The organism is Mucilaginibacter sp. P1_A3, assembly GCF_056406855.1.
Genome location: NZ_JBFTZJ010000003.1, coordinates 57,672 through 115,342, shown reverse-complemented (window position 1 = coordinate 115,342; position 57,671 = coordinate 57,672). Strand labels below are relative to the sequence as shown.

Below are 57,671 nucleotides of genomic sequence, written 5' to 3'. Positions count from 1 at the left end.
ACCGGCGAATGCCGCCTGTCTGTCTCTGACCAGGGAATCGGTATACCGGAAGGAGACCAGGTGCATTTGTTTAGCCCATTTTTTCGCGCAGGGAACACCGGGTCGATCCAGGGCACGGGGCTGGGTCTGAATATTGTGGACAGGTACGCGAGCCTCATGGATGGGGCGATCAGCTTTGAGAGTCAATCCGGCCAGGGTAGCACCTTCACACTGCATTTCCGGCAGCCGCAGATCAAGTAAAGGGACGTTTCAAAACTAATAGGAATATTAAACAATCTTTGTTAATTTTATAGATAGTCTGCGGCCAGCTCACCGCACAACAAAAAACAGCCACCATGAAAAAGATCTTACTGATAGAGGACAATGATGACATCCGGGAAAACACCTGTGAGCTGTTGGAATTGGAAGGATACGAGGTTGTGGCGGCTACCGACGGACGGGCCGGAATGTTGCTTGCACAGGAATGCCTTCCGGATATTATTTTGTGCGACATTATGATGCCCCAGGCCGATGGCTATGAGGTGTTTCGGGAATTAAAAGCCATACCTTCAACCGCGGCCATTCCATTCATATTTCTTACTGCTAACTCGGAAAATACGGAAATGGAGGCTGCCCTGCGCTTAGGCGCCGATGGCTATATCCGCAAACCTTTCAGTTCCGAAGAACTCCTGGAAGTGCTCGGCCGCTGCTGCCTGCTCGCTGACAAGCACTGACGGTGGAAGTTTTCACATGATTATCGTAACATTCCGTTCAACCTGGCGATGGGCACGGGAAAGGTTTACCAACCCTCCTTTTAGTTTTTCATGCGCTCGAGGCGCTTCAAATCGAGTACCGTGATCAGATTGCCGTTCTTATCAATCAGGCCTTCGCTCCGGAAATCTGATAAGGTACGGCTGACCGTTTCGGTAGCCATACCTGCCAGCGCCGCCAAATCTTCACGGGATATTTTGAGCCCGGCATCGGTGGAAACGGACTGACGCTGCAGGCGCAAAATAGCTTCGGCCAGCTTTTTCCGGACCGAATGATAAGCCATCTGCAATAGCTGATCCTCGTTTTCCCGAATCTGATCAGCCAACAGCTTAATAAACTGACGCGCCAGATCAGGGTATACACTCAGCAATTGCTCCAGTTGTTCTTTGGGAATAAGACAGAGCTGACTGTCCTCGAGCGCTGTGGCAGTTTCGGCATAGGCATCATCGGCCAACAATGCGTGGATACCCAAATATTGGTCTGCGGTATGCATAGCGGTGATCAGTTCACGGCCATCCTCGGCCAGTTTACTGGTCTTTATTTTCCCCTCAAGTACACTATAAAGCCCGTTCCCTTTATCACCTTCATAGTAAATAACCTGGTTCTTTTTGAAATGCCGCGTCTTGCGTTCGCGAATAATCCGTTGCAACTCCGCCAGTCCATTGTTCCGGGCAACAAGATGGCCCAGCTGGTCCAGGGTCTTGCTGTAAAAGTCCTTTTGCTGGTCCCTTTTTTTCAAGCGGCTTTCAATTGCGTTCAGCAGTTCCACATCGTCAAAAGGCTTGGTCAGGTAATCGTCGGCACCCATTTCCATAGCTTTGCGCAGATCCACCCTGTCGGCCTTAGCTGTCAGAAAAATAAAAGGAATATGGGCCGTTTGGGGCACTTTGCCCAACAGGTGCAACACACCGTATCCATCCAGTTCCGGCATCATGATATCACATAGGATTATATCAGGCAGCTGTATCCGGGCCTGCTCCACCCCTTCTTTGCCATTACCGGCAACATATACCGTATGACCTGCCAGCTCCAATATCTCCGCTACGCTTTCGCGGATATCGCAGTTATCTTCTATAATCAAAATTTTGATATTCATGTTCCAGTCTCGTTAACTATAGCAATTTAACATTCTGTTGTGAAATTCAATAACTTGACTGCCAGTACACAGCACGTACTGGCGGCACCAAAGAGTAGTATCATATAGTACTGTTACCGTTTATTACCGACCCCTAAAATTAGGCAGGCCAGTCTCCGAAAAATATGACCGGAGACACATCAAGAGGTGATCATCGTCAGAAAAATCCCGCAACTATTGTGCATAACATGACTAAACTCATGCCTTCTTCTGTTAGCCATCATTGCGTTACCGGGCAGAACAGGATAAATTGTCTAAAAAAAACAGATGAACAATAACCAATTAGCAGCGATCCTCGGCTGGAGGAAATATGTTGAGCATAGCAATGAGAGAATCCCTGACCGCGGGGATAATATTATGTATCGTTTCCGCCTGCTGTTTTATACCGGCTGCGGGGTTTCTGTCGTCCTGGTTGTGGTGTTGGGATTGATTTCTTATGTGCACCTCAGCCAACTGCAGGCTACGACCGCCCGCACCGGCCTGCAATCCGGTGCATTGAGACAGATCAAACTATTTGTGACCGCCGGAACCGCCATGGTGCTGATGATTGTGGCTTTTTTGGTCTATATCGTCCTGAATGAGCTGAAGAGCCGTTCCCGGGCCTACCAGCACGAACATCAACTGAATAAACTGAAAAGCAATTTTATCACGCTTGCGTCGCACGAGTTCCGCACGCCATTGAGCTCGGTAATGCTCTCAGCCGCGCTGATCGAAAAATACGCCCAAAAACAGGAAACGGAAAATATCGTCAAACATAGCCTGAAGATTAAAACTGTGGTTCACCGACTCGAGGTTATCCTGGATGACTTCCTTTCGCTCGAAAAACTGGATACCGGGCGGGTAATGGCCAGCGCCGTCAGTTTCGACCTGGATACGTTGTGCCGGGAGACGATGGAGGAAGTATGTTTCATGGGCAAGCCTGGTCAGCAGTTCAGCTATGAACAAACGGGTAACGCCGGCATGGTCGGACTCGATCAGGAACTAATCCGAAAGGCACTGACCAACTTATTGTTCAATGCCGTCAAATACGCGGGTGAACAGGCGCGTATCTGGTTGCTGCTGCAAATTACGGAGGAATGGATCACTATCAGCGTGAAGGATAATGGCACCGGTATAGCAGAAAAAGACCAGCAGCAACTGTTCACGATCTTTCACAGGGTTGATGATTCGGGAAATATCCCCGGCACGGGACTGGGGCTGCACATTGTTAAACGATATGTACAGTTGATGGGCGGCACTTTAAGCTTTTACAGCAGGCCGCAGGACGAAACCTGTTTTGAAATGACCTTTCCGGTAAACCGCTGAGCTTTCAGTTTTAGGAATGCGGAAGGAACCGATAGCGTAAAAGACTGACAGGGACCGGCAGCCAGAAAAAAAAGCGAATAAAAAGGTATGGTCAGCGGAGGACTAAAATTAATCTGCAGCAGTTCCGTGATCATTGATTTTCAATTCTTGCCGGGAAACACCAGTACAGGTATATGCGGACGACTGAGGGCTTTCATCGTATGACTGCCCTGCAACATACGTGAAAAAAAAGAATGTGGATAATGTACAAGCGCGAGCAGATCCGCTCCCGTTTCCCCGCAGAGACGATCAACCCTCGCGAGGAAATCCTTACCTCTGATATCTTTGTATATGATCTTCGGATAATTTAATTTGTAGACCTGGCTCACGAACGACAGTTTCTTTTGATCATCCGCTCCTTCCTGTTTACCGAACTGACTGACATGAACAATTTCCAGTTGAAAATCAAATAGTTCCCCCAATTTGACCAGGTATTTAACGGCTTTCATATCCCCGGCGTTAAAGTCTGTGGCGAAAACCACTTTTTTTATTATGCCGAGGTCGTGCTCCTGCGGTATGACCATTACAGGGCAGCCCGCTTGTTCTATCACCGACCGGGTGTCGTTCCCGAACCATAGATGATCAAAAGCGCTTCCAGACCTGCCGCCCATCACGATCATTTCAATCTGCTGCTGTTTAACTATAGTGACGATGTTCTCGCTGAGGCTGCCTTCGGCTATCTGGCGGTGTACAACCGGGTTGTAACTCATTGAACCCAGCTTACCAATCATTACTTCAAGTTGCTCGGTAAGCTTGAGAAGATGCCCGCGGCTTTCATCCATCTGCCAACTCGTTTCTTCGGCCACAAAGCCACCGCCTATATGATAGGGTGTTACCGGGATGCCGGCTATATTGTGCAGTAATAGGAGATCGGCATGCAGCTTTTCTCCCAACATCACCGCCGACCGTGCCGCATGCGCAGCGTTTTCGGAAAAGTCAGTAAGCAGAAGTATTCTTTTCATGGTATTTTAATTAAGGCTTTACTTTCAAATCTTTCCATTTTATTGCTCTCAAAGAATGACCCGCCATCTTTTAATTTACTGATCAGGGCCTGTTATTCCTTCGAGATTTGTGACCATCAACATAACAATCCGAACGACGAATTTAAATTTTTGTAACCCTCCTAATCAATCCAGAGATGAGCAGCACCAATAAATCAGAGATGATTTCTTTTGGTCGGGGCCCATGCCTGATTAGATGGAAAGGGTTAACGTCATCATCGAGATCATGGATGAGTTGGTTATATAGAGTATCATCGCTTTTATTCCGCTTTTTCCTTTGTCATGATCGCTTCCGTGTAATTGAATAGGTCTGTCTTGGTTACCTTCACCGCTGCAAACAGAGCCCATAATTCTGTTCCCAGCTTATTGTATCTTTCCAGAAAATCAATTCCCATTTCCTTTTTCGAATCGTCAATGAACGGTTTAAGAAAATGGAGAAATTCCGGAATCTTTATTTTAAGGGAATCTATATGCTGTTCCTGTCCCCGTATTTTTGTTATAAAGTCTGCTGCCGTGGCTGGCATTTCTTTTAGAGGGCACGCTTCCTGGTATTTAAGCAGAATATTCTTAAAAAAACGCACTTCATCTTCCATAAAAGAAATGTCCTGCAACCAGTGCTCGCTTAAAATATACAGTTCCTGTAGTTCGTACTCTAATTGAGTGTCGGATTGTTTCGTGTTCATAGCTTTATAATTGATAAATTTTCGTCGTCCATCAACTCCTCAAAAACATGAGGAGGCCAGCCTGCCAAACCAGTTTGTGGAATTTCTGCCGGAATGATCATGGCATTACAAAGGGGTACGTTGGCTTTTAATTGCTTTGCCAGTTCAAATCCATAACGGGCAACCTGTTTCCAACCCTCTGAAAAATCATTGGTTATTACTATTGTTTTCATGACTTTACACAATCAATTTGTTATATAAAGCTGCCTAATTATTTGCAGTATAAAACTGATGACGGTCATGTTTTATGGTGACCTTATGTCGGAAAAAACAGTCATATTAACCGGCGGCAGCCGATATTTTATGAACTAAAATGAGTTTCGGCATTTTTTCCTGGGCAATATCTCTGCAATTTTGAACAGCATTGATATTGACCGGACTCTTTTTAGCACGATCATGGTTAAATAAGCACCAGAACTATTTTGACACCCTTTATTATCATATCATCCTATGTTTAGCTTTAACGCTTTCACATCACTGAAAAAGATCTTCGCAACAGAAGTTCGGGCTGAAACCGAGCAGTATTATCTCTCCGGGGTAAGCCGACCTCTACGGGATATAACGGATTTGCCAGAAGTTCTGCAACAGTGCTTGTCTGCCTCTGGCTTCGCCGGTAAAGAAAATTTGATCTGTTGTAGCATCAGTTGGAAAGAGGCGTTTTTAAAAATAGCCAATCAACAAAACTGGGCTCCCCTGGTATGCAAACAGGTGAACTTTCTTCCGGCACCTGCGAGAATCGTGTATATGCGATCCAAATTGATGGGTGTAGTGCCGTTTGCTGCGCGGGATAAATATCAAAATGGTAAGGGAAGCATGCTGATCAAGCTGATGAATATTTTCACACTATCTGATACCCAGGGAAAAGAAATGGATGTGGCGGAACTGGTAACGATTTTGGCAGAAACCATGCTGATCCCAGCCTATGCGCTACAACCCTATATTAGCTGGAGAGAATTGGATCATTATACCCTGGAAGGGATCATTCATGATCGAGGTGTTTCTGCAAGCGGTATTTTCTACTTCAATAAACACCATGAGTTTCTTCGCTTTGAAACTTCAGATCGATATTATACGGATCACGGAACTTTCAAAAAGTATAAATGGATCGCCTATGCTGGAGGTTATATGGAAAGAAACGGGATCAGGTTCCCTTCCGAATTCAGGGCAGTGTGGAAAATGCCGCATGAAGATTGCTGCTACTTCAAGGGTAAAATTGACGGACTGGAGAACAATATATTTGATAGAGCGATATCAAACACAATAGACGGAAGCAGCTAAACATGTCTGTTTAGAACAAATCCTTTATCACATCTATTTTAGCACCTAAGTATATCCTGATTTGACATCATCGAAACTGTTGGAATGTGCTTTATCTTATTAAAAGGTTGATAAATGAATTCGTGATTTGCATCATCTATTTTAATGCCAGCCATCATTATATAACTCAATTTTTTAAGAAATATTTGTAATTGTAAGTAAGCCATTGCCAAAAAAGCAGTAATTATTATGGCGGAAAGACTAATGAAAGCTATTGATATACATTTATTTATTGCTCATCAATAATAAATATAAAAGCAATGCAGGTTCTTTCGCCAATTGACCTTAAATCACCAATAAATAAAATTATGGAAAAGATACTCGTCACTACCGACCAGTCCACCAATTCAAGGGCCGCAATTCGTTTTGCCATTAAGCTGGCGAAGCAACGCAAAGCCGAATTGATTATTCTTCATGTATACCATCTGTTAAAACCCTTCAAATGGAGTGAACAAGCCTTTGAAGAGTATGCCGGTAACTTCAGAAAAAAAACGGTTGAAGAGCTATCTTCATTTATTGCAGAAATCTACAAGGCTATTGAGGAACCTGAAAGCAACTATCAATTGGTACTGGTATCTAACATTGATGTGGTGGATGGGATCATGGATTATGCAAACAAACATCATTGCTCCTATATATGTATCAGTACCCGTGGTGCGGGCGCCCTCACAAAAATATTCGGGACCCATACCGCTAAGCTCATCTCCAGTTCTGCAATCCCTGTACTATGCATTCCAAGTAATTATCATCTCAAAGAATTAAAGCATATTCTGTATGCATCGGACATGACCGATTACGAACGTGAACTCGATAAAGTAATTGCCTTTGCACGGCCTATAAAGGCGACTGTTGAGATGATGCATATTTCCTATCCTTATGAGTTTGCATTTGATAAAGAGTTTATGGAGGCTATGTTAAAGAAAAAAGCGAATTATACTGTGAGTATCCTAAAAAGAGAAAGAGATATCACCAATGCTTTGCTGGAAGATATTGACGATGCCATTAAAATCAGTAAACCATCTCTTTTGGTTTTGTTTACCCACCAGTCAAGGTCCATGTTTGAAAAATTATTTTTCCCTTCCAATGCAGAAAATTACTCCTTTCATGGAAAAATCCCTTTACTCACCTTCAATAAAATGGAAAACAAATAACAGCTTACCAAATGATAATGAAATATCCCTTAGATCACCCTTTTTCATTATCCCTGGAGGAAGTTGCAACACTCGTTCAAACAAATGTGAATAAAGGTATTCCTCAAAATGAGGCTGCAAAACGCAGTAAATCCTACGGGCTTAATATCTATAAAACTCAAAAGCAAAAAAGCCTCTGGTTTATCCTGCTGTTGCAATTCAGGAGCCCAATCGTTTACCTCCTGGTATTGGGGGCGACCGTTTCACTTTACTTTAAAGATCTGTTGGAGACAATAGCCATTTTGGTTGTTATTATTATCAATGCCCTGATTGGCTTTTTTATGGAAGTGCAAGCACGCAGTTCTATGAAGGCACTCAAAAAAATGGACGTCATACTGGCAAAGGTGATCCGCGATGGTAAAACAAAATCAGTCCCGTCGGAACAGCTGGTTCCCGGCGATCTGGTTCCGCTGGAGGCCGGGGATATAATCCCGGCAGATGGCCGTTTAGTAGAGGTGCACCGCTTGCAATGTGATGAATCATCGCTTACCGGCGAATCCCTTCCATCTGAAAAAAACACAGCAGCATTAACTGAGGATACTGTGGTTGGGGATCAAAAAAACATGGCTTTTAAAGGCACGTCCGTGCTCAGCGGGAACGGAAAAATGGTGATCACTGGTATTGCAGCACATACGCAATTAGGCACGATTACCGCTTTAGTGGAAAATTCGACCGATACAGCCACGCCACTGGATAAAAAACTGAATAGATTGAGTCGGAAACTGATCTGGATAACACTGGCTATGACCGCTATTTTTGCAGCAACAGGGTTTATCCAGGGTAAGCAAATATTGATCATCATTGAAACATCCATTGCGCTGGCGGTGGCTGCCATACCTGAGGGTTTACCTATTGTGTCAACGGTTGCTTTATCCTTTGGGATGTTGCTTATGGCCAGGCGTAATGCGATCGTAAAGAAATTATCCGCGGTAGAAACGCTGGGGAGTACCGGGGTGATACTAACTGACAAGACCGGAACCTTAACTGAAAATAAGATCTATGCAGATACATTGGCGTTTCCGGAGGAAAGTATCAAAGTAATCATAGAAAATAATAGTTTAAATTTCCCGGACGATGTGATTAACGTGAGCGCCGAAAACTTTGAAAAATTGCTATTAACTGGTATTCTATGCAATAATACCATCATTGCAACAGACGAAATGAGCGGTGGGGAAAAGAAGTTCTCCGGTGATCCGGTGGAAGTTGCGTTGTTACAAATAGCAGTTGCCGGGGGTTTGGATACCGATGCATTAAACAAACAATACGTACGTATCGGAGAAATTCCATTTAGTTCAGAGATCATGATGATGGGTACTTTGCACCAAACATCATCGGGATATTTTGCTGCTGCTAAAGGATCTGTTGAAAGATTGCTGGAGAAATGCAGTAAAGTTCAATCGGGCACGCTTATAAAAGTATTGGATGATGAATCCCGGATTGCCATACTTTCAAAATCGGAGAAAATGGCAACGACCGGGCTGCGGGTATTGGCATTTGCCTACCGGTCGGACAACACACTCGATGACCACAATTATTTGAGTGATATGGTTTATATTGGTATGGCTGGTTTTCTTGATCCACCCAGAACACATATTAAGGGGGCCATACTTACTTGTAGAAATGCAGGCATTAAAGTGGTGATGATTACCGGTGACCATCCGCAAACGGCCCTAAATATAGCCAGGGAAGTAGGTTTAATTGATGAAAACAACAAAAATGTAATCACCGGAAGGGAGCTTCCTACGAGTGACTCATTAACAAAAGAATGGAAGGAGCGTATTCTGGCTACTGCCGTTTTTGCACGTGCCTCACCCAAACAAAAACTGGAAATTGCCGACGTTTTTCAAAAGGCCGGGTCAATAGTAGCCATGACAGGCGATGGTGTTAATGATGCACCAGCATTAAAAAAAGCAGATGTTGGTATCGCTATGGGAATAAGAGGAACCCAGGTTGCTAAAGAAACAGCCAGTATTGTTTTGAAAGATGATTCGTTTACTTCAATTGCTGAGGCGGTAGCCCATGGCCGAGAAATATTTCAAAACATTCAAAAGTTCGTCGTCTACCTGATGTCTTGTAATCTGAGTGAGATTTTTATTGTAACCATCTTAGGTATTATTACCCCTGCGGCTACTTTACTGCCCCTGCAGATCCTTTTCTTAAATATGGTTACAGACATATTCCCCGCGCTGGCACTGGGCTTAGGTACAGGCGATAAAACAGTGATGCAGAAACCACCCAGAGACCCTGCAAAGGAAATCATTACCAATAAAGGCTGGATGGTTATTGCCTTATACTCCGTAACCATGACCTCGGCAGTAATTATTGCAGTAGTTTACTGTAAAGAGGTGATTCATACCAACGACGCTGTATGCAATAACGTAGCGTTTATCACGCTCACGTTTGCACAATTATTTCATGTGTTCAACATGTCTTCGAAGGGTTCTGGCTTTTTTAATAATGAAATTACCAGGAACAAATTTGTATGGGTGGCAGTTTTCATCTGTAGCGGCCTTACACTAATGGTTTTTGCAATCCCCGGTATCCGTTTAGTGTTAGGGCTATCGGTACTTTCGCTTAAATTATGGGTTACCGCAATAGCAGCGGGAATGCTACCATTGGTCGTTATCCAGGCTTTCAAAGCAATACCGGGGAAAACTAACCAACTATCTCAACTATCTCATTAAACTTCCATCAGGCTTTTTACAGGGTCGCTCATCGCCCAGGAGTACCCCCCATTGCTTAAAATTTTCAGAGCGATCAAACGCTATTTTTAAAATAGAAAGAACAGGCATCGCCAGGAACATACCCGATATACCAGCCATGCTGCCCGCTATAATGATCCCAAGAATGGAAACAAGCGGGTTAATTTTTACCTGTGAGCCTACAATCCGTGGCATTAAAATATTATTATCCAGCAATTGCACAAACGTAATAGCGCCTAATACGATCAGTACATCTGCAATACTATCAGATGAAGCAAGGGTTAACAATACACCTAAAATATTACCAATTAAGGCCCCCAGGTAAGGAATAAGGTTTAAAAAAGCAAAGATGATCCCTATCAGTAACGCATTTTGGATACCAAAAAGCCACAATATTCCCCCTAAAAGTATAATGATATAGGCGATTTGTATCAATAAGCCAACCAGGTAGCTTTTTACCATTTGCTCCGTCTGACGGATACCTTCTTCTACATTTTGATGCTCATCTTGTTTAAAACACATCAGCACGAACTTTAAAAAAAGATTCCTGTACAGCATGATCAGGTATATGTAGATCGGCAACAGTCCAATAAATATGACTATGCCTGATAAAGACCCTACCGCGCCTTTCAAAACACCGCCCAGGGAATTAAAAAGTTTTTGGCTTTGTACGTTAATAAATTTCAGCTGTTCTGCCGGAGAGTATCCAAATGAGTTACTTATCCAAATACTTAAATTATCCAAATGTTTAGCTACGGTCCTTTCTATTTGCGGAAAATCATTTAACAAAGCCCCCACCTGGCTGGAAAACAACCAAATGATTAACGCTATTACAATAGTTAATAATAATATCGGCAAAAAAACAGCAATAACTTCGGGCAGTTTTAGTTTTCTGAAAAAACGAAATATAGGCAAGAGCATCAAGCTGAAGAAAAATGCCATTAATATGGGCATTATGATTGTATTTCCAGCCACCAAGATAGTTCCTAAAACAAACAGGCCTATTAATTCTATAGCAAGTTTTACGGTCGTCGGCATTTTATTTATCATAGGATACAGTTAGGTTAAACTTTTGCAACTTGCTTTTTCATTATAACACATTCCCGGTTAACCAGCCAAACCGGTTAAGCACCTGGCTTTTTAATAAACCCTCTATCTGGTTTTCGTTTAATTCTCCTGACATGACGGACGGCTTACTGGTTAACAATCTAATATCCAGACCTGAAGTAGTTTTATCAATCCTGGTACAGCAGCAGTTCCTGTGCACGAATCACGAATTCGGTGAGGTGGGTAAATTGCCTGTTTTCATATTCCCAGTTAAGAATGAACCGGTATTTACCATCATCACATGGGCCCAGAGCAACTTCAAAGTCTTTCTTTCCTTCACTGTCAACCAAAATTTGTTGAGCTGTATACGTATCACCACAAAGGCGGCTCAAACAAGCCCGGCCTTTAACAGGGTGTAAAAAATTAAATTTCAGACTTGGCATATCTCCTCCCTATTTAAAGCAAAATGTACTACCAAATTTAGATGCCACCGATCTCCCAAAAAATGATATCCGGCACAAAATAGCCTGATCTTCTGTATTTTTCAGACGGGCAAACCAGCCGGTTTAACCGGATCTTCATTTTCCATTCCGGTAAAGGGCTGCTCTTTTAACTCATTACGCTTTATCGGGAACAGTAACTTTGGCCGGCCTTCCTTCATGATCGTAACGGGAACACGAAGTTCATCTTTTAGCTTCACCCGGAGTGCCTCCTGCGCGCAGGGCTCACCATGTACAAGAAAGACCTCCGCGGGCGCCGGTTCAAATCCTTTTATCCACGTTAGCAATTCGCGCTGGTCTGCATGTGCTGATAAGCCGCCGATCTCCAAAGTCCGCGCTCTAACCGGGTAATATTGCCCATGTATCTTAATTTCTGGCACCTGGTTAAGCAGGGCTCTTCCCCGGGTGCCTTCAGCCTGGTATCCAATCATCAGTACAGTGTTCCTTGCATCCCCGAGGTAATGTTTAAGATATTCCAACACCCTGCCACCTGTGAGCATCCCACTTGCAGCGAGCACCACCTTACTTCCTTTTTGACGGATGATTTTTTCTGTATGGTGATAATCCGGGTTAATAGTCACCCCGCTGAACATGCGGGTAGTTTCTGCTTCGGGGATTGTTAGCCAGCCCGGGTATTTCAACAAAGAACGGCCGGCCGAAGCCGCCATAGGGCTATCCAGGAAAACCGGGATGCTTTGAGGTATTCCCCCGGATTTTTTAAGCCGGTATAAAACATGTATCACATCCTGTGCCCGGCCCACAGCAAAACAGGGGATCAGCAGGTTACCGCGCCTAAAAATCGTATCCTTGATGGCCAGGCCAAATGCTTCCGCCGGATCAGCGGCGTCATGCAGCCGATCCCCATATGTGGATTCCATCACCACAAAAGCCTTAACCGGATGAACCGGCGGAGGAAGCAATTCTGAATGATAACGCCCGATATCACCAGAAAATACAATAGTTTTTCCATAACAAGTAATCTCCAGAGAACAGGCCCCAACAATATGACCGGCGGGGAAAAACTTAAACCAGATCTGCTCATTCAAACGGAAGGCACGTTCGGGCTCCAACGTCACAAACTGCTGTAACGCTGTTTCCACATCCTCCGTTGTATATAATGGTTCGGCCGGCCGGTGTTTGCTGTAACCGCGCCTATTGGCTTTATCAGCATCCTCCTCCTGTAATTTTGCGCTGTCCCTCAAAATGAGTTCTGCCAGGTCTCGGGTGGGTGGGCTCATATAAATTTTGCCCCCGTATCCGTTTTTAACAAATAAAGGAATATACCCGCAATGATCAAGATGTGCATGGGTAAGGATCATCACATCAACGGCCGAAAGTTCAGCCGGCGGTCTTTCCCAGTTTCGTTCCCGGAGAGACTTGATACCCTGAAATAAGCCACAATCTACCAGGATGTTCAACTCCGGTGTTTGCAGCAGGTGTTTTGAACCTGTAACAGTTTCTGCTGCCCCAAAAGACTGTAAATAAACAGCATCATTAATAGATGCATCATTTGCGTTGTCCATAACTAATGGCTTTTAATATCCGGTAAAATTAGCGCGTAGATGAAGCCAAATTATTGATGAACGTCACAATGGAAACTGATCTGGGTCATCGTGATTGGCCACAGATAATAGGAAATTTGAACTGTAACCATTAAATAAATCATTATGTCAACTTTAGTAAAAACTAACAGCTTTCCATCATTAAGGTCAATGATGGAAGATTTTTGGAACACCGACAGGTTTTTTGACAAACCTTTGTTTTCAGGCGAGCAATTACCTGCAGTTAACGTCCGGGAAACAAAAGATAATTTTGAACTGGAAGTAGCGGCACCCGGCTTTAAAAAGGACGATTTTAAGGTCTCTACAGGAAATGGTTTGATAACGATCAGCGCGGAAACCAGCAGCGAACAAAAGGAAGAAAAAGAAAATTACACCCGTAAGGAGTTTTCAAAAAGCGCCTTCACCCGTAGCTTTAAGCTGCCCGAAAACGTTTTGGAAGAAAAGATCAAAGCATCATACAAAGATGGCTTACTGGTCATTGATCTTAAAAAATCAGACAAAGCCCTGACGGCCAAAAAAGAAGTAAAAATTGACTGATCCCCAATTTCAGGACAATCAGCCAAACAGTTTCAATCTCAGTAACACCATAACGCCGGACCTCACCAAACAATATCATGATACCAATCATGTGGTGGCCGACCGGGGGTTCCATAAAATTGAAACAGCTTTCCTGCTGCGTTTAATGGGTGATCTCTTCATCCGGGCATTGCAGCGTCATATCCCGCCAAACTCAAACGGGCAGGAAAGCATCTTTATCAATTAGAAACAATTTTGCTGATAAGCAGCTTGATCACCTGTTCAAACTACCCTAAATAATAACGAGGCTGCCCCGCCTGGTGCTTTCTTAATAAAAAAGATATAGACCGCTCGCTTTAATCGTAATCCATGATGATTTGTATGGTATTATATTTTTATGCCTGTTATCATATACGCAAGTGACCAGGATCATTTAACGGGAGAAGCAAAAAATCAACCTTTGTAACGCAACACTTTAAAACCACCCAATATGAAAACCATATTAGTCCCTACCGATTTTTCTGCTCCCGCAAACAATGCCGCGCGCTATGCCCTGCACCTGGCCAAAGGCATGAAAACAGGGATCAGGTTATGCAGCGCGATTTCAGTGCCAGCAGAGGCCCGGATGGCGCCGCAAGTAGCATGGCCGTTGGAAGATTATACCTCTATGAAAAATTTCACAACAGAGCAATTGGAGCTTTCTGTAGAAAAATTAAAGCAAAAACTGAAAGACCAGGCAGAAGGCCTGCCGCCGGATTATCAACCGGCCATTGGTTACAGCAGCGAGGTTGGCTCAGTAACAGAAGTGATCAGAAATGTGGTGGGAGAACAAAAAATGTCCCTGGTGGTGATGGGCATGTCAGGTGCAGGGGGGCTCAGTCGATTTTTCCTGGGCAGCAACAGCAGGGAGCTGATAGAAAAAGCCAATTTCCCGGTTATCCTTATTCCGGCTGATTTTATATATAAGCCCATTCAAAAGATTGCCTTTGCCACTGATTTAAGCAAGAGCGATATCGAGGTAATTCATTCCCTGGCCAGTATGGCGCGTTATTTCAACGCGGAGATCCTGGTTAGTCATGTTACTGATGAAAAAAGTGAAAACCTCAGGGAAAAACAGGATATAGATAATTTTCTCAGTGAAGTATCCGATAAAGCCAATTATCCAAAAATCTACTACCGCCATGTCAGGAGCGTAGATGTAGATAGTGGCCTGAACTGGCTTTATGAACACAGCCAGATTGATATGCTGGCCATGGTTCACCGCCCGCATAATTTTCTTTCGAAGCTGATTAGCGGCAGCCATACGCAGAGACTGGCTAAGCATATCACCATTCCGCTACTGGTGTTTCCGCCTGACTGCTGCGCGGTTATTTAAAACATACCCAAAGCAAACGTTGTTCCTTCAGATAAACTGTAATTGCGTTAAAATGGAAACTCCCGGGTTTACGCAGTCCATGATATTCAAAAAAGCAAGTCAGGAACGGATGATCAAATCAGCGGCTAAACTGCCCCGCCAAAATGGTCTGCCCTTTTTTGATACATTAAAAATAATCCCTGTTCATACACAGACAACCGTATTCAGTCTTTCACAGGCCATTAAAAAATTAAGGAAAGGCCAGATTAGCGGAGCTGCGGTTTTGACAATGGACTCAAGCCGTTTATAGAAAATCGGGTTTAGCTATCCAAAAGTCTTTTTAATTACGGCTTATCCGATGCCTAAAAAATAAATAATGGAAACTACTCCTATTACCGTTCGCCCCGGATATCCAACTGCAAAAATAGCCGGCATAAGCGGATTGAATGATGCGCAGGTTATCGAAGCCCGAAACCAATTTGGTTTTAACCGGTTGGCTTTTAAAAAAGGGAATCGTTTCTTTGATGCGGTCAAAAGCCTTTCCAAAGAGCCTATGGTCCTGCTGCTCCTGGCAACCTCAGGGATTTATTTTATCAGCGGCAATACCGGCGATGGTTTTTTCCTGGCCTCTGCAATTGTACTGGTTTCGGCTATTTCCCTGTATCAGGACTCCCGGAGCCGCAATGCGCTGGAACAGCTCAAGAACTATACACAGGCTGGCTGTAGTGTTATCCGGAACAGCAAAACAGTAAGTATAAGTGCCGACGAAGTGGTTGTGGGCGACAGCCTGGTTGTTGAAGAAGGCGCAGCCATTATGGCTGATGCCACAATTGTTCAGTCAAATGATTTCTCGGTTAACGAATCCATTCTCACCGGGGAATCACTGCCCGTTTATAAAGATCCAGAACAAAGTGACCATTTTATTTACCGGGGTACCACGGTGGCCAGCGGATTGGCCATTGCTACAGTAACAGCCATCGCCCATGAAACAAAGCTGGGAAAAATTGGCCAAAGTTTGGAAGCTATATCAGAGGAGCAAACCCCACTGGAATTGCAGATCGGTAGTTTTGTCAAAAAGATGGTGATTGCGGGTGTCGTTGTATTCCTGATTGTCTGGGCCATCAATTACTACCGTTCTGCCCTCATTTTAGATAGCCTGCTGAAAGGACTTACGCTGGCGATGAGTATATTACCAGAAGAAATACCGGTAGCCTTTACCACCTTTATGGCCATTGGCGCCTGGCGTTTGATGAAGATGGGAATCGTGGTTAAACAAATGAAAACGGTGGAGACATTAGGCAGCGCTACTGTGATCTGTACAGACAAAACGGGAACGATCACCGAAAACAGGATGAGCCTGGCCGGTGTCTTCGCGCTGAGATCAAACCACATTGCTAATGATGCAGCGCTGTTTGATCCAAATGAACGGGAACTCATCAGGATAGCTATGTGGGCCAGTGAGCCTGTACCGTTTGACCCAATGGAGATAGCCCTGCATCATACTTATACGCAAATATTTGCGGCTGATGAAAGGCCGTTTTATCAAATGATCCATGAATACCCCCTGGGCGGCAAGCCTCCCATGATGACTCATATTTTCGCTGATGGTTCGGGGCACCGGATCATTGCCGCCAAGGGGGCTCCGGAGGCTATCATGCGTTTATGTTTACTGAGCGAAGACGAACGAAGACATACCATGGCTGCTATAGCCACACTTACTGATGATGGTTACCGGGTGTTGGGAGTTGGAGAAGCCATTTTTGGAGATGATGCGTTCCCTGCCAGCCAACAGGAATTCCGATTCACATTTAAAGGGATCGTGGCTTTTTACGATCCTCCAAAAGCAAATATTACCGATGTGCTGAAAACATTCTATAAAGCAGGTATAGGGGTAAAGATCATTACCGGCGACAATGCGGCGACAACTGCATCCATCGCGAGGCAAATCGGCTTCAAGGGATATGATAAATGCATAGACGGCGCGGCGTTAATGATACAAAGCGATGAAGAATTACAGGAAACCGTTCTCCAAATCAATGTATTTACGCGAATGTTCCCCGAGGCGAAGCTGAGGGTGGTTCAAGCCCTGAAAACAGGTAACCAAATTGTGGCCATGACCGGCGATGGCGTAAATGACGGACCTGCATTAAAAGCGGCACATATTGGCATTGCAATGGGCAAAAAAGGAACAGAGATTGCCAAACAAGCTGCCTCCCTCGTTCTTGCAGATGATGACCTGTCAAAAATGACAGATGCGGTTGCCATGGGCAGAAGAATATACGCCAATCTTAAAAAAGCCATTCAGTATATCATTTCTATTCACATCCCTATTATCCTCACCGTTTTCATTCCGCTGTTCTTCGGCTGGATCTATCCCAATATTTTTTCGCCCATACATATTATCTTTCTCGAATTAATCATGGGCCCCACCTGTTCTATCGTTTATGAAAATGAACCTATTGAAAAGAATAGCATGCTGCAAAAGCCCAGGGCATTTACCCAAACCTTTTTTGACTGGAAGGAGCTTATAACAAGTGTTATTCAGGGATTGGTCATCACCGCCGGAACGTTAAGTATCTATTGGTTTGCCGTATACCAGCACTCTAATGAGCCTGTTACCCGTACTATGGTATTCAGCACATTAATTGCGGCCAACATCATACTAACATTGGTAAACCGTTCCTTTTATTATTCCCTATTAACCACCATTAAATACCGCAATAACCTGGTGCCTGTTGTGCTCGGTATCACTTTAATTGTTTCCGGATCATTGTTTTATATCCATCCCTTGTCAGCGTTTTTTGGATTTGAACCTTTAAGTATTGCTCAGTTGTCCATCAGCTCGGGAGCGGGCATACTATCGGTAATATGGATTGAATTATTAAAACCGGGAAAAAGATCTGCTTTCGCGCTAAAGCCAGCTTAGTTGGCCATAGCTTCAGGCCTGCAAACTGCAATTTAAAATATAACAACAACTGTGGTAAAATTCGATCGCTATTCATTTCCGTTCCACTCAAAAAACAGCGCCGACCCTATAAAATCGGGGGAATAAATGATGAAGATCAATGCAATATATGACAAACTACAAGTTTCCAGAATTTCCCTCAAGCTATATTTGTATTACCCGATGGATGGAATTTATTCCTGTTTCGGTAGATGAAGCAGTACATTTTGTCTTTAGTGACTGATGTACTGCCGCATTGCGGAATCGGCGATCCCGGTTCCGTTTTTTTATTTTTCACATCTCCCAAACAAAACATACCTGTGTTTTGCGCTTGCTATTAAATCCACAACAACCTGGCGATTTTTTGTGTTAAAATATTCTTAGTTTTAGTTATTGGCCTTTCTTTTTCTTTTTTTCAAGGCTTTTAAAATAGCCCCTCAGTAAAAAATTATGTTTTAAGGCCTCCATATTCTGATTAAACCCGGCGGTGCCGTCTTGAATATTTTTCACGGTTTGTTTTAGTTGCCCGGCCACAGCGGAGTCACGGAGCAATACGTAAAGGGAGCCATCTTTCGATGACAGGTCCTGGCTAACGGCTTCGATCAATGTATTCAGTCGAATGGTCGCCAGGTTTGCTTGATCACTAACCGAACTTACCTTCTGCATTGTGTTATTTAAATTCCCAGCAAAGGCTGTATCGGTTAGTAAAAGTCCGGCTGCGCCCCTTCCCTTTCTGATTCCTTTTACAATGATGTCCAGGTTTACAGCCATATCTCTGGCATTTGCTGTGGCTTCATGAATGTTTTTTAAAGAAGACCGGAGAACCGGACTTAATTCCTTATCGTTCAACAATTCCAAAATCTTGCTTTCGTTGATACGCTGAACCGTGCTTTTTAATTCTTCGGAGATAAGCGCAATATTATTATTGGTCTTATCCAGGGTCTGCAGCATGGCATCAGTACTTACAGCTTTACGGGTTTGCAGGTAATCACCCTTGCTTATCGCGAAACTTTTGCCCGTTCCGGGCTGAATATTAATAACTTTATTACCCATCAGCCCTTCGGTCCCAACTGTAGCGATAGCATCCTTATGAATAAATGAACCTACTTTAGGGTCGATCAACAAAATCACTTCAATCGACGTATCGTTAATCAACTGCATGTCTTTAACCGTTCCGGCCTGAATACCGGAGTATAAAACATTATTCCCGGCTATTAATCCGTTCAAATTGGAAAAGCGCACTTTTATTTCAAAACCACCTCCAAACAGGTTGTGATTCTTCCCGATCATGTAAAAGGAAAATATCAGCACCAGTAATCCTGCCAATGTAAATACACCCAATTTGATGTTATTTTCTCCCTGGTTTGCCATAGTTTGTTATTCAAAAAATTGTTTAATATTTTCATCTGTAGCATCCTCCAGTTCCTGGTAAGTACCTTCCATATAACACTTTCCGTCCAACAGTAAAACTACCCGGTCGGCTGTGTTTTTAACGCAATTCATATCATGAGATATAATGATGGAAGCCGTATGGTATTTTTTCTGCAGGGATAAAATGAGATTATCGATCTCCCTTGCGGTTACAGGGTCAAGCCCGGTGGTTGGCTCATCATACAGAATGATCTCAGGTTTAAGAATCAATGTACGGGCCAGCGCTACCCTTTTGAGCATCCCTCCGGAAAGCTCGGCAGGCATCATATCCACGGTATGCGGCAGGCCCACATTGTCCAGGGCTTCTTTCACCATGGCGTCTACCTCGGTTTGCGGCAGCCTGATCCATTGCCTTCGGAGGGAAAATTCAAGATTTTCTCTGACGGTCATGGAATCATAAAGAGCGTTTCCCTGAAAAAGAAAACCGATTTTGGTCCTGATCTTGTCCAGATCTTCGTGATCTAATTCCGGTATATTTTTCCCCAGCACAATGATCTTACCACTATCCGGCTTTAAAAGCCCGATGATGCATTTGATGAGGACAGATTTTCCAGACCCCGATTTACCGAGCACCACCAGATTTTCATTCTCATACACTTTGAGATTAAAATCATTCAGTACCACATTCTCCCCAAATCTTTTACAAAGATGTTCAATCTCAATTACAGCTTCCGGTTTTCCCGTTATCTTGCCTGTTGTTGATGATCTGATTGGCGTTTCCATTGCATTTAGTTTAGTCCAAGAACATCGGTAAGTTGCACGGCCAATAAATCAATGATAAATATCAGCACCGAAGCCAACACTACGGCAGTATTAGCAGAACTACCCACACCGCGCGTCCCTTTACTGGAATTATAGCCTTTATAACAGCCAACAATGCCTACCGCAAAGCCGAAAAAAAAAGTTTTTATAACAGCTGGAGTAAGATCACCAAAGCTTAAACTATCAAATACCTGGGTGTAAAACAGGCGAATACTCGTCACCGATCGGATATTGACACCGATATAGGCGCCGAACAGGGAGATTGCATCACTGAGGATAGTAAGGATAGGCAACATTAAAGTTGATGCCAACACCCGTGTGGCTACTAAATATTTAAAGGGGTTGGTACCGCTTACTTCCATGGCGTCGATCTGCTCGGTTACTTTCATGGAGCCTAATTCGGCGCCAATACTGCTACCGATTTTACCGGCAAAGATCAAGGCAGTAATTACCGGGCCAATCTCGCGAACAATAGCTATGCCCACCATCACGGGCAACTCAGATTCGACCCCGTAACTGATCAGGGAGGGCCTTAATTGCATAGTCAATACAAGGCCCATAATAAATCCGGTCAAACCAATCAGCGGCAGGGACTTGTAACCAATTAAATAACACTGAGTCAGCAGCTCTTTTACTTCAAACCGGGGTTTCAAACCCATAGAAAAAAAACGCCCTGTAAATCTCATTACATGACCGGTTTCTTTAAAGAATTCCAGTATCCGGTCAGTAAAAGCCCAATGAATTTTATCCATGCTATCCATGCTGTACAGATCTGATTTTTAGCTAAAAGTACCACGTTCGCCATCGCGGAGAAATGACGAACATCATACAGGTAAATGATCAATGTCATGAATGCACCCTGGAGATGATTATAGCTTCTACTCAAAAATCTATAATTATAAATAAAGCTCCGGGTAACCAGAGCTCACACCATATATAGGGCAAAAAAAAATTCTTATCGGCTTTGTTTTCAAATAGTTTATTCCTCTTCACCGGCGTTGTTCCAATACTTCAACCTTGATTTTTTTCGACTTAAATAACAGGCAGTTTTTTTAAAGTGCATTAATTTCATTGTAATTGCCAGGGCAGATATCGTAGCCATTCCGTTTAAGCGATGCCCTTTGCATGGGTTGATAAATTTTTAAGATTAACTGGTCGGTTTACTTTTTTTGTTGATTTGATTAGGGGCGAAAGCGTTTCGTTGATATTATTAATACCATTGATGAGTGCATCCGGGTTAAACGAAATACTATCAATACCTGCGGTAACGATTAGCCTGGTGAAATCTTTGGAGTCGCTTGGGGCTTGTCCGCAAAGTCCAACATTTCTCTTCAATTGATTTGCCTTTTGAATCATTAAAACAATCAACTTTTTGCTGGCAGCATTCTGCTCATCAAATAAATCGGCGATCAAGGCAGAATCTCTGTCAATACCGAGTGTTAATTGGGTAAGATCATTGGAACCGATAGAAAAACCATCAAAAACAGCAGCAAATTCTTCGGCCAGCAAAACATTACTTGGTATTTCTGCCATAACAAATACCTCCAGTCCATTGACACCTTTTTTCAAACCGTATTTTTTCATCTGTGCGATAACCTTTTTACCTTCCTCAACAGTACGGCAAAAAGGGATCATCAATTTAACATTGGTGAAGCCCATATCGTCTCTGACCTTTTTCATGGCCTCACATTCCAACCGGAAGCCCTCCCGGTAACGCTCATGCGTGTAACGCGAAGCCCCCCGGAATCCGATCATCGGGTTTTCTTCATCCGGTTCAAAGTATTTGCCGCCAATCAAACCCGCGTATTCATTCGTCTTAAAGTCGCTCATTCTAACGATGACTTCCTTGGGATAAAAAGCAGCGGCAATGGTAGCAACCCCTTGTGCCAGCCGGTCCACAAAATACCTTGTCTTATCCGGGTAACCAGAGGTCAGATGCGCAATCCTCAACCGGTCTGTTTCGTCAATAACACGCTCAAAATGAACCAGTGCCATGGGGTGTACCTTAACAGAATGGGTAATGATAAACTCCAGCCTCATCAGCCCGACGCCATGGTTAGGATAAAATGACAGTTGGAAAGCCTGATCAGGATCACCTACAATCAACTGTGCCCTGGGATGCTCGGGCAAATGGACTTTCTTTAAATCAGTCAGGGTTTCTTTCCAGTTCAATTTGCCACGATAAACAATTCCGGTCTTACCCTCGGTACAGCAGAGGGTTATCTCTTCACCGTCTTTGATATTAACCGTAGCGTTTTCGGTACCAACAATCGCTACCGCTCCCAGTTCCCTGGCTATGATGGCCGCATGACTGGTTCTGCCACCTTTGTTGGTAACGATCCCCGCTACCTTTTTGAGTATGGGGTCCCAATCCGGGTTGGTGGTGTCAGTAACGAGGATGTCTCCCTCGTTAAGTTTACCGGCCTCTTCAGGCGAGCTCAGTAATCGTGCAAAACCGCTGGTGATCTGGTGCCCAACGGCAGCTCCCGTGGTGATCGTTTCACCTTTTTCTAAAATATGGCAGGTTTTTATCTGTAGCTTCTTTTGTTGACTGTGCACGGTTTCCGGTCTTGCCTGGATGATGTAAAGCTGGTGGTTCTGTCCGTCTTTCGCCCATTCAAAGTCCATGGGTTTTTTATAATACTCTTCAATGATCACTGCCCAGCGGGCCAGTTGCTCAATTTCCATATCATCCAGAACAAATTTCCCCCTCAATTCCCAGGGTGTATCCCTATTTATCGTTGTATGGTGTTCATTCCCATCCTCGGTATAAAGCAGCATTTTGCTTTTGCTGCCCAATTTTTTCTGTAAAATCGCTTCCTTATTTTTTTTCAAAGTAGGCTTGAACACGATAAACTCGTCTGGAACAACGGTGCCCTGTACCATATTTTCACCTAAGCCCCAAACCCCGGCAAGGTGCACCACATCCCTAAATCCCGATTCGGGCTCAAGGGTAAATCCAACACCTGAACAGCCCAGGTCTGAGCGGACCATTTGCTGAATACCCACAGAAAGAAAAACTTTAGCGTGATCGAAGCCCTTATCTTCCCTGTATTTAATAGCGCGGTCGGTGTAAAGGGATGCAAAACATTGTTTTACCGCATAGATAACAGCCCAATGCCCCTGTATATTTAAATAGGATTCATGCTGACCGGCAAAACTGGCATCCGGAAGGTCTTCGGCTGTCGCGCTGCTACGTACGGCTACTGATGGTTCTGAAAAATTAAACAGGTAGTCATAAGCATCAATAATGGTCATTTGGAGGTCCTGGGGCATTTCAGCGTCCATCATCAGTTTCCTGGCTTTTGCTCCAACCTGGGAAAGATTGGTAAAATTATCCCGATCAAGCTCTTCAAGTATTTTTTGCAGGGGCTGCTGTAGTTTATTGCGCGTTAAAAAATATTGGTAGGCTGCAGCTGTAACCGCAAATCCATCCGGGATGGGTATGCCCATGGGCACCAAATGGGTAAACATTTCTCCGATGGAAGCATTTTTACCACCGACCTCTGCAATATTTTGCATCCCGATTTCACTGAATTTTTTGATGAAAGATTCCATATTGATTTTCATTATTTATTTGAAAGTATCTTATATCTTATCTACCCGCTGGCGGTTGTTTCTTCTCGCTTAGTGAGAAGCTAATTTCTGCCTAAAACCTTCTCCAAATAATGATCAGGGTCAGAACCAAAACTGATCCTGCGCAAAAAACAGGTTTGCTGCCGAATGGACTTAAGCGTAAAGGCTTTCGTTATGATAAGCCAGTGTCCCTTTCACAGGCAGGGTTTCTTAAAAATTAATCGGGCTCTTTACGTTAAATTCCTTTTGCAAAACTGAAAGTTGCAACCCAAAAAAAGCCGCAGAGAGTTAAGTTCTTCTGCGGCTTATGTGTGAATATATATCAATAGTTTATTTTACTTCCATACGTGACGGGATCACCATTACCGGTATTTGCTGGTGTTTTAATTGCTCACCGGTATGACTCCCTTTAAATATCCTGCTCAAAAAACTATGATGGTCATGCACTAATACAAGTAAATCAGATTCGTTCTCTTCACAATGACGATTCAGACGAGCAGGCAATTCCTTGCCGGATATATCTTGGTATGATAAATTAGGGTACCGATATCTTCTTACACGGTTGACAAATTTGCTTTTCATTTCCATTTCGCGTGAATCATCATGGCCCCAAAGGGATACATGCAAAATTTCCAGGTGAAAATCAAAAAGACGGCCGAGTTTGATGAGGTAATGTACCGCATTCAGATCACCTTCATCAAAGTCGCAGGCGATTGTAACTTTTTTTATTTTTTTAAGATCAGCGCTTTGAGGAATAATCAAAACCGGCCGGTTTGTTTGATTGATGACCGTGCTGGTGTCACTACCTATCAGCAAATGTTCCATGGTTGTGCCAGAGCGGGCGCCCATGATGATGAGTTCGATATCCTTTCTTTCCAACAAAAACTTCAATTGATACTGCAGGCTCCCTTCTTCCCGTTGACAATCGATACTTGGCTTGTGTTCCCCATGCTGAACTTTCGCGACAAGTTTCTCCAGGCTCTCTTTCAGATAGGTGATTTTCTCCTTGCTTTCATCCAGCCAGATCATCTGTTCTACTGCATAAGGCGTTCCGCCAAACTCGGATAGAACTGGCTGGCTGGCAAAAGTATTAAACAATAAAATATTCGCATGCAACTTCGCACACAGTGGAATAGCAGCGGCCGCGGCATGATCTGCATTATCTGAATAATCGGTTAGCACCAGTATCTTTTTCATGATCAATTTATTTAAACGTAAACCCTTTGCTATCCTCATTGCACGAGGAGATATGACAAATATGATCAATCGTATCCCGGCCGCCCATGACCGAAATCATCCCAAAATTTGATTTACCGCACATTTACGAATGCTGAGCGCGCAGATTTCAGGATCTTTTCCATGGCCTGAAGAAATACCGCCTTTTAATTTCCCTCCTTGGGCGAAAGACTTGTTTCCGCATAGCCATAGGTGATGGCACAACAGTCGAAGTAATATGTTCGTTATTACCGGCGAATGAGCTTGCCGCGGTCGGTTTATGGATATTAAAAGATGTGATAGGGCGTAATTTATATTGGATAACCCGGGCATGCCGGGTACCGGGTAAGTTAAAAAATGATCAGGATCAATTAAAATAATGATTTGTGCTACAAGCTTGAATCAAGTTAAAACCTAAATTTGTATTATTAAGCAGATTGAATTTATTCCTGTCCCGGTAATGCGCCCGGGAAGTCTTTCGGGCATCATAATTGCGCATTTTTACACCAAGATCAACTGATTTTATTTTTTAGCAGCAAAGAATAATTACGGACAGAGAAAGGCTTTAACATAATACAGTTCACCCTTGGTCTGAACTAAACTTACAGTCACATGAAGCTGATTAGCTATTATATTTCTATTGTATTTTTAATCAGTGCATGCTCAACTAAAAAAGATCATACCAGGGCTGTTATAAAAAATATCACCGTATCCTTATATGCTTCTGCAAATGTTAAAGCAACGGACCAGTACACCGTAACATCAACCGTGCCGGGTATCGTTAAACAAATCAATGTAAACCCTGGTGACCTGGTTAAAGCTGGAGAAATACTTTTTGTTCTGGAAAACCGGGAAGCCGTTTTAAATGCAGCTAATGCCCGTCAGGCTTTAGATTTTACAACCTCAAACAGTCGGGCCAGTTCTGAACGGCTCCAGGAAGCCATATACCAGGTTCAGGTAGCCAAAGAAAAATACCAACTCGACTCTGCCTTTTATTATCGTCAAAAAAATTTATGGGAGCAAAACATAGGCACTCGTTTAGATTTTGATCAGCGCCATTTGGCATTTACTACCTCAGCAATAAATTATGATGCCGCGAATAAAAGTTTGGCCCAATTGAAAAAACAACTGAAAAACGACCTGGAGTTATCTAAGATCAATTACAACATTTCCAAAAAGCGACAGACCGATTATTTAATTAAGAGTGAAATAGATGGTAAAGTATTCGATGTGATTAAAAATAAAGGCGAGCTGATTACCACACAAACCACTCTATGTGTTTTAGGGAAGCCTGATCAGTTTTATCTGGAGATGAATGTTGATGAGAAGGATATCATAAAGATTAACCTAAGCCAACGTGTTGAAATTACCATGAATAGCTATCAGGGACAATCATTCAGTGGCCGGGTCAGTAAAATTTATCCAATTATGGATGAGCGGTCACGTACATTTAAGGTTGAAGCCGTTTTTTTGAACCCTCCAGGGAAGCTCTATCCTAATTTAACGGCGGAGGTTAATATCATCGTCAGTGTGAAGAAAAATGCGATGCTTATCCCCAGAAACTACCTCGATAAAAACAATTGTGTGTGGTTAAAAGGCGATATTAAAAAGAAAGTGATCACAGGTGTACAGGATGAAAAGAATGTGGAAATACTGCATGGGCTTGATACACAGGAAACTATTTATAAACCTGATTAAATGAAAACAGGACTGCTCTTAAATATCGCCCTCGCCTTGTTAATGGCGCGCCTAAAGCAATCGGTTGTTGCTGCTGCCGGCGTTACCTTTGGCATTGCCATGTTTATAGCACTTATTAGTTTCATGACAGGTTTAAACAAAATGCTGGATAATCTGATTATAAACCGTACCCCGCATATCAGGTTATACAATGCTATTACACCATCCAAAACGCAACCTGTTAATCGGGCCGCCGACTTCGCCGGATTCAAAAATTTCATCCTATCAGTGAAACCAAAGGACGAAGGAAAGCAGCTTTATAATGCAAGCCGCATTATTAAAGCCATTAGGGAGGATGATCGGGTAATTGATGTTGCCCCTAAAATAAGTACAACCGTTTTCTTTAATAGCGGCACCATTCAATTGTCAGGTATAATTGATGGCGTCGACGTAGATCTTGAGCAGAAGCTTTTTCACTTAAATGATAACATCATTGAGGGAACTATTGCTGATTTAGCTGTGGTGAGTAACAGTATAATTATTGGAAAAGGGCTTGCTGATAAGCTTATTGTAAAAATAGGAGACGTGATACAGGTTACTACGCCTGATGCCGATATTGCTAAGCTTAAAATAGTAGGGATAGTACAGTTTGGAATAGCCGAAGTAGACGACGTGCAAAGTTTTACTTCCCTGCAAACCGCGCAAAAGTTGCAAGGTAAGCCGGCCAGCTATATTACCGATATACAGGTTAAATTAAAAAACATCGCGCTTGCCCCAGCACTGGCTAAGGAATATGCACGACTATTTGATGTTGATGCAACCGATGTGCAAACCGCCAATGCCCAATTTGAAACCGGCACCACCGTACGAAACACCATTGCCTATAGCGTAAGCGTCACCTTGCTGATTGTTGCCGGGTTTGGAATATATAATATATTGAATATGTTGATTTATGAAAAAATGGATGCAATAGCGATATTGAAAGCGACAGGATTCTCCGGCAAGGATGTCAAAGCGATATTTATTCAACTGTCGATGGTACTCGGCGTAGTTGGCGGCGTCATTGGCATTATATTAGGGTATTGTTTATCGCTTATCATAAGTCATATTCCGTTCCAGACTTCGGCATTGCCAACAATAAAAACCTATCCGGTAAATTTTGAAATTACCTACTATTTAATTGGCATAAGCTTCGCGCTTATCACCACTTATCTCGCCGGTCTGTTTCCGGCCCGTAAGGCGGCAAAAATTGATCCGGTGGTCATCATAAGGGGGAAATAATGGAAACACCGGTTTTACAGGCGATCGATATTAACAAGTATTTTTTAGACCCGGTGCGTTTTCGTGTGCTTACAGATATTAGCTTCTCTATCAGCCGTGGAAGTTTTGTTTCCATTACAGGCAAATCAGGATGCGGTAAATCAACATTGCTATATATCTTATCCACTATGGATACAGATTATGAAGGCGAATTGATATTGGACAATGAATCACTTCGTCAAAAAGATAATGCCGAACTCGCTGTCATTCGTAATCAAAAGATCGGGTTTGTATTTCAGTTTCATTACCTGATTGAAGAGTTCAATGTGCTCAAAAATGTGATGCTGCCGGCCATGAAACTGGGTAGATATTCTACCGAGGCAATAGAGCAAAAGGCAATGCAGCATTTAAAAACTTTAGGCATAGATGACCAGGCCCTAAAAAATGCCAGCCAGCTGAGCGGCGGCCAAAAACAGCGTGTAGCCATAGCACGGGCGATGATCAACGACCCGCTGATTATCATGGGCGATGAGCCCACCGGCAACCTGGATAAAAAGAACAGCGATATTGTTTTTGGCATTTTTAAAGACATTTGCCTGGAAAATAAACAGACCATTCTGGTTGTAACCCATGATCCGGATTTTGCTAAACGGGCCGACCGGATCATCGTGATGGAAGACGGGACAATTATTCCATAATATCCAAAATTTATAAATATTCAGCCAGTTTAATCCAATTTTAAACTTCCGTTACGGCCTTACCCGCAACATCCGGGAAGGCGGTAAACTAACGTTAATTTTATTTAGTTCATTTTAGAAGGAAATACCAGCAGGGGTGTTTTCTGTTTAGCTAAGGCTTTTTTGGTTTCACTATGAGCAAACAGCCGTACAAAAAAGGAACGCTGATGATGCAGCAAGGCTAATAGCACTGGTCCGGTTTCTGTACCTAAGTGGTTCAACCTGTTGATTACATCATTTCCCCCAATTTTATGATAGCTTAGCCCCTGGTACTTTAATTGCGCAACTTTTGCTTCGAAGGCAAGCGCCTGAGGACTTTGTTCCGCTTCTTTCTGATCAGGTTTGATTACATGGATAATCTCAAGCTGATAATGAAAAAGGTTGCCCAGTTTGATGAGGTAATGGATCGCTTTAAAATCCGCCTCATCAAAATCGGTTGCGAATATCACCTTTCGTATTTGCTTCAGATCTGTTTTTGCAGGAACGATAAGAACCGGTCGAGTGGCATGGTTCACTACAGCATTGGTATCATGGCCATATAGTGCATCATCGCGGTCATGCGATCGCGCTCCCATGACTATGAGTTCCACCTTGTTTTGAACCAATAATTCATCTACATCCATTCCCAGGTCGCAGTCGTTGAACTCAACAGAGATAACCGGCTTATGATCATCAGGCTCCAACTGGCTACTAAGGGATTCCAGGCCTTCCATCAATGATTCCAAACCCAGTTGGCTGCTTTTTTTTCGTTTCGTAAACTCGTCCACAATCCATCCGCCACCGCCATAGGATGGCATGGTTGCATAGTCGATATAGGTATTGAACAATAACAGGTCAGTATGTAACTTCCCGCTAAGTATTAAACCGGCTTCTGCAGCACAGGTCGCATTAGCTGAAAAATCGGTGAGCACAAGTATTTTTTTCACGACTGAGTCTTTTAAATTTCATTTCAAATATTCCCCTTTTTACTGATTAATAGCATGTTGTTTTTTATTTGCACAGCGGCAAACTTATGCTGCCGACTCTGTTTCCTGCATCAAAAGCAAACTGAACGGCTTTAATCTATTAACGTTCATACCGGCCGGTTTTCTTGCCCAGCTTAATTTTATAGATAATCAGTTCCACTTTACTGCCTATATCGCTATCCTTTTCCGTGATACCATGCGACGGATGGTCGGGCGCATTTTGAGATAGCGGCATGATCCGGTGAATGATAGCTTGCATAACCCGCTCCTTTTCATCCATGTCTGTTATTTCCTCAAACGTTCCCCAGGCAACCACACTTTTCCAACGGAATATGCTTTGTATATCATCCACCTCGAAACATACCTCGGGATTCTTTCGCATCATGTCAATTTTTTTTCCCTGAGCAGAGTGCGCGTAAATATCCGCACCATTATAAACATAGTTAATAGGAACAATATAGATGTTACCATCAGTACCGCAGGCAATCCGGCCGGTGACTTGTTCCTTTAACAGTCCCTCAATTTCCTCATTTGTCATTTCCCCTAACATTGTCTATTTTTTTTGATGGTTCTTAAAAACACAGCCTTAAATAAAAATGATAACAACTACGATGCAATATTCCCCAAAAAAGCTCTGGTGCGGAATGACCGTGGTCACATAAATAGGTGATGTGGAATATGGATTCACATGACTGCACTCATTGGTCCACGATTGCCGGTCAATTAGTTTTATAGAAATAAATTCCATGAAAAAGCTTACTTTATTTACCTTCTGTTTAGTACCCCTTTGGCTGCATGGCCAGGTTTCTACGACCGCGACGGATTTAAGTTATGCTGCTTCAAAGGCAATTCCCGCGGTGGTTCGTATTCAGGCTTTTGTGTCAGACAGTATTTTGAATATACATCCTCACCTGGTAACCTCCATGGGCATTAAATCAAATAAATCCGGTACTGGCATGCTCGCAGGCAGCGCCTCGGGAGTGCTGGTAAGTGCTGATGGCTATGTGATTACCAACAACCATGTATTGGCCGGGGCCGACAGCCTGATGGTCATTTTGCAAGATCGCAGAGCATACCGCGCGATGCTGACCGGGACGGATGACAGGGTAGATTTGGCGCTACTTAAAATTCCTGGTAATGCGCTCCCATTTCTGGAACTTGGCAACCCTGGTACGATACAGATCGGGGATCCGGTACTTGCTGTTGGCAATCCGCTTGATCTGACTTCTACGGTTACAGGGGGAATTTTGAGCGCCCGATTCAGAAACATGGACAGCCAGTCGGATGAATCCCTGGTAAACTCTTATCTGCAAACTGATGCCGCCAGCAATGAAGGCATGAGCGGAAGCGCTTTGGTGGATCGTAATGGTAAACTTATCGGTATCAATTCAGCGATCATTTCTCCTACCGGAACTTTTGCGGGGTATACCTTTGCAATCCCTGCCGGCATTGTCAGGAAAGCCTGGCATGACCTTGTTGCTTATGGAAGTGTTCATTATGCTTACCTCAATATTTTCTTTGTTGACATGGATGCCATACAGGCCAAACGGCTGCTGGCAAAAAGTGCAGCCGGCGTTTTAATTGAAAGTGTGCAACGGGGAGGTGCAGGCGAACAGGCGGGATTGCGGCGGGATGATATCATCATACAGCTGGATCAGCAACAAATAATTTCATCCCCCCAATTGCGCGAGTTGCTTGCGCAATATGCCCCGGGAAATCATGTAGTATTGACCATTGTACGCAAGGGTAAAGAAACGGATCTCGCAGTGATACTTTCGCCGCAAAACGGAGGTAGGTCCAGGGCTGCGGTGCGCAAACAACCAGCACGCTGGCCTGCTTTTCGCACGAAGCAATAACATTCACCTATGCTTTGCCATTCTATTTTACTAAAACCGTTAAGCTGCCGGTAGCATTTGGATTTAACGAAGGAGCCGGGCTATGCGGTTGACCAGCATATCTCGAAAAAAGGATTCCACTATCTATCGCCTTGAGTCTCGCGGGAGGCAGATTGGGGAACGATCCCTCCATTTAAATTGTGTTTCATATCAAAAACCCGCATGATGGCAATCATTGAAATAGCCACCAAAAGGGCTGTCCTTTGATATATGAAATGTATCTAATTTATAAATCATTTAAAAAATAAAACTTATGAAAACGGACATTCAAATCCAAAAAGACGTGATGGATGAACTGAAATGGCAGCCATTTTTAAATTCATCCGAAATTGGCGTTGCCGTAAAAAACGGGATTGTAACACTTTCAGGGATAGTTGATTCCTTCTCCAAAAAGTTAAGCGCCGAAAGAGCAACAAAAAAGGTATCCGGTGTAAAAGCCATCGCAGAAGACATTCAGATCGGGGTATCACCCGTTTACCGTAAAACAGATACGGAAATAGCCGAGGCGGTGTTTAACGCCCTTAAATGGCATTCAGCCGTACCAGAAGAAAAGGTTAAGATCAAGGTGGAAGACGGCATCGTTACCCTGGAAGGCGAACTTGAATGGGAATACCAGCGGATGAACGCCAGAACAGCCATCCAAAATCTTTCCGGAGTACGATCAGTAACTAACCTGATCACCATTAAACCAAACCTTAACCCATTTGAGTTGGAGCAGAAAATTACGGAGGCCTTCCGGAGAAACGCCACCATTGATGCCGGCAAGGTAAACGTTAGCACGAGCGGCAGCAAAGTAATACTTACCGGAAAGGTTCGCTCATTTGCCGAAAGTGAAGACGCGGAAGATGTAGCCTGGGCAGCGCCGGGTGTTTACCACGTGGAAAACAAACTGTCTATCGTTGAACCTGAATTTGTGTATTAACTTATTTATAAAAGTAAAACCATGAAAAAATCAAAATTAATATTCAGCCTGGTGATTGTGATAACCATATCTGCGATGCGGTCATTTGCCCAGATCATCCTACCCGAAGTAAATATAAAAGCTTCGATCTATAAGTATCTTAACGCTACCGATAACAAGGAAATGGCGCAGCCGGTCAGAATGCTGGAGTTCAAAGCGGCCACCTATGATGTAAAAAAATCAGAATTCTACAACGATGATTATGATGGATATTCTATATCCTTTTATATCCCGGACGGGAAAATTCTGGCTGCTTATGATAAAAATGGCAAACTACTGCGTACTGCCGAAAAATTCAAAAACACCAAACTACCTGCAGCGGTAAGGGATGCGGTTAGCAAGCGGTTCCCTAACTGGCATATTTCCGAGGATATCTACCAGGTTCATTACTATGACCAGAAGGAGTCTGCCGATAAAAGTTTTAAGCTCCTGCTGGAGAATGGCGACAAGCGCATGAAAGTAAAAATTAATGAAAAGGGAGAATTTATTTAAGCTTCCTGCAATTAACCTATTAACAAGAACCGGAAGCTTTTGTATAGTTCATTTTGCGGAAGCTTCTTTTTTTAAATAAACCACATGAAAAAGTTAATGATTGCTATTGAAGCAGAAAAACCGGATCAGCAAAGCATTGCATTCGGCTGTTACCTGGCCAAACTCACCCGTTCCGGGTTAACAGGCATTTTCCTGGAGAATCTCCCCGCCGAATCCGCGCCAGGTGTGAAGTTTGCATACGGGAGCGTTTTTGTGGAAACAATTAATTCCCTCGATCTGCCAGAAACGGATTTTAAACTGAAAGCCGGCTCAGAAAACATCCGGAAATTCAAAGCGTTTTGCGAAGAGCAGGGGGTAGCCTACCAGATTCACCGCGACCAAAGCGTGCCGGAGGAAGAATTAATAGCCGAAAGCCGCTATGCCGACGCCATTATTACCAGGCCGGGTTTATTTGCTTCCTCAGAGCTGGAGATACCTGCCGGATTGGTTAGGGAACTGCTGGCCAAATCAGAGTGCCCTGTCATTATCGCTCCCCACCATGCCGGACCGATTAATAAGATCCTATTCGCTTATGACGGAAACGCATCGTCAGTATTTGCGATCAAACAATTCACTTATTTATTTCCGGAACTAAGAAATTGTGAAATCACTGTACTGCAAGCGGATAAGGAGGCGGTATTTAGCGAAGCGCAGAAGGAAAAACTGTATGAATACCTGAAGGAGCATTACAGCCAGATAAACTTTAAAGACCTGCATGGAAAACCGAACGACGAACTGTTTGATTATATGCTGCGTGAGGCCAATGCGTGCCTGGTGATGGGGGCTTTTGGGCGAAACTGGCTATCCAGCCTATTCAAGGCCAGTACGGCTGAACTGCTTATCAAAATTAACAACCTGCCGATATTCATTACCCATCGGTAAAAAAAATGCCAATGAAGCACAAATGAAGGAAACAAGGGGTCAAGCTTACGCCATTAACGGGGCACTTTTATTAATGCCGCCAATATGGTTTATTGTACTGGTCTATAGGTACTGAATTTGCTTGAGCATGTAGTCAAGCGCACGCGATAAGCACCACTCCGCGCCTAACGGGTAACATGCCCATGAGGTGCTGTTCCCAACTTTAAAAAAGAAATGAAACTATAAATGGTCCTCCCGGATCCTATGAACTTTATTTAAGACTTCAGATCACCATTGTCGTAAATTGCTAAAGCCGCCGGCAAACAGCTGGCCACTCCGCTTAAGCCACATACGCTTATGGTAATTAATATAGTGTCTTTGATTTCATCACGGGTGGCACCGAGTTGTTTGGCCATTTGCACATGGTAACGTACTGCAGTAACATCACCCAGGGCTGTTTTAATACCGATATACAATAATTGCTTAGTTTTAGAGTCCAGTCCGCTTGTGCTTTTTAATGCCTCTATCAATTGGTTAAATGCTTTTGATACTTCAGGGGCTTCCTGTTCAAATACTTCCAGGGGGTTGTCGTTGCTGCTCATGATTTTTAGTTAATTGATTAACGGGTTATAAAATTTAGTGATCCAGGTTTTTCCGAAAAAAATTTGCCAGTAATAAAATCGACCCAGGCGCGGTGATTAGCCATGGTGCCCCAAGTAGCAGTACCCATGTAGAAAAATGCGGGTAAAAATAGGCAAAGCCAATAAAAGGTATCATCATGGCATTAGCTATTAAAAATCGCCTGAGCCATCTTTGTTCCCCATCTTTTTCAAACAGGAAAGCGGCAAATAAGGTAGACAGCCCCATACAAATATAACCTAGTGCATCAAGCGTCCAGAAAAAGGAGTGCGGTGTAACGGTGAGAATATTCTCTTTAGGGTCGAGCATCGATAAGGGTATGACAGTTGCCAGTTGGACGGTATACATTAGCACGACATAAATGGCATACATTAGTGCAAATAATAAGGCCGCGTGGCTCCAGAATTTCCGGTCCTCAGGCACGATATAGTGTAAGGCTAATATTGTCAACAAAAAAGGAAGCGCAATTGCCATTGAAAAACTATAGATCAGGATGGCATCCAAAGGATAGTGCACGCTACCTATTATTTGTAAAATCTGTACTACGCCATATCCTGCTGCAGCAATAAATGCCGCAAGCGCTGCATAAAAACCCAAAAGCGCAGTTTCCTTTTTCATTATAAAACGTTGAGGATCTTATCTTCTTTGGTACGATGGCCTAATATTTTTTCCAGGTCCTCCCTGTATATCACTTCATTTTTCAATAATGATTCAGCTACTTTTTCCAGTAAAATTTTATTTTCGGTCAATAGTGTTTTAGCGGTCAGATAGGCATCACCTACCAGCTTCCGAATTTCCTGATCTATCAGTTCGCCCGTAGCTTCACTAAAAGGTTCCTGAATAGATAAGTCGCGCTGGCTAGTTGAATCATAATAACTAACGTTACCCAACTTATCATTGAAACCATAATAAACCACCATAGCATAAGCTTCCTTGGTCACCTTTTCAAGGTCGTCAATTGCCCCGGAGGAAATTTCACCGAAAATGACTTCTTCGGCCGCCCTGCCTCCCAGTGTAGCACATAGATGCTCCCGGAATGCAGATTTGCTTCTTAACTGTTTTTCTTCTGGCAGGTACCAGGCAGCACCTAAAGATTTCCCTCGCGGAATAATGGATACCTTAACCAATGTATCAACCGTTTTTAATAGCCAGCTGGTTACGGCATGGCCAGCTTCATGATAGGCTATGATTCTTTTTTCTTCCGGAGAAATGATCTTACTTTTCTTTTCGAGCCCAGCAACGATCCTGTCAATTGCATCTGTAAAATCCGTTTTTTCTATTTTAGTTGCCTTTCTTCGCGCCGCTATCAAAGCGGCCTCATTGCAGATGTTTGCTATGTCTGCCCCGGAAAACCCCGGTGTTTGCGCGGTCAATAATTGAATATTAATTGCCTCATCAACCATTAAATTGCGCATGTGGACTTTAAAAATGGCCGCACGTTCACTCATATTAGGCAGTTCCAGGTAAATATGGCGATCGAATCTGCCCGGACGAACAAGCGCCGGGTCAAGCATATCTGCACGGTTGGTTGCAGCTAAGACGATAACGCCGGTATTGGTACCGAAGCCATCCATCTCGGTTAATAATTGATTTAAAGTGCTTTCCCTTTCATCATTGGCGCCTCCTAAAAAGGCGCCTTTTCCCCTTGATCGTCCAATAGCATCAATTTCATCTATAAAAATGATACACGGCGCTTTTTCCTTGGCCTGGCTAAAAAGATCACGTACCCTGGAAGCACCTACCCCCACGAACATCTCCACGAATGCAGCACCGGAAATAGAAAAGAAAGGCACCTGGGCTTCGCCTGCAACCGCTTTTGCCAGCAGGGTTTTGCCTGTTCCTGGTGGGCCCACCAAAATGATACCTTTTGGTATCTTGGCGCCCAGTTTAGTAAAGGACCCCGGCTTTTTCAAAAAGTCTACTATTTCCAGCACTTCTGTCTTTGCTTCATCCAACCCGGCAACGTCATTAAAATTGATATTACTGTTCTCCTTTTCAACCAAAATCGCCGTGGATTTCCCAAAGTTAAAAATAGAAGGCCCGCTGGTTCCCCCCATGCCGCCCTGTCTCCTGATGAAAAAGCCTGCTACTATGTAAATCAAGATAAAAGGGAGCACCCAGCTTAATATATTCCAGAACCAATTGCTCTGATAGGTATAACTAACCGGAACCTTTTCAGTCACAGAAAAGGTTTTTTCCGCCTCATCCATATTTCGCTCAAAGGATTCTACCGACCCAATCGTAAATACATAATGGGGCCCATTATTGATGCCGCTGCCAAATGAAGGTTTAAATACCTCTTTAAATGCGGTATCACCTGAAAATATTTTTTTGATATATACTTCTACCTTTTCTTTATTAACCACAACCAGTTTTTCGGTCGCTTTGCGGTTTAGTATCGTGGTTGAAAATTGCTGCCAGGTGATTTCTTTGGTGCCATAAGAATCCGTTAATATTGGCGATAAGATAAAATACAGTAACATAATCACATAAACCCATATCCAGCTGAAAGCGGGTTTAATTTTCTTTTTATCAGGTTTTCTGTATTTTAATTGCTGATCCGTCTTCATAGATTAAAGATGGGAAGCCCAATGAAGAAATAAAATGATGAAGATCAGCCAAATTAATGATCTGTTTCAGCGCTTCGACCATCAAACTCTCAACCTACTTACTGAAATGCAGATCTGCACCAAAAATATATAACGCTGAAAAAAAATGATTATAACGCTCTCCGCTGATCCTGTTTTCATTGCATTCACCTGCGCACTCGTACCTGATTCCCCCGGTAAGTATCTTTATCACCGGACAGCGGTATGAACTTAAGGCCGTTGTAAATGCTTTTTGACGAGTATTTAAGCACCCTGTAATTCTCATCATAACGCAACAGTCATAAAGGCAAAACCTCAAATCTTTCGATTTGGGGCGTTTTATTTTTGACCCAAATATGCTATCTTTCAAAATGCAGCACCAAGAATTTGAACCTCCTGAAGAATTACGGGATATCATAAAGTGCTTTTGGTATAACAGAAGAGACTCCGGAGAACTACCATCGGGTTTTGAGGTACAACCTGATGGCTACGCTGAAATTATTTTTCATTTCGGAAGCGCCTGTTGCATTTCTTGCAATGGCGGCCTGCAGCCGTTGCCATCGCCATTTATGATGGGGCTGCTCAATCAACCCGCTGTTTTTTACACGAAAAATCGTTTAGAGATCATTGGTATCAGGTGCTTTCCATGGACCGTGTTCGACTTGCTTGGACTGCCGGCCGGTAAAGACGGGGTGCGCATATTTGAGCACCCTATTGCCCAGCTTCAATCCACATTGAGCAAGTGGATTCATGCTGGCAGGATAGATGAAGCGCTGGATGAGGTAAAACAGTATTTCTTGAATGCACGATCGGGAATTGCGATTGACAGTATGCTATTCAAAGCCGGGATTGCTATGAGGGAAGCAAATGGCACCATTCCGGTAAGCCAGGTAGCGGCGGCGGCTCATGCTACGGTGCGTACATTGGAAAGAAACTTCAAGCAATCTTCTGGCTATACTGTTAAAGACGTGTCTGGTCTGATGCGCTTTGAGCAGGTGCGAAACCAATTATGGCTTTATCCAAATTCAAACCTTGCCGGCTTAGCTCATGAGCTGGGCTATACAGATCAATCTCACCTGAGCAGGGAATTTAAGCGCTACAGCGGCACTACGCCGGCGGCATTCGCACGAAAGGCCAAGAAGGGAAAACAGGCTGTAAGCAGCGATTTTGTCGCGTTTATACAAGCCTAATGCAGGCGCATTCCAGAGTTTTGTGTTTCAATCACCTATATGAAAGTTACACCTGAAAGCAAGAAATCAGCACAAAATCATTCTACTCACGATATAATCATCTCCGGCGCAGGGCCTGTAGGTCTGTTCCTCGCCTGTGAACTCGCCCTGGCCAAATGCTCAGTCCTGATACTGGAAAAGGCGGACAGTCCGCACTCGCCATTGAAGCAAATGCCTTTTGGGATACGGGGACTCTCCACACCTACTATTGAAGCACTTTACCGCCGTGGGTTGCTAAAAGAACTTGAGATACATAAACGCCTTAAAAATCCACACTCCAACGCCGTACAAGGGCCACGCCGTCAGGCCGGGCACTTCGCTGGCATTCCATTCCATGACGGCGATATTGATACCTCACAGTGGAGGTACCGCCTGCCAAACTCGCCCCCCACCAGTTTAATTTCTGAAATGCAGGAGCTTGAGGCTGTGCTGACCCGCCGCGCAGAAGCTTTGGGTGTAGTTATCAAGCGCGGGCTTGCCATTACTCACTTTCATCAAACCGATGACGGGGTAACTGTTAACTCAGTTGACCAATACTTTAAGGGTAAGTGGCTTGTGGGCTGCGATGGAAGCCGGAGTGTTGTTCGCAAAGCGGGCGGGTTTGAATTCGCCGGTACCGAGCCGGAATTTACCGGCTACACTACCCAGGTTGATATTGCCGACCCCTGGAAGCTGAGCCCGGGCCGAAACGTGACACCAACAGGTATGTACCTGCAATCGCAACCGGGTTACGTGGAGATACAGGATTTTGATGGAGGGGCTTTTCATAATTCAGAAAAGCCAATCACGCTGGAACACGTGCAGGAGGTGCTACGCCGCATCTCAAACACTGATGTTACTATCAGCGCACTGCATTTGGCAACCACCTGGACCGACCGGGCAAGGCAGGCCACAACCTACCGCAACGGACGGATACTTTTAGCGGGCGATGCCGCGCACATTCACGCACCGCTGGGAGGCCAGGGACTTAACCTTGGGCTGGGCGATGCCATGAACCTGGGCTGGAAGCTTGCCGCAACCATCCGGGAGAAAGCGCCGGAGGGTTTGTTGGATAGTTATTATACAGAACGGCACCCAATTGGTGCACAAGTGCTGGATTGGTCACGCGCCCAGGTTGCTATCATGAAACCAGACCCGTATGCCCGTGCACTGAACGCGATTTTCCGCGACCTTATGAATACACGCGATGGTGCCACCTATGTTGCAGGACGGGTGTGGGGCATTTTCACACATTACAATCTCGGTGGCCTTCACCCCCTGGTAGGTCACAGCGCTCCCAACTTTGAGTTGGAAAACGGTGCAAAAATTGCTGAGTTAATGCACGATGGCCAGGGGATACTGCTTGATTTTGATAGGAATGATTCGCTTAAAACTTTGGCGGGTAAATATGGCGACCAAATCAGGTATATTTCAGGCAATGCAAAAGACCGGGTATCGGTAAGCGCCGTACTGATACGCCCTGATGGGATTATCGCCTGGGCTTGTGATAACAACCCGGATTGCATCGAACTGGAAAAGGCAGCCGGTCGCTGGTTTGTTTGTAATCAGGGATGTTAGCCGCATAATGAACGATGCACTAAACCATGGTTTTCTTCCATTTTCCACGCTTAAACAATATGTAAGCCGCTATACTTAATCCAATTTCGGAAAAGGGGATAGCAATAAAAACGCCGGTTGGCCCCATTGCAAAATACTTGGCCAATAAATAAGCCAAAGGAATTTGGAATAACCAAAATGTAAAAATGTTAATTTTAGTAGGTGTCCAGGTATCACCGGCACCATTAAAAGCACTGGTTAAAACCATACCCACTCCGTAAATAATAAAGCCGCCGCTTAAAATTTGTAAAGACCGGGTGGCCACTTTTTTAACCGCCTCATCGTCAGTAAAAAAAGAGGCAAATAAATGCCCGCAGGTTAAAAACAATACGGTCACAATGCCTAAAAATACAATTGTATATTTTATAGTTTGAAATACCGATTGTTCTGCCCTGTCCACATGCCCGGCTCCTAAATTTTGCCCAACCAATGTTGCTGCCGCATTGCTCAAACCCCAGGCTGGCAGCAGGAAGAACATCATTAACCGCAATGACGTTTGGTAACCCGCAGAACCATGATCGCCACCTGTTGTAGCAACCAATTGCGCCAAAAATATCCAGCTGCAACTGGCTATTACGAATTGTAAAATACCCGGCGCCGCAATTTTAATGATCGCTTTTATCTGATGCCAGTCGGGTATAAAATAGCTTATCCGGATTTTTAAAGCATTTTTGCCATTAAATAAGTTATAAATCTGGTAGGTAACCCCCAAACCGCGACCAATGCTTGTGGCTATCGCTGCTCCCGTTAATCCAAAAGCCGGGATAGGACCAAGCCCCCTGATAAAAATAGGACATAAAATAATGTTTGCCATATTGGCAATCCACAAACTACGCATGGCTACGGCGGCGTTACCGGCTCCCCTGAAAATACCATTTATTAAAAACAACAGCACAATGATAAGGCTACCGCCCATCATAATGCGAACGAATGGAGTTCCATGATCGGCAGTTTCTGTGGAGGCTCCCATAATTAAAAGCAGGTCTCTGGCATGTAAAAATCCCAAAATACTGATGGCCAGGTTAATAAACACAGCAATTACAATGGTTTGCATTCCTGCCTTTGAGGCGGCTTCAGGATTTTTTTCACCAATGCGGCGTGCAACAACCGCTGTTGCGGCCATACTTAAACCTATGGCCAATGAATATATTACGGTTAATACAGATTCCGTTAATCCCACTGTTTGAATAGCGTGACTACTGTTTTTTAAATGACCTACAAAATAAAGGTCGACCAGTGCAAAAACAGATTCCATGGCCATTTCCAGCATCATGGGGATAGCCAATAAAACAATTGCTCTTTTTATACTGATGGAGGTGAGGTCAACTTCCTTACCCTTTATTGCTTGTTTTAAAACCGAGAAAAAAGAAGATACCTTACCCTTTATAGTAATTGATTGCGACATAGATGTAAGCTTGTATTATTTTAGGAAGTGGCTTTTTATCTGAGACCCTGAAGTACAAATATAATGAGACCTTTTGGTTACGCAAGTTGTGATTGAAACGGCAGGAGCAGAAAACCATCCGGTATAACCGCGATTCAATCAACGGGTTTTTATAAGATTTGTGTACAATTATAAAAAAGATCTAAAAAACGATTGGGGATTACAATGTTTTATTAATTCTATTTATCTTTAGTAAACCAAAGACAATCAATTATTTAAACCTTACCTGCACCCTTATGAAAATTACAGATCACTGGTTAGTTGCCGACTCAGCTACTGAAAAAATAAAAATTTCTAAATCCGGAAATGTCAGGGACCCTATCGATCCTGATTATTTGGTAATTCATTACACAGCCACAGATACTGCGCAATCAGCAATAGATTGGTTTATGGATACCCGATCCAACCCTGATAAAATTGCCGCACATATTGTGTTAAATACTGACGGCACAATTACCCAGCTGATCCCTTTTAATCACCGGGCAAATCATGCGGGTACCAGCACCTGGGATGGGGTAGATAATTTTAATTTTCATTCCATCGGGATAGAAATTGTAAACCCGGGTTTTGTAGAGAAGCTGGCAGATAATACTTTTAAACGAGCTACAGATGATGGTGTAAAAATTTATCCGGCTACCGATGGTGATAAGTTTATAAAGATTGATCACAAGCACAAGTTTTGGACAGGTAAAAGCAACCATCAATGGCGCACCTTTCCTGATGCTCAGCTACAGGCGTTATACAAGCTTTGCAAAGTATTATTTGATACGTATCATTTAATAGCAGCCGTTGGTCATGATGATATCTCTCCGGCGCGTAAGCCAGATCCCGGACCGGCATTTCCCTGGGATACATTTAAGGCAAATGTATATGGCAGTACTAATAACACCGGTAAAATTTATATTGTAAATACCGAAGACACGAATTTTAGAAATTCATTTTCTACCAATGCCACTGTCCTTAAAAAATTAACAAAAGGTTATGAGGTAGGCTTGATAGAAACAAACGGCCAATGGAGTAAAGTATACCTGGTAAATAGCCAAGCCGAAGTATTGCAGAATGTGGAGGGCAAATTAAGGAGCATTAAAACCATAGGATGGATATTTAGCTCACTGTTATCTTTAAAACCCGGTCAATAAGCATACCTGGTCTTGTCGAAAATCGCTTTAGAGCCGTTACGAAATATTGAGGTCTTTCTTGGGTCCTCTATAATAGTTCGGAAATTGTCCCGGCAAGGGCTGCTTCAAAATGCATAAGGCCTTGAAATATTAAATTTCAAGGCCTTAGTTTTTTAACTTAAAAACTACCAGCTTTATAATGCCGGCAATTTAAATGAAGTATCTTTTTTATTTATGATTTGAAAAAAGCCAAAAGATCCCTATTGATGGTTGCGGCTTCTGTAGTCGGCATACCATGGGGGAAACCCGGATAGGAAATAAGTTTCCCATTTTTTAAAAGCTTTATAGACTTTGCTGCCGAATTGTGAAATGGAACGATCTGGTCATCTTCGCCATGTAAAACAAGCACAGGAATATCCACACTTTTAAGGTCTTCTTTAAAATCCGTTTCTGAAAAAGCCTTAACACCATCATAATGCGCTTTTACTCCGCCCATCATTCCCTGGCGCCACCAGTTGTCTCTGATTCCCTGCGATATTTTCGCTCCCTCACGATTGTAGCCATAAAATGGAAGCGTAATATCTTCATAGAATTGGGCCCTGTTAAATGCTGTACCCTCGCGTATGTCATCAAAAATAGCCATAGGAACGCCGTCAGGATTATTTTGAGATTGTACCATGATCGGAGGGACCGCGCTGATTAGTACAGCTTTGGCTACCCGGCCTTTTCCATGTTTTGCAACATAATGGATAACTTCGCCGCCACCCGTTGAGTGCCCAACGTGTATCGCATCTCTCAAATCAAGTGCCTGGGTTAGCTCGGCCACATCGGCTGCATAGGTATCCATGTCGTGTCCGCCTGAAACCTGGCTTGATCTTCCATGCCCGCGGCGGTCATGGGCAATAACCCTAAATCCCTGCCCAAGAAAAAACATCATCTGTGCGTCCCAGTCATCGCCCGATAAAGGCCAGCCGTGATGAAAAACAATTGGCTGTCCGGTTCCCCAATCTTTGTAATAAATTTCGGTTCCGTCTTTTACTGTAATCTTACTCATTGCGTTTGTTTTTGATGATTAATAAAATAGGTAAATATACTTCTATGGACCAGTGTAATAGTAGCTGTAAATAATCCATTATAAATGGACTTGAATGTGACTGTATGTTGATAGCGTAGTAATCAAGGCCGGACCAAAGCCGGTTTAAAAACTAAAATAGTAAATAAAAGCTGATTTATGAATCCGCCCATTCAAAATTTACAAATATCCGGCAAACGCCCCAAAACTCTCCGCAAATTGGTTCTCGAAAATCAACAGGAATATAGTTTTCACATCGGAGTCTGATTGTCCATATACAATCATCTGTCGACCAGTGGGGCAATTTTACCGATGAATAGATTTCGGCACCGGCTAATTCACGCTTCATGTGGTCTAACCGGTTCTTCGTCGATTATTTACCTCCCACGGTCTATCGCATTTTACAGGTTGAGTCATTTACTTTTTATTTGGAGCATAAAACCAAAAGCGATGAAAAAAATATACTTCTTAATGTTATGCTTACTACCGTTTACATTGGTAAGAGCCAGTGATACAGGCTCGTCAAGTATTGCCGGCACTGTTATTGATTCGCTTAGCCAAAAACCTGTTGATTATGCAACCATATCTGTATTTGACCAGGTAAGTGGTAAACTGATATCCGGTTCATTAACCGGGACAGATGGAAAATTCACTTTAGAAAAATTACCCAAAGGCACCTATCAATTAAAGATCAGTTTTTTGAGTTATGCCAACAAAACCATTTCTAACCTTAAAGTAACTGATGGAACCTTATTAAAGTTGGGTAAAATCCTGCTCAGCCCTGATAGCCGGCTTTTGAAAGAAGTACAGGTTACGAGCAAAAAAGCTTTGATTGAGGAAAAAATTGACCGGACGGTATATAACGCCGAAAGTGACCTGACAACCCGTGGCGGCGATGCTACCGATGTTATGAAACGCGTTCCGATGGTAGCTGTGGATCCGGACGGGAATGTGAGTGTTAGAGGTAGCCAGAACATCAAAGTTCTTATTAACGGCAAGCCATCGGCAATGGCTTCAGCAAGTATTTCGGATGCTTTAAAACAAATTCCTGCCGACCTGATCAAAAGCGTAGAGGTAATCACTTCTCCCTCTGCTAAATACGACGCCGAAGGGTCCGGTGGCATCATTAATATCATACTGAAACAAAATACACTTCAAGGCATGTCGCTGAACCTCAATTCGGCAGTTGGCACACGGGGAGGCGATCTTGGGCTAAACGGAGGTTACAAGGTAGGCAAAATGAATTTTTCTCTTGGAGGGTTTGGCCGCACAGGCTACAATATTCCAGGCGAATTCAGCAACAGTCAGACAGTAAACAGCCTTACTTCAAATGACACTTATTTAACCACTCAATCTGCCGGCACGCATAATAAATATTTGTTTGCCAGGTATAATGTGGGATTGGACTATGATATAAACGAGCATAATTCACTCAGCCTTGGCGTTGTTTTCGGGGCTAATAACCACCCCACAGTTCAGGACAATTTTCTGACCCAAAGTTATTTAAATGATGTACTGACCGGCTCATCATTACAGAAAAACAAGATCACAAATAATTCAAACTCGGTTGATGCCACATTAACCTATACGCTGACAGGTGCAAAGCCCGACCGCGAGTTTAGCTTGCTTACCGAGTACAGCCAAAACAACCGCAACAATAATTTTGAAAGCCTTTTCCTCAGTCAAAACGATGGTTCGATTACCGGTGGCCTAAAAAACAACAATAACAGTGTCAATAAAGAACTGACTTTAGAAGCCGACTATCAAACACCGCTTGCAAAAAACCAATTGCTGGAATTTGGGGCTAAGGATATTATCCGGACGGTAACGAGCGATTATGCTTACCTGGCGGCTTCAGGTTCTTCACTTAACTATTTACCCGTTTCATCGGCAAGCCTTTCAAATGCCTTTAATTACAAGCAAAATGTTGCCGCTGGCTATGTATCCTTTACTTTTGTTCCCTTTAAAAATTACACCATTAAAGCCGGCACCCGTTACGAGTACACCAGCATTAATGCCGATTTTCTGAGCGGCTCGGCCGTTAATATCCCTAACTATGGCATATTGGTACCCAGCCTAAACATCTCCAAAAAATTCGACAACGGCGATATGATTAAATTGGGATATAACCGCCGCATACAGCGCCCGTCAATTGAATTTCTGAATCCTAATATACAAGCCTCAAATCCCTTAAATATAACCAGTGGGAACCCCGGGCTGCAGCCCGAGTTCACCAACAACTTTGAGCTGGCCTATAGTACTAATATCAAGAATAACCATTTCAATATTTCGGCGTTTATGCGCAATACTAATGATGCTATACAAACGATAAGGACAACCAGTGGCGACACGGTGAAAACCAGTTTTCAAAACCTGGGGAAACAAAATGCATACGGCATGAGCCTATCTGCCAACTTAGCGCTTACCAACAAGCTAAATATTAACGGCGGCGTGGATCTTTATTATTTAAACCTTGATAACCAAAACCCCGATCCACTTTTCCGGGCTTCAAATCACGGTATGGTAGCTAGCTACCGCTTGTTTGGCAGCTATGATCTTTCTGATAGTTATTCTATCCAGGCGTTTGCATTTCGCCGCTCCCGCCAGATCCAGCTACAGGGTTACCAGGGCAATTTCAGCGTTTATAACCTGAGTATCAATAAAAAGTTTGCCAATAAAAAGGGCAGTATCGGCATTGGCGGCGATAACTTTTTAACCAATGCATTCCGCATACCTACGGTTGTTAACTCGGGCAACATTAACCAAAACGCGGTAAACGTTATGCATAACCGGAGTATCGAAATCACGTTTAGCTATAAGTTTGGCGGCCTTTCAACACCAAAACCCAAAAAACCTAAAAAGACTATCAACAACGACGACTTGAAGGAAGGTAGCAGTAACAACAATAACTAACCCCAATTACCCTACATGAGTTGTTTTTTTCTTCGCTCTATTCCAGATTCTAAAATTCAACACAAACTTATTTTTTTGAATTAACGACCGCCATTCCACAAATAAAATAGAAGAGATAAAAAGCAAGCCCAATATTAAACTTATAATTGATTTCCAGGAGAACCCTCCTGCCATTATGCCTTTTGCGTTCTCTGATACATATTTCCCTAAATGTACAGTAAGCGCGTCGCTGGTAAATTTGCCTACAAAAAATGTGGGGATGATATACCTTGCGTTTATTTTTGCCATACCACTGGCCAGGAATAAAGGAGTAGTTGGCAAAGGCAATAAAGTATAAGCCAATATGGCCACCTGGCTTTTCCATCCTTTTTCTTTCATCTTTTCGCCGAGGAATTGTACATCTTCATTCTTTGCTTTCTTAAAAATTCTTCCCGCAAGTAATGGAATATATAAAGTAAGGATGTACCGCCCAATAATGGAGCCGGTAACTCCAATTATAATAACCAACCAGGTGTTTAAACCATAGGTCACCTGTAAAAAAATCATAATTGTAAAAGCCGGTGGAAATGGGATAGGAACAACATCAAACAAAAAAGAACCCGCAAAAACCAGTAAGTATTGCCACCACATATATTCGATCTTAGTATCTTATTTTAAAACGTATAGTTTTGATCTAAGGTACTAAGAATACGAGGAGAGTGATAGGGTAAATAATAGAAATCATTCGATTGGCTGAGATACATCACTTAATTACTTTGCATGTGGAATGCAGACCCGTCAGCCGACGGACGGCGCGACGCAGCGGCTTTTTTTTGCGATCTCCTGTTGGGAGGGGTGCAGCTGAATGCGCGGCAATGGCAGGGAGGGGTTTCGTCGACATACCATCTGCAACGGTGCTTGAACGCCTGATTTAACCCCTACCTCCTCCTTCCCCGAGGAAGGAATCGCACATTACCCCTACCTTTTTTTACCGTAATAGTCGCGTTTATACCCGGCCGTAGATCATAGGCGTTCAGAAGATTTCTTAACGTGTTTTTAATTCCCTCCCAACGGGAGGGGTGCGGCTGAAATGCGCGCAATGGCAGGGAGTGGTTTCGTCGACATACCATCTGCAACGGTGCTTGAACGCCTGATTTAACCCCTACCTCCTCCTTCCCGGAAATCATAGCTTAATAAGTGAGCGTTAAACCGCCGCCCAAACCCATATCGCTATCATAATGGCTTGATACAGAAAAATATTTGGTAATGATATATCGTAGGCCCGCCGCATATTCCTTGTCGGTATTTCCCATCAGCGTAAGCCGCAACCTGCTGGTTACAGGAATATCTTCCCGGCCCAGTTGAAACCGCAGTTTACCATTTCCATCTACCCTCATATCAGCTACAAAAAGCATGGGCAATGTATAAGCCAAACCCGCAACTACAGTTTTACGGTTATTTTTATTACTCGCCTGCCCAAAAAGATTCGTTTCCTGCTCGGTGGTTTTTTTATAATGATAATCAAAACCCGCATAGCCGTAAAGCCATTGCATTTGCCCAAAGTAGCGCCCAACCATGGTTTCGCTTTCATAGCCTTTAGTGTTATTGATGCCTAAGTGCCACATGGTTGATAATTTCCAGCGGGTGTTTGCTAAACTTACGTTCCCATCGCTGCCATTGCTTTCCAGCCCTATTTTGGCCATCGCATAAAAGCGGCGGTCATCGGCATACACCTTTTTTATTGACTCAGCAGGGTTAGGCACCTCCGGATTAACCGGCGAGTTTTCATAGCTGAATATCCGGCCCATGCCACTCATCATGTGGTACAATATATGGCAATGAAAAAACCAATCGCCGCTCTCGGTTGCCGCAAACTCAATGGTATCCGTTTCCATAGGCATAATATCAAGCGTGTTTTTTAGGGGCGAATAATCTCCCTGCCCGTTTAACACCCTAAAATAATGCCCATGCAAATGCATAGGGTGCCGCATCATGGTATTGTTATAAAGAATGATCCTCACATTCTCGCCCTTCTTTATCAGGATCTTATCCGCCTCTGAAACCGTTTTGTTATTGATAGTCCATACATAACGGTTCATATTACCGGTAAGGTTAAAGTGCAATAATTTAACAGGCCCCGCCGGTAAATTGGTAGGCTTAACGGCTTTTAACATACCATAGTTTAATGTTACCAGGTCGGCATTACCCATTTCCATACCCGGCATATCCGCCATTTTCTTGTCTGCAGCCGTCGTATCTTGTTTCATGGCGTCATCGCCCGTAATTTCCGGGTACATTACGGTGTTCATGTCCATAACCTGGTTGGTCATTTCCATACCGTCCATCTTTTTCATGTTACCATCCACACCCATCATACCGTTCATCATCTTCATCCCCTCAAAGTACTTTAACCGGGGCAAAGGCTTTGCTTTTACTTCGGGCCCGCTGCCCAACCATAAAGAGGTTGACTTGGTTCTGTCCTCGGCGGTAGCTAAAAACTCATAACTACCGTCTTTAGGTATGGTAACAACTACATCATAGGTTTCGGCAACAGCTATAATCAGCCGGTCTACCTGTACGGGCTGCACATCTTCGCCGTCATTGGCCACAACTGTAATTTTACCGCCTGCATACTTAAGCCAGAAATAGGTAGATGAGCCGCCATTGATGATGTGCAGTTTTACCTGGCCGCCTTTTTTAAACTGCGCGGCATGGTTTGCCACTTTGCCATTACTAAAAAAGCGATCGTAATAAACATCACTTACATCCATGGCAACCATTCTTTTCCACTCGTTGGTTAGTTTTGTTTTGAAATGACCTTCACTAATAGCCTCCGCATAGTTTTGGGTGCTGCCTTTGCGAATGGCGTACCAATCGGTTTGGTTATGTAAAGATCGCTCCACCTGGTCGGGGTTTTCATCAACCCAATCACTCAGCAATAAGGTGTATTCCTTTTGCGCAACTTCTTCTTTAGGATGAATAATAAATGCGCCGTACATCCCGCTTTGCTGTTGGGTCATGGTATGGGAGTGGTACCAGTATGTGCCATGCTGCACCAGCGGAAATTTATAAAAATGGGTTTCGCCAGCCTTAATTGGCGTCGTTGTGAGGTATGAAACACCATCATACCGATTGGGCAGTATCAGCCCATGCCAATGGATGGATGTTTCCATCATCATTCCATTATGTACATAGATCTCGGCGGTATCTCCCTCGGTAAATTCCAATGCCGGCGCGGGTATGCTTCCGTTTATAGCCATCGCGGGTTTTAATTTGCCCGTGTAGTTTACCGTAGTATCACCAATGTATAAATGGTAAATTTCGCGCCTGCCAATTTTGGTATAAAATGGCTGATGTTTTTCGCCATCATTCATTTTCATACCGCCATGTTGCGCATAGGCCAAACCAACCGACCCTAAAAGGTTCAGTATAAATAAAATAAATATTTTCATAATATGTGAGCTGCCGGAAACAGGCCGGCAGCTTTTGATTAAATTATTTGGTTACCGGAGTCAACGTTTCCGTAGTTTTTCCGCAGGTAAGCATTTGCTTACCATAGTAAGGATTTTTAATGGAGGCAGTTTCGCTTAACCAGGTGGCTTTTTTCATAGGGCAGTATTGCTCATAAATCACCGTGCTGTTTAATTTTAAGCCTTTAACCACCTCGTACATGTTTTTGGACAGGCTGGTAAAATGTTCGCGCTGATGATCCAAAACCGGGCTTTCGCTAATGTGCCTGCTGTCAAACTGCAGCTTTTCCATATAGGTCATCCATAATTTATGCTGATCGGGAGTTAATTTATTCATCGGTACAGCACTGATGGAGGCCAGCAAATCTTTGGCTTTGCTTTCAGTAACCGCACTGTTATCGGCTATAAGCGCATTTTTAACACCCAGGTAAGCGGTTACCACATTATTTATCGCTCCTGCTGCGGTTGATTCCTGGGCCTTGATCTGTGTACAAGCTATTAATAAAGTAAAAGCTAATAACAATTTTTTTAGTGATTTCATGATGTATAGTTTTTATGAATTTGATTTTATAGTTTATCGATAGGTTTGCGCCCCTTGGTTTCTGCAGCTTTGAACTGGCTGGGCGTAATACCGGTTACACTCTTAAACTGTGCTGATAAATGCGCGCTGCTGCTATAACCCATTTGAAAGGCAATTTCGTTTAAATTTAACTCACCATATTGCAGCAGTTCCTTTACCTTTTCCACTTTTTGCTGAATAATATATTTTTCAATGGTGGTGTCTTCATGTTCAGAAAACAGGCGGCTCAGATAGGCATAATCCTTATTTAATTTAGCCGCAAGCAAACTCGAAAAATTGAAATTATTTGCAGCAAGATCTGAATAATGTACTTCCTGGATGATGATATTTTTTATATGTTCAATCAGCTTATCTTTTTCACTATCAATCAGTTCAAAGCCAAGCAACTTTAAGGCCGATGCTATTTCAACCATCTGGCTTTCATCGGGTTCTGGGTTTACAACTGCCACACCCAGGTTAACATCCTCCACCTCAAGCGTTAAATTTTGGAGTTGTTGTTTTACGACCATAATGCAACGATCGCAAACCATATTTTTAATATGTAATATCATGTATTTCTTTTCAAGCTGTTTAAATAAAAAGACAATAAGTGTCCAATCCGCAAAAGACGCGGTTAAGCCTGATCAGATCTGTAGGGAACAAAATTGAATGGAGATAGCCTTACCGGATTTTCCGGGCGGTGCCTTACGCTCTGTCCAGGCAAAGTCGTTGCCTATTGGTTTTCGCAATAAATAACCAGGGGTTATTGTATAATTAGCTAAAACAGCTACTGGTGAAAATTGGTAATCAAGTGCCGGTTTAATATTTTCTTTGATAGTATATTCACCATGCTTTTTACAGCATCCGCAATCCTTACTATCCGCGCAATGTTTTTTGTTCTCTTTGTCAGCGCCGGTATTAGCCATTGACATCGCTGGCTTTTTAAACAAGTTAGCGGCAGCGCAATGAACGATACAAACAAACATCCCTGTTGTAAGTAACAGGTAAAATGCTCCCATGCCGATAATTGCCGCCCTTTTCATTTAATAACAAAGTTACCTTTTAATAAAACATGCTTTTTATAAAACCCCGTAATTAAATTATAAAATTACGTAAAACCGTTCATATAACTAAAAGCCAATAGCCCGTGTTATTGGCAGGGAAATCGCTTTTTTTTAACCACCACGTTGTGCCGAATTTATTTCGGCATCCCACAGGACATTCACGCCTGCCATGTCTCCGACTTGCCTGCTATAGATCTATCCCGTGTTCATTGCATGTGGGATGCCGAAATAAATTCGGCACGACGTGGTGGTTTTTTTTAAAAGCCAATAGCCCGGGTTATTGGGCTATTGGCTATGTATGGTTTAAACCCTTTCGGCATTAAAGCCTTTTTGTTTTAAGGCGCTGATGATTCCATCGGATGATAGTTCTTCCCCAGCTTCAACGGTAAGGATTTTATTAGGGTTTGTTGTATCTACGTTCCATTTATCAATGCCCTTTAAGCTGTTTAATGAAGGCGTAACTGTTGCTATGCAGCCACTGCAATTGATGTTGGTTTTGAATTTTAAAGTTTCCATGTTTATATATGTGTTTTAAAGATTAAGTTTTGAAATTTTTAAGCGCAGGCTGTTACTCACTACCGAAACGGAACTTAGCGCCATAGCCGCCCCGGCAATCATCGGGTTTAACAGAAATCCATTGATGGGATATAAAATGCCGGCCGCAATTGGTATTCCTATCAAATTATATATAAAGGCCCAAAACAGGTTTTGACGAATAGTGCGAACCGTTAGCTGCGAAAGCCTAAGTGCTTTGGGCACTTGCTGTAAATCAGAAGATACCAGGGTTATCCGGGCCACATCAATCGCGATATCCGATCCCTGGCCCATCGCGATAGAAACATCGGCCTGTGCCAATGCCTCACTATCGTTAATGCCATCACCAATCATAGCTACCATATTGCCCTCTACCTGTAATTGTTTTACAAACGCCGCCTTATCAGATGGTAAAATATCCGCTTTAAAATGATCAATCCCGGCTTCTTTAGCTATAGCGGCCGCGGTTTGTGCGTTGTCTCCGGTTAACATAATCACTTTAATCCCCTGTTTTTTTAACTGACTAATAGCTTCTGCCGAGTTCTTTTTTATTTGATCGGTAATCGCTACTATAGCCAGTACCTGTTTCGCATCAGCAAAATAAATCACGGTGCGGGCAAGGCTTAATTGGGTATTAATATTTTCCTGCAGATCAATTGGTATAGCAATGCCCTTTTCTTCAACCAATTTATGGCTGCCCGCGTAATAAATATTTTTATCATGCACCGCTTCCACTCCCCGACCTGTAAGGCTTTCAAAAGAATCTACGTTCACCCAGCTGGTGCCCATTGATTGCAGATAGCTTGTAACGGCGTCGGCCAGGGGATGTTCAGATAACTGCTCCATCGCTAAAAAGCAGGCTTGTAATTGATTGATATCCTGCCCAGCATTTTTTGCCCAGATGAGATCCGTAACCACAGGTTTTCCTTCTGTTATTGTTCCTGTTTTATCCAGTACCACAACATTTACCTTGTAGCCCAACTCCAGGGCTTCTGCATCCTTGATCAGGATACCATTTTCTGCCCCTTTGCCAATGCCCACCATAAGGGCGGTAGGCGTAGCCAGGCCCAATGCACACGGGCAAGCGATAACAAGTACTGTAACCATAGCCAACAAGCCATGTGTTAAGGCATGGCTGCCGCCAAATACAAGCCAAGCTCCTAAACTTAGTAAAGCAATAAGCATTACTACCGGCACAAAGATGCCTGCAATTTTATCTACCAGCTTTTGCACCGGTGCTTTTGAGCCTTGTGCCTCCTGCACCAGTTTAATAATATGGGCCAGTAGGGTATCACTCCCTACTTTCTCGGCCTTAAATCTAAAACTGCCTTTCTGGTTTAGCGTACCTGCAAAAACCTTATCTCCCTGTTTTTTTTCAATGGCCACCGGCTCACCGCTAATCATGCTTTCATCCACGTAGGATCTGCCATCATATACCTCGCCGTCAACCGCTATCTTTTCTCCCGGGTGTACAAGCAATTGATCGCCTATTTGCACATCGGCAATAGCAATTTCCTTTTCACCATCGGCAGTAACCAGGTAAACCAAATTGGGTTGTAACCCTATCAGTTTTTTAATAGCCGAAGATGTATTGGATTTTGCGCGCTCTTCCAGTAATTTGCCGAGCATAATAAAAACAATAACCACCGATGCCGCTTCAAAGTAAACATGCGGGTGCAAACCCTGCCGGTGCCAAAACCCCGGATTTACAGTATTAAAAACACTAAACAAAAAAGCTATCCCGGTGCTCATGGCCACAAGGGTATCCATGTTGGCCCGGCCATGCCTGGCCTGTTTCCAGGCGCCAATAAAGAAGTTTTTGCCTGCAATAAACAACACTGGTGCCGATAGCAGCATCATAATATAATTTGCGTAAGCCATATCCATAAAAACCATCCCTATTAAAACCACGGGAATGGTTAAGATGGTGGCCCAGGTAATGTTTCTTTTAAGTGCTTTATAATATACCTGCTGTGCTTCTTCCTGTTTTTGCTTGCCGTTTGTTGTATCGATAATGATATCGTACCCAATTGACTGAACAGATTGCTTCAGCTTTATGGGTTGTATTATATCCGGATGAAAGGAAACTTTAACAGATTGTGTTGCGTAATTAACTTCTGCTTTATCAACACCGCTTTGTGCACCAAGCATAGTTTCCACGCTTGATGCGCAGGAAGCACAGGTCATGCCGGTAACCGGGAAGATAAGCGTTTGTGATTTTTGTACTAACATTATACTAATTTAATAGTACAAATTTACCACCAGCCCTACCCCGCGGCCTTACAGTATTCCGGGAATGATTTATATAATATTGTTATTTGCCATGTAGTAAATCAGGTATTGAATGGATTAACTTCCGATGCCGCTCCCGACAACAAGCAACAGCAAACAGGGGCGATTATAAGTCAATATAACCGCCCCTGTTCTAAAAGCTTTGATGTTCACAAGCGCTATTTACAGCGTCCGGAATTTTATGTCATTACCTTGTTCCCAAACAAAAAACTCGTTTTTACTGGTTAATTGCGCCACCTTTAAAAAGCTCCCGATGCCTATAACAGTTGCTTTTTTATCAGGAAGAGACACCATGTTCAGGGTATCGATATTTTGATAAGTGACTACGGCATTAGCTGTGCTGCCAGTAATGTTAGCATATCTTCCTTTAGCTATATATATTTCAGGTTTGCCAGCCTGGGCATAATAAATATCGCCCTTACGTTGCCATACCGTTTGTATACTATTTGATGGTGCAATGCGCAGCGCTCCGCCATCCATAGGGCAGCCGTTAAGCTTCCAGGTATCTGTTCCCATTTTTTGAGCAGCAGAAAAAGTTTGTCCGCCGTTTGTTGATTTAGCCACATAAAGATCTCTTGAGCCATTCAGCCAGTTTCTGAACATGATGGCAACCGTTGATCCGGATACGGCAATGCTCGGCTTGCAACATTCGCAAACATGTTTATCTGGCGATTGATATGCTAAACGATTAGCGGACCATCCCTTTGCATTGCCGCTTAAGGAAGAAAACCATATTTGGTTGCTGCCTCCCAGCCTGGTATCCAGCCATACCGCGTAAAAATGATTTTCTTTATCCGCGCTTATTGCCATCAATCCTTCCGGGGCCGATCCTTTTTGGTCATTAATAAGGCCCATCGCCTCCCATTTCTGCGCAGTATGATCCAGTTTAAACCAATGAATATTCCCGGTTTTATCCATAGCCGTAATAACCGAATAATTAGCCGAACTGCTTAACTGCGGCCCTCGGCCCATGCCCAGGTGCATGCCGGTTATATGAGCTACTAAAACCGGTTTTGAAAACGTTTGCCCATGATTATTAGATGTAGCGCAGAAAATATTTTCGTCCAACCCATATACTACTCTAACTATTCCCTTATTATCAATACTTACCTGGGGCTGTTTGCCTTGCCCAATAACATCGCTATTTTGAGGCGACGAGGAAGATAAAATTATAAAGCCGAAGCCTAATAAGACCAGGAAAAAGAGGTATTTCATTTCTATATAAATTTCAGGTTTGTAAATGAAGGCAATGTACAGTAAAATAACATTTTGATGAACGGATTATTGCTTTTTAGCTAAACTATTAAATTGAAACCCGCAGCCTCTACTCCCCTAAAAAATCGCGTTTTAAATTTATGACAGCTGTTCCATTAGCCTGAGGGGGGCGGGCGGAAAGCGGGAATTGTATCCCGCTTCCGATCAGATATAAAGCCTGTAAATTTATCGACCGTTTGGCGTTGATTATTTCTCCAGGAAAAAAGCCAGCAGATCTTTTTGCACCTGGGCCGTATTTTCCTGCACTATCCAGTGCCCCGATCCTTTGATAACAGATTCTTTTACGTTGGTGGCTACCAGTCTGCTATGGGCTGCTAAAAACGGAGCGGCAAAGTGCTCAGACCCCATAGCCAGCAGCGGCATAGGCAATTTGTTTTTCATCAGTTCCACATTATCTTTAGCATCCTGCGGGAAAGCCCCAAACCAATGGAATGAGCCAGTTGTAGCGCCAGGCACAGAGTATGCCCTGATGAACTCATTTTTTTCGGCTGTAGTGAACGGATTTTTTACATAACCTACCAATGGCCAAAAGTTGGTTAAAAACAACCCAGCCTTACCGGCAACAATTTCGCCCGAGTGCGGCATCCCAAAAAAACCAAACCACCATGCACCAGCACGTACCTGGCTCCATACGGGTTCAACTCCTGGCAATAAGGCATCCATCAGCGCAATCTTCTTTATCTCCTGCGGATACTGGGCCGCGTAGGCATACGCTACCATAAGGCCGATATCATGACCTGCGAGGTTAAGGTGTTGATAGCCCAGCTTTTTCATCAGCTCATGCAAATCAACGGCCATCGTTTTCTTATCGTACCCGCCGGCAGGTTTGCCAGATTCGCCAACACCGCGCAGGTCGGGTGCTATAACGGTAAAATGTTTAGATAACTCGGGCATTAAGCGATTCCACATATACCAGTTTTGGCCAAAGCCATGCACCAGCAGCAAAGGTTCGCCCTTGCCCCCTGTTACATAGTGAATTTTAACGCCATTTACTGTAGCATATTGATGTTTAAAACCCGCAGGCGGCGAAGCTGGTTTAACAACAGCAATTGCCGCAAATGAAAACATGGTAAGCAGGATTACCAATAACAGGGTAGTTGTTTTTATTTTCATAGTATGATTTGTTTATGTGCAATCAGCAGCCCCCCTTTCAAAAATGAAAAGAACATTCATTACCGGTAAATCTGTTCAGGGTAATTATCAATGAAAAAAGCTTCAATACCCTGATCAATTTACAGGTTCAAGATCAGCAAAAACAACATCGGTGATCAACAAACCTTTTTCCCCGTTCGTGGTTTCAATAGTATGTATGTATTTGTAGGTATTTGATAACTGATCAAACCCTTCGTCAATCACTTTAATATTCAGATCAGCTAAAGAAAAATCTTCGCTGTTTTGGAGACATAAAAATCTTTCATCCTTTATTGACAAAAAATCGTCAGTATATCCCTGGTCATGCAGATCAATAACCCTGCTTGTTAAGGCATCGCTTAATCTTTTTTTAATGTTTTTCATGGCAATTTCAATTACAGTTTCGGCTCCTTACTCATTTGCTATTCAATACCTTAGCAAATTTCAATCCAAAACCATGTGATTTTTATCACTTTGCAAGTGTTTATTTTTCCACTTTAAAAACTTCATAAAATTTTCATAGATCCCTGCGTGCAGCCGCCCGCAAAAAAATTGCCCGTGCTTGGCTTTAGTGTCATTAACAAGTCAAATTGACAGGATTATTAGCCTATTTTATATGCGTGTTTAAACTTAAAATGCCACCATATATCGAAAAAATGCACACCCGAAAGTCAGCCTATCCCAATACAAAACATTTAACTTTAATGCCCGTTGATATTTTGTATAATTTCGCCAAATAAACTTGCAATAAACTATACAAACATTAAAATGGACCACCCATTAAATAACCCGGCCTGGAATGCTTTAACATCT

The 57,671-nt window shown here is 43.3% G+C and carries 51 protein-coding genes (2 of these 51 cut by a window edge); 22 read left to right on the top strand and 29 right to left on the bottom strand.

The annotated features are described in order from the left end of the window. A protein-coding gene (locus AC1D0K_RS07155; protein WP_477390427.1) for a sensor histidine kinase crosses the window boundary here: on the top strand, positions 1-240 show its 3' end. Its footprint begins 1,293 nt before the window's first position; 240 of the gene's 1,533 nt are visible here — the last part of the coding sequence; its start codon lies off the left edge, out of view; its stop codon occupies positions 238-240. Between the two features lie 95 nt (positions 241-335). Then, positions 336-713 (top strand): response regulator transcription factor, encoded by a 378-nt coding sequence (locus AC1D0K_RS07150; RefSeq protein WP_477390429.1) that lies wholly within the window; start codon positions 336-338, stop codon positions 711-713. A gap of 80 nt (positions 714-793) precedes the next feature. On the opposite strand, the gene AC1D0K_RS07145 is transcribed toward AC1D0K_RS07150, so the two are convergent. After that, entirely contained in the window at positions 794-1,846 is a 1,053-nt protein-coding gene (locus AC1D0K_RS07145) for a response regulator (RefSeq protein WP_477390431.1), read from the bottom strand. 306 nt (positions 1,847-2,152) lie between these two features. Here AC1D0K_RS07145 and AC1D0K_RS07140 point away from each other — a divergent pair, with 306 nt between their 5' ends. Continuing rightward, on the top strand, positions 2,153-3,190 hold the full coding sequence (locus AC1D0K_RS07140; RefSeq protein ID WP_477390433.1) for a sensor histidine kinase: 1,038 nt from the start codon (positions 2,153-2,155) through the stop codon (positions 3,188-3,190). A 140-nt stretch (positions 3,191-3,330) separates the two neighbouring features. Here the strand turns inward: AC1D0K_RS07140 and AC1D0K_RS07135 are convergent, their stop codons facing one another. The 3 genes from AC1D0K_RS07135 to AC1D0K_RS07125 all read right to left on the bottom strand — a co-directional run bounded on the left by AC1D0K_RS07135 (position 3,331) and on the right by AC1D0K_RS07125 (position 5,125). Further along, positions 3,331-4,191, bottom strand: coding sequence for a universal stress protein (locus AC1D0K_RS07135; protein WP_477390435.1), 861 nt, complete (start codon positions 4,189-4,191; stop codon positions 3,331-3,333). Positions 4,192-4,490: 299 nt separating this feature from the next. Then, positions 4,491-4,913 (bottom strand): hypothetical protein, encoded by a 423-nt coding sequence (locus tag AC1D0K_RS07130; RefSeq protein WP_477390437.1) that lies wholly within the window; start codon positions 4,911-4,913, stop codon positions 4,491-4,493. Continuing rightward, positions 4,910-5,125, bottom strand: coding sequence for a hypothetical protein (locus tag AC1D0K_RS07125; protein ID WP_477390439.1), 216 nt, complete (start codon positions 5,123-5,125; stop codon positions 4,910-4,912). Before AC1D0K_RS07125 ends, AC1D0K_RS07130 begins: the two co-directional genes overlap by 4 nt. Before the next feature lie 277 nt (positions 5,126-5,402). Between AC1D0K_RS07125 and AC1D0K_RS07120 the strand changes: the two genes are divergently transcribed. From AC1D0K_RS07120 to AC1D0K_RS07110, 3 genes are all read left to right on the top strand, one after another. After that, positions 5,403-6,230: a DUF6920 family protein gene (locus AC1D0K_RS07120; protein ID WP_477390441.1), complete on the top strand. Its 828-nt coding sequence runs from the start codon at positions 5,403-5,405 to the stop codon at positions 6,228-6,230. Between the two features lie 347 nt (positions 6,231-6,577). Beyond that, positions 6,578-7,420 carry a universal stress protein gene (locus AC1D0K_RS07115; protein ID WP_477390443.1) on the top strand — a complete coding sequence of 281 codons (843 nt, stop codon included), beginning with the start codon at positions 6,578-6,580 and terminating at the stop codon, positions 7,418-7,420. A 17-nt stretch (positions 7,421-7,437) separates the two neighbouring features. After that, positions 7,438-10,143: a cation-translocating P-type ATPase gene (locus AC1D0K_RS07110; protein ID WP_477390445.1), complete on the top strand. Its 2,706-nt coding sequence runs from the start codon at positions 7,438-7,440 to the stop codon at positions 10,141-10,143. On the opposite strand, the gene AC1D0K_RS07105 is transcribed toward AC1D0K_RS07110, so the two are convergent. The 3 genes from AC1D0K_RS07105 to AC1D0K_RS07095 form a co-directional block, all read right to left on the bottom strand. Continuing rightward, positions 10,132-11,199, bottom strand: coding sequence for an AI-2E family transporter (locus AC1D0K_RS07105; protein ID WP_477463033.1), 1,068 nt, complete (start codon positions 11,197-11,199; stop codon positions 10,132-10,134). The two genes, AC1D0K_RS07110 and AC1D0K_RS07105, sit on opposite strands and share 12 nt — an antisense overlap. 197 nt (positions 11,200-11,396) lie before the next feature. Then, a complete protein-coding gene (locus tag AC1D0K_RS07100; RefSeq protein ID WP_477390449.1) occupies positions 11,397-11,651 on the bottom strand; it encodes a hypothetical protein in 255 nt (84 codons plus the stop codon). 101 nt (positions 11,652-11,752) lie between these two features. Beyond that, the gene (locus tag AC1D0K_RS07095; protein WP_477390451.1) at positions 11,753-13,231 is read right to left on the bottom strand and encodes an MBL fold metallo-hydrolase RNA specificity domain-containing protein; all 1,479 of its coding nucleotides are present in this window, start codon (positions 13,229-13,231) and stop codon (positions 11,753-11,755) included. Positions 13,232-13,375: 144 nt separating this feature from the next. Here AC1D0K_RS07095 and AC1D0K_RS07090 point away from each other — a divergent pair, with 144 nt between their 5' ends. From AC1D0K_RS07090 to AC1D0K_RS07075, 4 genes are all read left to right on the top strand, one after another. After that, positions 13,376-13,807 (top strand): Hsp20/alpha crystallin family protein, encoded by a 432-nt coding sequence (locus tag AC1D0K_RS07090; RefSeq protein ID WP_477390453.1) that lies wholly within the window; start codon positions 13,376-13,378, stop codon positions 13,805-13,807. Continuing rightward, positions 13,800-14,033, top strand: a complete 234-nt coding sequence (locus AC1D0K_RS07085; RefSeq protein WP_477390455.1) for a hypothetical protein — start codon at positions 13,800-13,802, stop codon at positions 14,031-14,033. The genes AC1D0K_RS07090 and AC1D0K_RS07085 overlap by 8 nt, the downstream gene beginning before the upstream one ends. Before the next feature lie 243 nt (positions 14,034-14,276). Continuing rightward, positions 14,277-15,161, top strand: a complete 885-nt coding sequence (locus AC1D0K_RS07080; protein WP_477390457.1) for a universal stress protein — start codon at positions 14,277-14,279, stop codon at positions 15,159-15,161. A 355-nt stretch (positions 15,162-15,516) separates the two neighbouring features. Next, positions 15,517-18,066: a cation-translocating P-type ATPase gene (locus tag AC1D0K_RS07075; protein ID WP_477390459.1), complete on the top strand. Its 2,550-nt coding sequence runs from the start codon at positions 15,517-15,519 to the stop codon at positions 18,064-18,066. Between the two features lie 408 nt (positions 18,067-18,474). Here the strand turns inward: AC1D0K_RS07075 and AC1D0K_RS07070 are convergent, their stop codons facing one another. The 5 genes from AC1D0K_RS07070 to AC1D0K_RS07050 form a co-directional block, all read right to left on the bottom strand. Next, positions 18,475-19,455, bottom strand: a complete 981-nt coding sequence (locus tag AC1D0K_RS07070) for an MlaD family protein (RefSeq protein WP_477390461.1) — start codon at positions 19,453-19,455, stop codon at positions 18,475-18,477. A 6-nt stretch (positions 19,456-19,461) separates the two neighbouring features. Then, complete coding sequence (locus tag AC1D0K_RS07065; RefSeq protein WP_295711443.1) at positions 19,462-20,238, bottom strand: ABC transporter ATP-binding protein; 777 nt, start codon at positions 20,236-20,238, stop codon at positions 19,462-19,464. Positions 20,239-20,243: 5 nt separating this feature from the next. Beyond that, a complete protein-coding gene (locus AC1D0K_RS07060) occupies positions 20,244-21,029 on the bottom strand; it encodes an MlaE family ABC transporter permease (RefSeq protein WP_477390462.1) in 786 nt (261 codons plus the stop codon). A gap of 355 nt (positions 21,030-21,384) precedes the next feature. Next, positions 21,385-23,847 (bottom strand): phosphoenolpyruvate synthase, encoded by a 2,463-nt coding sequence (gene ppsA / locus AC1D0K_RS07055; RefSeq protein ID WP_477463032.1) that lies wholly within the window; start codon positions 23,845-23,847, stop codon positions 21,385-21,387. A 336-nt stretch (positions 23,848-24,183) separates the two neighbouring features. Further along, entirely contained in the window at positions 24,184-25,050 is an 867-nt protein-coding gene (locus tag AC1D0K_RS07050) for a universal stress protein (RefSeq protein WP_477390466.1), read from the bottom strand. A 630-nt stretch (positions 25,051-25,680) separates the two neighbouring features. Here AC1D0K_RS07050 and AC1D0K_RS07045 point away from each other — a divergent pair. From AC1D0K_RS07045 to AC1D0K_RS07035, 3 genes are read left to right on the top strand one after another with little or no spacing between them, the layout of a single operon-like run. Further along, a complete protein-coding gene (locus AC1D0K_RS07045) occupies positions 25,681-26,766 on the top strand; it encodes an efflux RND transporter periplasmic adaptor subunit (RefSeq protein WP_477390468.1) in 1,086 nt (361 codons plus the stop codon). Continuing rightward, the gene (locus AC1D0K_RS07040; protein WP_295711438.1) at positions 26,767-28,026 is read left to right on the top strand and encodes an ABC transporter permease; all 1,260 of its coding nucleotides are present in this window, start codon (positions 26,767-26,769) and stop codon (positions 28,024-28,026) included. It begins immediately after the preceding gene. Next, positions 28,026-28,703, top strand: a complete 678-nt coding sequence (locus AC1D0K_RS07035; RefSeq protein ID WP_295711437.1) for an ABC transporter ATP-binding protein — start codon at positions 28,026-28,028, stop codon at positions 28,701-28,703. The genes AC1D0K_RS07040 and AC1D0K_RS07035 overlap by 1 nt, the downstream gene beginning before the upstream one ends. A gap of 104 nt (positions 28,704-28,807) precedes the next feature. On the opposite strand, the gene AC1D0K_RS07030 is transcribed toward AC1D0K_RS07035, so the two are convergent. Beyond that, the gene (locus tag AC1D0K_RS07030; protein WP_477390472.1) at positions 28,808-29,668 is read right to left on the bottom strand and encodes a universal stress protein; all 861 of its coding nucleotides are present in this window, start codon (positions 29,666-29,668) and stop codon (positions 28,808-28,810) included. A 139-nt stretch (positions 29,669-29,807) separates the two neighbouring features. Further along, a complete protein-coding gene (locus tag AC1D0K_RS07025) occupies positions 29,808-30,245 on the bottom strand; it encodes a pyridoxamine 5'-phosphate oxidase family protein (RefSeq protein WP_295711435.1) in 438 nt (145 codons plus the stop codon). A gap of 208 nt (positions 30,246-30,453) precedes the next feature. On the opposite strand from AC1D0K_RS07025, the gene AC1D0K_RS07020 reads away from it, so the two are divergent. The 4 genes from AC1D0K_RS07020 to AC1D0K_RS07005 all read left to right on the top strand — a co-directional run bounded on the left by AC1D0K_RS07020 (position 30,454) and on the right by AC1D0K_RS07005 (position 33,976). Then, positions 30,454-31,563 (top strand): S1C family serine protease, encoded by a 1,110-nt coding sequence (locus AC1D0K_RS07020; RefSeq protein WP_477390475.1) that lies wholly within the window; start codon positions 30,454-30,456, stop codon positions 31,561-31,563. Positions 31,564-31,855: 292 nt separating this feature from the next. Then, a complete protein-coding gene (locus AC1D0K_RS07015) occupies positions 31,856-32,524 on the top strand; it encodes a BON domain-containing protein (RefSeq protein ID WP_477390477.1) in 669 nt (222 codons plus the stop codon). Positions 32,525-32,545: 21 nt separating this feature from the next. Further along, a complete protein-coding gene (locus AC1D0K_RS07010; RefSeq protein ID WP_477390479.1) occupies positions 32,546-33,055 on the top strand; it encodes a hypothetical protein in 510 nt (169 codons plus the stop codon). An 84-nt stretch (positions 33,056-33,139) separates the two neighbouring features. Further along, positions 33,140-33,976, top strand: coding sequence for a universal stress protein (locus tag AC1D0K_RS07005; protein ID WP_477390481.1), 837 nt, complete (start codon positions 33,140-33,142; stop codon positions 33,974-33,976). 254 nt (positions 33,977-34,230) lie between these two features. On the opposite strand, the gene AC1D0K_RS07000 is transcribed toward AC1D0K_RS07005, so the two are convergent. From AC1D0K_RS07000 to ftsH, 3 genes are read right to left on the bottom strand one after another with little or no spacing between them, the layout of a single operon-like run. Then, a complete protein-coding gene (locus tag AC1D0K_RS07000; RefSeq protein WP_477390483.1) occupies positions 34,231-34,557 on the bottom strand; it encodes a carboxymuconolactone decarboxylase family protein in 327 nt (108 codons plus the stop codon). 34 nt (positions 34,558-34,591) lie between these two features. Beyond that, a complete protein-coding gene (locus AC1D0K_RS06995) occupies positions 34,592-35,212 on the bottom strand; it encodes a hypothetical protein (RefSeq protein ID WP_477390485.1) in 621 nt (206 codons plus the stop codon). After that, entirely contained in the window at positions 35,212-37,164 is a 1,953-nt protein-coding gene (gene ftsH / locus AC1D0K_RS06990; protein WP_477390487.1) for an ATP-dependent zinc metalloprotease FtsH, read from the bottom strand. Before ftsH ends, AC1D0K_RS06995 begins: the two co-directional genes overlap by 1 nt. 389 nt (positions 37,165-37,553) lie before the next feature. Between ftsH and AC1D0K_RS06985 the strand changes: the two genes are divergently transcribed. Both AC1D0K_RS06985 and AC1D0K_RS06980 read left to right on the top strand, forming a co-directional pair. Further along, positions 37,554-38,372 carry a helix-turn-helix domain-containing protein gene (locus tag AC1D0K_RS06985; protein ID WP_477390489.1) on the top strand — a complete coding sequence of 273 codons (819 nt, stop codon included), beginning with the start codon at positions 37,554-37,556 and terminating at the stop codon, positions 38,370-38,372. A 39-nt stretch (positions 38,373-38,411) separates the two neighbouring features. Continuing rightward, the gene (locus AC1D0K_RS06980) at positions 38,412-39,968 is read left to right on the top strand and encodes an FAD-dependent monooxygenase (RefSeq protein ID WP_477390491.1); all 1,557 of its coding nucleotides are present in this window, start codon (positions 38,412-38,414) and stop codon (positions 39,966-39,968) included. Positions 39,969-39,987: 19 nt separating this feature from the next. On the opposite strand, the gene AC1D0K_RS06975 is transcribed toward AC1D0K_RS06980, so the two are convergent. Then, a complete protein-coding gene (locus AC1D0K_RS06975) occupies positions 39,988-41,412 on the bottom strand; it encodes an MATE family efflux transporter (RefSeq protein ID WP_477390493.1) in 1,425 nt (474 codons plus the stop codon). Positions 41,413-41,687: 275 nt separating this feature from the next. Between AC1D0K_RS06975 and AC1D0K_RS06970 the strand changes: the two genes are divergently transcribed. After that, a complete protein-coding gene (locus tag AC1D0K_RS06970) occupies positions 41,688-42,590 on the top strand; it encodes an N-acetylmuramoyl-L-alanine amidase (RefSeq protein WP_295711419.1) in 903 nt (300 codons plus the stop codon). 211 nt (positions 42,591-42,801) lie between these two features. Here AC1D0K_RS06970 and AC1D0K_RS06965 read toward each other — a convergent pair whose 3' ends face one another. Then, on the bottom strand, positions 42,802-43,623 hold the full coding sequence (locus AC1D0K_RS06965) for an alpha/beta fold hydrolase (protein ID WP_295711417.1): 822 nt from the start codon (positions 43,621-43,623) through the stop codon (positions 42,802-42,804). Between the two features lie 468 nt (positions 43,624-44,091). On the opposite strand from AC1D0K_RS06965, the gene AC1D0K_RS06960 reads away from it, so the two are divergent. Beyond that, positions 44,092-46,554: a TonB-dependent receptor gene (locus AC1D0K_RS06960; RefSeq protein ID WP_477390496.1), complete on the top strand. Its 2,463-nt coding sequence runs from the start codon at positions 44,092-44,094 to the stop codon at positions 46,552-46,554. Positions 46,555-46,560: 6 nt separating this feature from the next. On the opposite strand, the gene AC1D0K_RS06955 is transcribed toward AC1D0K_RS06960, so the two are convergent. From AC1D0K_RS06955 to AC1D0K_RS06910, 10 genes are all read right to left on the bottom strand, one after another. Next, positions 46,561-47,184, bottom strand: a complete 624-nt coding sequence (locus AC1D0K_RS06955) for a hypothetical protein (protein WP_295711415.1) — start codon at positions 47,182-47,184, stop codon at positions 46,561-46,563. A gap of 539 nt (positions 47,185-47,723) precedes the next feature. Next, a complete protein-coding gene (locus tag AC1D0K_RS06950; RefSeq protein WP_477390499.1) occupies positions 47,724-49,985 on the bottom strand; it encodes a multicopper oxidase domain-containing protein in 2,262 nt (753 codons plus the stop codon). A gap of 43 nt (positions 49,986-50,028) precedes the next feature. Continuing rightward, positions 50,029-50,544 (bottom strand): DUF3347 domain-containing protein, encoded by a 516-nt coding sequence (locus AC1D0K_RS06945; protein WP_477441447.1) that lies wholly within the window; start codon positions 50,542-50,544, stop codon positions 50,029-50,031. Between the two features lie 26 nt (positions 50,545-50,570). Further along, positions 50,571-51,134, bottom strand: coding sequence for a helix-turn-helix domain-containing protein (locus tag AC1D0K_RS06940; RefSeq protein ID WP_477392106.1), 564 nt, complete (start codon positions 51,132-51,134; stop codon positions 50,571-50,573). A 72-nt stretch (positions 51,135-51,206) separates the two neighbouring features. Beyond that, positions 51,207-51,605 (bottom strand): HYC_CC_PP family protein, encoded by a 399-nt coding sequence (locus AC1D0K_RS06935; RefSeq protein WP_477392105.1) that lies wholly within the window; start codon positions 51,603-51,605, stop codon positions 51,207-51,209. A gap of 324 nt (positions 51,606-51,929) precedes the next feature. After that, the gene (locus AC1D0K_RS06930) at positions 51,930-52,142 is read right to left on the bottom strand and encodes a heavy-metal-associated domain-containing protein (RefSeq protein ID WP_477392104.1); all 213 of its coding nucleotides are present in this window, start codon (positions 52,140-52,142) and stop codon (positions 51,930-51,932) included. 15 nt (positions 52,143-52,157) lie between these two features. Then, complete coding sequence (locus AC1D0K_RS06925) at positions 52,158-54,392, bottom strand: heavy metal translocating P-type ATPase (RefSeq protein WP_477392103.1); 2,235 nt, start codon at positions 54,390-54,392, stop codon at positions 52,158-52,160. A gap of 222 nt (positions 54,393-54,614) precedes the next feature. Next, the gene (locus tag AC1D0K_RS06920) at positions 54,615-55,667 is read right to left on the bottom strand and encodes a hypothetical protein (RefSeq protein WP_477392102.1); all 1,053 of its coding nucleotides are present in this window, start codon (positions 55,665-55,667) and stop codon (positions 54,615-54,617) included. A gap of 246 nt (positions 55,668-55,913) precedes the next feature. After that, positions 55,914-56,840 carry an alpha/beta fold hydrolase gene (locus AC1D0K_RS06915; protein WP_477392101.1) on the bottom strand — a complete coding sequence of 309 codons (927 nt, stop codon included), beginning with the start codon at positions 56,838-56,840 and terminating at the stop codon, positions 55,914-55,916. Between the two features lie 114 nt (positions 56,841-56,954). After that, positions 56,955-57,242, bottom strand: a complete 288-nt coding sequence (locus tag AC1D0K_RS06910) for a hypothetical protein (protein WP_295711384.1) — start codon at positions 57,240-57,242, stop codon at positions 56,955-56,957. Positions 57,243-57,626: 384 nt separating this feature from the next. Between AC1D0K_RS06910 and AC1D0K_RS06905 the strand changes: the two genes are divergently transcribed. Continuing rightward, positions 57,627-57,671, top strand: partial view of a GNAT family N-acetyltransferase gene (locus AC1D0K_RS06905; RefSeq protein ID WP_477392100.1) — the beginning only. 636 nt of this gene lie beyond the right edge of the window; the window shows 45 of its 681 coding nt (coding positions 1-45); its start codon is at positions 57,627-57,629; its stop codon lies beyond the right edge, outside the window.

Excerpts from the sequence above, each read along its gene's own strand:
- ppsA (WP_477463032.1), bottom strand. The coding sequence starts at position 23,847 with ATGAAAATCAATATGGAATCTTTCATCAAAAAATTCAGTGAAATCGGG.
- AC1D0K_RS06925 (WP_477392103.1), bottom strand. The coding sequence starts at position 54,392 with ATGTTAGTACAAAAATCACAAACGCTTATCTTCCCGGTTACCGGCATG.
- AC1D0K_RS06960 (WP_477390496.1), top strand. The coding sequence starts at position 44,092 with ATGAAAAAAATATACTTCTTAATGTTATGCTTACTACCGTTTACATTG.
- AC1D0K_RS07020 (WP_477390475.1), top strand. The coding sequence starts at position 30,454 with ATGAAAAAGCTTACTTTATTTACCTTCTGTTTAGTACCCCTTTGGCTG.
- AC1D0K_RS07025 (WP_295711435.1), bottom strand. The coding sequence starts at position 30,245 with ATGACAAATGAGGAAATTGAGGGACTGTTAAAGGAACAAGTCACCGGC.
- AC1D0K_RS07145 (WP_477390431.1), bottom strand. The coding sequence starts at position 1,846 with ATGAATATCAAAATTTTGATTATAGAAGATAACTGCGATATCCGCGAA.
- AC1D0K_RS06970 (WP_295711419.1), top strand. The coding sequence starts at position 41,688 with ATGAAAATTACAGATCACTGGTTAGTTGCCGACTCAGCTACTGAAAAA.
- AC1D0K_RS07035 (WP_295711437.1), top strand. The coding sequence starts at position 28,026 with ATGGAAACACCGGTTTTACAGGCGATCGATATTAACAAGTATTTTTTA.
- AC1D0K_RS07070 (WP_477390461.1), bottom strand. The coding sequence starts at position 19,455 with ATGGCAAACCAGGGAGAAAATAACATCAAATTGGGTGTATTTACATTG.
- AC1D0K_RS07105 (WP_477463033.1), bottom strand. The coding sequence starts at position 11,199 with ATGCCGACGACCGTAAAACTTGCTATAGAATTAATAGGCCTGTTTGTT.
- AC1D0K_RS07040 (WP_295711438.1), top strand. The coding sequence starts at position 26,767 with ATGAAAACAGGACTGCTCTTAAATATCGCCCTCGCCTTGTTAATGGCG.
- AC1D0K_RS07090 (WP_477390453.1), top strand. The coding sequence starts at position 13,376 with ATGTCAACTTTAGTAAAAACTAACAGCTTTCCATCATTAAGGTCAATG.
- AC1D0K_RS07000 (WP_477390483.1), bottom strand. The coding sequence starts at position 34,557 with ATGAGCAGCAACGACAACCCCCTGGAAGTATTTGAACAGGAAGCCCCT.
- AC1D0K_RS06930 (WP_477392104.1), bottom strand. The coding sequence starts at position 52,142 with ATGGAAACTTTAAAATTCAAAACCAACATCAATTGCAGTGGCTGCATA.
- AC1D0K_RS06995 (WP_477390485.1), bottom strand. The coding sequence starts at position 35,212 with ATGAAAAAGGAAACTGCGCTTTTGGGTTTTTATGCAGCGCTTGCGGCA.
- AC1D0K_RS07130 (WP_477390437.1), bottom strand. The coding sequence starts at position 4,913 with ATGAACACGAAACAATCCGACACTCAATTAGAGTACGAACTACAGGAA.
- AC1D0K_RS07150 (WP_477390429.1), top strand. The coding sequence starts at position 336 with ATGAAAAAGATCTTACTGATAGAGGACAATGATGACATCCGGGAAAAC.
- AC1D0K_RS07010 (WP_477390479.1), top strand. The coding sequence starts at position 32,546 with ATGAAAAAATCAAAATTAATATTCAGCCTGGTGATTGTGATAACCATA.
- AC1D0K_RS07140 (WP_477390433.1), top strand. The coding sequence starts at position 2,153 with ATGAACAATAACCAATTAGCAGCGATCCTCGGCTGGAGGAAATATGTT.
- AC1D0K_RS07075 (WP_477390459.1), top strand. The coding sequence starts at position 15,517 with ATGGAAACTACTCCTATTACCGTTCGCCCCGGATATCCAACTGCAAAA.
- AC1D0K_RS06975 (WP_477390493.1), bottom strand. The coding sequence starts at position 41,412 with ATGTCGCAATCAATTACTATAAAGGGTAAGGTATCTTCTTTTTTCTCG.
- AC1D0K_RS07015 (WP_477390477.1), top strand. The coding sequence starts at position 31,856 with ATGAAAACGGACATTCAAATCCAAAAAGACGTGATGGATGAACTGAAA.
- AC1D0K_RS06965 (WP_295711417.1), bottom strand. The coding sequence starts at position 43,623 with ATGAGTAAGATTACAGTAAAAGACGGAACCGAAATTTATTACAAAGAT.
- AC1D0K_RS07080 (WP_477390457.1), top strand. The coding sequence starts at position 14,277 with ATGAAAACCATATTAGTCCCTACCGATTTTTCTGCTCCCGCAAACAAT.
- AC1D0K_RS06940 (WP_477392106.1), bottom strand. The coding sequence starts at position 51,134 with ATGATATTACATATTAAAAATATGGTTTGCGATCGTTGCATTATGGTC.
- AC1D0K_RS06935 (WP_477392105.1), bottom strand. The coding sequence starts at position 51,605 with ATGAAAAGGGCGGCAATTATCGGCATGGGAGCATTTTACCTGTTACTT.
- AC1D0K_RS07125 (WP_477390439.1), bottom strand. The coding sequence starts at position 5,125 with ATGAAAACAATAGTAATAACCAATGATTTTTCAGAGGGTTGGAAACAG.
- AC1D0K_RS07050 (WP_477390466.1), bottom strand. The coding sequence starts at position 25,050 with ATGAAAAAGATACTGGTGCTAACCGATTATTCAGATAATGCAGATCAT.
- AC1D0K_RS06915 (WP_477392101.1), bottom strand. The coding sequence starts at position 56,840 with ATGAAAATAAAAACAACTACCCTGTTATTGGTAATCCTGCTTACCATG.
- AC1D0K_RS07115 (WP_477390443.1), top strand. The coding sequence starts at position 6,578 with ATGGAAAAGATACTCGTCACTACCGACCAGTCCACCAATTCAAGGGCC.
- AC1D0K_RS07110 (WP_477390445.1), top strand. The coding sequence starts at position 7,438 with ATGAAATATCCCTTAGATCACCCTTTTTCATTATCCCTGGAGGAAGTT.
- AC1D0K_RS07065 (WP_295711443.1), bottom strand. The coding sequence starts at position 20,238 with ATGGAAACGCCAATCAGATCATCAACAACAGGCAAGATAACGGGAAAA.
- AC1D0K_RS07120 (WP_477390441.1), top strand. The coding sequence starts at position 5,403 with ATGTTTAGCTTTAACGCTTTCACATCACTGAAAAAGATCTTCGCAACA.
- AC1D0K_RS07095 (WP_477390451.1), bottom strand. The coding sequence starts at position 13,231 with ATGGACAACGCAAATGATGCATCTATTAATGATGCTGTTTATTTACAG.
- ftsH (WP_477390487.1), bottom strand. The coding sequence starts at position 37,164 with ATGAAGACGGATCAGCAATTAAAATACAGAAAACCTGATAAAAAGAAA.
- AC1D0K_RS07100 (WP_477390449.1), bottom strand. The coding sequence starts at position 11,651 with ATGCCAAGTCTGAAATTTAATTTTTTACACCCTGTTAAAGGCCGGGCT.
- AC1D0K_RS07060 (WP_477390462.1), bottom strand. The coding sequence starts at position 21,029 with ATGGATAAAATTCATTGGGCTTTTACTGACCGGATACTGGAATTCTTT.
- AC1D0K_RS06950 (WP_477390499.1), bottom strand. The coding sequence starts at position 49,985 with ATGAAAATATTTATTTTATTTATACTGAACCTTTTAGGGTCGGTTGGT.
- AC1D0K_RS06955 (WP_295711415.1), bottom strand. The coding sequence starts at position 47,184 with ATGTGGTGGCAATACTTACTGGTTTTTGCGGGTTCTTTTTTGTTTGAT.
- AC1D0K_RS07045 (WP_477390468.1), top strand. The coding sequence starts at position 25,681 with ATGAAGCTGATTAGCTATTATATTTCTATTGTATTTTTAATCAGTGCA.
- AC1D0K_RS06910 (WP_295711384.1), bottom strand. The coding sequence starts at position 57,242 with ATGAAAAACATTAAAAAAAGATTAAGCGATGCCTTAACAAGCAGGGTT.
- AC1D0K_RS07135 (WP_477390435.1), bottom strand. The coding sequence starts at position 4,191 with ATGAAAAGAATACTTCTGCTTACTGACTTTTCCGAAAACGCTGCGCAT.
- AC1D0K_RS06980 (WP_477390491.1), top strand. The coding sequence starts at position 38,412 with ATGAAAGTTACACCTGAAAGCAAGAAATCAGCACAAAATCATTCTACT.
- AC1D0K_RS06920 (WP_477392102.1), bottom strand. The coding sequence starts at position 55,667 with ATGAAATACCTCTTTTTCCTGGTCTTATTAGGCTTCGGCTTTATAATT.
- AC1D0K_RS06985 (WP_477390489.1), top strand. The coding sequence starts at position 37,554 with ATGCAGCACCAAGAATTTGAACCTCCTGAAGAATTACGGGATATCATA.
- AC1D0K_RS07005 (WP_477390481.1), top strand. The coding sequence starts at position 33,140 with ATGAAAAAGTTAATGATTGCTATTGAAGCAGAAAAACCGGATCAGCAA.
- AC1D0K_RS06945 (WP_477441447.1), bottom strand. The coding sequence starts at position 50,544 with ATGAAATCACTAAAAAAATTGTTATTAGCTTTTACTTTATTAATAGCT.